The organism is Micromonospora mangrovicola (assembly GCF_047200535.1).
In the GTDB taxonomy this organism is placed as follows: Bacteria; Actinomycetota; Actinomycetes; order Mycobacteriales; family Micromonosporaceae; genus Micromonospora.
In genome coordinates this window covers 57,055-111,947 of the sequence record NZ_JBJZOG010000010.1, presented here as the reverse complement: position 1 = coordinate 111,947, position 54,893 = coordinate 57,055, and the positions used below count along the sequence as shown (strand labels likewise).

Annotated in this window: 55 protein-coding genes and 1 pseudogene (2 of these 56 only partly in view); 32 read left to right on the top strand and 24 right to left on the bottom strand. The window is 72.0% G+C overall.

The window, feature by feature from the left end:
* A protein-coding gene (locus tag ACL02O_RS06975; protein ID WP_412817131.1) for an ABC transporter ATP-binding protein crosses the window boundary here: on the top strand, window positions 1-979 show its 3' portion. Its footprint begins 14 nt before the window's first position; 979 of the gene's 993 nt are visible here — the last part of the coding sequence; the start codon falls outside the window, past its left edge; it ends in the stop codon at window positions 977-979.
* Window positions 976-1,497: a GNAT family N-acetyltransferase gene (locus ACL02O_RS06970; protein WP_412817130.1), complete on the top strand. Its 522-nt coding sequence runs from the start codon at window positions 976-978 to the stop codon at window positions 1,495-1,497. The genes ACL02O_RS06975 and ACL02O_RS06970 overlap by 4 nt, the downstream gene beginning before the upstream one ends.
* Window positions 1,498-1,624: 127 nt before the next feature.
* Here ACL02O_RS06970 and ACL02O_RS06965 read toward each other — a convergent pair whose 3' ends face one another.
* On the bottom strand, window positions 1,625-1,831 hold the full coding sequence (locus tag ACL02O_RS06965; RefSeq protein WP_412817129.1) for a P-loop NTPase family protein: 207 nt from the start codon (window positions 1,829-1,831) through the stop codon (window positions 1,625-1,627).
* A gap of 216 nt (window positions 1,832-2,047) precedes the next feature.
* On the opposite strand from ACL02O_RS06965, the gene ACL02O_RS06960 reads away from it, so the two are divergent.
* From ACL02O_RS06960 to ACL02O_RS06935, 6 genes are all read left to right on the top strand, one after another.
* The gene (locus tag ACL02O_RS06960) at window positions 2,048-5,680 is read left to right on the top strand and encodes a nitrate reductase subunit alpha (protein ID WP_412817141.1); all 3,633 of its coding nucleotides are present in this window, start codon (window positions 2,048-2,050) and stop codon (window positions 5,678-5,680) included.
* Window positions 5,680-7,296: a nitrate reductase subunit beta gene (gene narH / locus ACL02O_RS06955; protein ID WP_412817128.1), complete on the top strand. Its 1,617-nt coding sequence runs from the start codon at window positions 5,680-5,682 to the stop codon at window positions 7,294-7,296. The genes ACL02O_RS06960 and narH overlap by 1 nt, the downstream gene beginning before the upstream one ends.
* Complete coding sequence (narJ, locus tag ACL02O_RS06950; RefSeq protein ID WP_412817127.1) at window positions 7,296-7,967, top strand: nitrate reductase molybdenum cofactor assembly chaperone; 672 nt, start codon at window positions 7,296-7,298, stop codon at window positions 7,965-7,967. The genes narH and narJ overlap by 1 nt, the downstream gene beginning before the upstream one ends.
* Window positions 7,964-8,707 carry a respiratory nitrate reductase subunit gamma gene (narI, locus tag ACL02O_RS06945; RefSeq protein ID WP_412817126.1) on the top strand — a complete coding sequence of 248 codons (744 nt, stop codon included), beginning with the start codon at window positions 7,964-7,966 and terminating at the stop codon, window positions 8,705-8,707. Before narJ ends, narI begins: the two co-directional genes overlap by 4 nt.
* A gap of 398 nt (window positions 8,708-9,105) precedes the next feature.
* A complete protein-coding gene (locus ACL02O_RS06940; protein ID WP_412817125.1) occupies window positions 9,106-10,473 on the top strand; it encodes an MFS transporter in 1,368 nt (455 codons plus the stop codon).
* A gap of 175 nt (window positions 10,474-10,648) precedes the next feature.
* Window positions 10,649-11,992, top strand: a complete 1,344-nt coding sequence (locus ACL02O_RS06935) for an MFS transporter (protein ID WP_412817140.1) — start codon at window positions 10,649-10,651, stop codon at window positions 11,990-11,992.
* A gap of 197 nt (window positions 11,993-12,189) precedes the next feature.
* On the opposite strand, the gene ACL02O_RS06930 is transcribed toward ACL02O_RS06935, so the two are convergent.
* The 3 genes from ACL02O_RS06930 to ACL02O_RS06920 all read right to left on the bottom strand — a co-directional run bounded on the left by ACL02O_RS06930 (window position 12,190) and on the right by ACL02O_RS06920 (window position 14,200).
* Window positions 12,190-13,371 carry a molybdopterin molybdotransferase MoeA gene (locus ACL02O_RS06930; protein WP_412817124.1) on the bottom strand — a complete coding sequence of 394 codons (1,182 nt, stop codon included), beginning with the start codon at window positions 13,369-13,371 and terminating at the stop codon, window positions 12,190-12,192.
* On the bottom strand, window positions 13,368-13,637 hold the full coding sequence (locus ACL02O_RS06925) for a DUF6457 domain-containing protein (protein WP_412817123.1): 270 nt from the start codon (window positions 13,635-13,637) through the stop codon (window positions 13,368-13,370). Before ACL02O_RS06925 ends, ACL02O_RS06930 begins: the two co-directional genes overlap by 4 nt.
* A 152-nt stretch (window positions 13,638-13,789) precedes the next feature.
* Window positions 13,790-14,200: a pyridoxamine 5'-phosphate oxidase family protein gene (locus ACL02O_RS06920; protein WP_412817122.1), complete on the bottom strand. Its 411-nt coding sequence runs from the start codon at window positions 14,198-14,200 to the stop codon at window positions 13,790-13,792.
* A 300-nt stretch (window positions 14,201-14,500) separates the two neighbouring features.
* On the opposite strand from ACL02O_RS06920, the gene ACL02O_RS06915 reads away from it, so the two are divergent.
* The 4 genes from ACL02O_RS06915 to ACL02O_RS06900 all read left to right on the top strand — a co-directional run bounded on the left by ACL02O_RS06915 (window position 14,501) and on the right by ACL02O_RS06900 (window position 18,340).
* Window positions 14,501-15,658 carry a TIGR04053 family radical SAM/SPASM domain-containing protein gene (locus ACL02O_RS06915; RefSeq protein ID WP_412817139.1) on the top strand — a complete coding sequence of 386 codons (1,158 nt, stop codon included), beginning with the start codon at window positions 14,501-14,503 and terminating at the stop codon, window positions 15,656-15,658.
* A 79-nt stretch (window positions 15,659-15,737) separates the two neighbouring features.
* Complete coding sequence (mdlC, locus tag ACL02O_RS06910; protein ID WP_412817121.1) at window positions 15,738-17,336, top strand: benzoylformate decarboxylase; 1,599 nt, start codon at window positions 15,738-15,740, stop codon at window positions 17,334-17,336.
* A gap of 13 nt (window positions 17,337-17,349) precedes the next feature.
* Window positions 17,350-17,853, top strand: coding sequence for a putative zinc-binding protein (locus tag ACL02O_RS06905; RefSeq protein WP_412817120.1), 504 nt, complete (start codon window positions 17,350-17,352; stop codon window positions 17,851-17,853).
* A gap of 22 nt (window positions 17,854-17,875) precedes the next feature.
* Window positions 17,876-18,340 (top strand): hypothetical protein, encoded by a 465-nt coding sequence (locus ACL02O_RS06900; protein ID WP_412817119.1) that lies wholly within the window; start codon window positions 17,876-17,878, stop codon window positions 18,338-18,340.
* 29 nt (window positions 18,341-18,369) lie between these two features.
* Here the strand turns inward: ACL02O_RS06900 and ACL02O_RS06895 are convergent, their stop codons facing one another.
* Both ACL02O_RS06895 and ACL02O_RS06890 read right to left on the bottom strand, forming a co-directional pair.
* Window positions 18,370-18,522 carry a hypothetical protein gene (locus tag ACL02O_RS06895; RefSeq protein ID WP_412817118.1) on the bottom strand — a complete coding sequence of 51 codons (153 nt, stop codon included), beginning with the start codon at window positions 18,520-18,522 and terminating at the stop codon, window positions 18,370-18,372.
* Window positions 18,523-18,651: 129 nt separating this feature from the next.
* Window positions 18,652-19,446 (bottom strand): DUF2249 domain-containing protein, encoded by a 795-nt coding sequence (locus tag ACL02O_RS06890; protein WP_412817117.1) that lies wholly within the window; start codon window positions 19,444-19,446, stop codon window positions 18,652-18,654.
* Between the two features lie 83 nt (window positions 19,447-19,529).
* Between ACL02O_RS06890 and ACL02O_RS06885 the strand changes: the two genes are divergently transcribed.
* The 4 genes from ACL02O_RS06885 to ACL02O_RS06870 are packed head-to-tail and all read left to right on the top strand — an operon-like array spanning window position 19,530 to window position 23,976.
* Window positions 19,530-20,234, top strand: a complete 705-nt coding sequence (locus ACL02O_RS06885) for a helix-turn-helix transcriptional regulator (RefSeq protein WP_412817116.1) — start codon at window positions 19,530-19,532, stop codon at window positions 20,232-20,234.
* Window positions 20,231-21,349 carry a hypothetical protein gene (locus tag ACL02O_RS06880; protein WP_412817115.1) on the top strand — a complete coding sequence of 373 codons (1,119 nt, stop codon included), beginning with the start codon at window positions 20,231-20,233 and terminating at the stop codon, window positions 21,347-21,349. Before ACL02O_RS06885 ends, ACL02O_RS06880 begins: the two co-directional genes overlap by 4 nt.
* Complete coding sequence (locus tag ACL02O_RS06875; protein ID WP_412817114.1) at window positions 21,349-22,629, top strand: hypothetical protein; 1,281 nt, start codon at window positions 21,349-21,351, stop codon at window positions 22,627-22,629. The genes ACL02O_RS06880 and ACL02O_RS06875 overlap by 1 nt, the downstream gene beginning before the upstream one ends.
* Window positions 22,630-22,632: 3 nt before the next feature.
* Window positions 22,633-23,976, top strand: coding sequence for a multicopper oxidase domain-containing protein (locus ACL02O_RS06870; protein WP_412817113.1), 1,344 nt, complete (start codon window positions 22,633-22,635; stop codon window positions 23,974-23,976).
* 77 nt (window positions 23,977-24,053) lie between these two features.
* Here ACL02O_RS06870 and ACL02O_RS06865 read toward each other — a convergent pair whose 3' ends face one another.
* Together ACL02O_RS06865 and ACL02O_RS06860 are read right to left on the bottom strand one after the other, a co-directional pair.
* Window positions 24,054-24,911, bottom strand: a complete 858-nt coding sequence (locus ACL02O_RS06865; RefSeq protein ID WP_412817112.1) for an SPFH domain-containing protein — start codon at window positions 24,909-24,911, stop codon at window positions 24,054-24,056.
* Window positions 24,912-25,050: 139 nt separating this feature from the next.
* The gene (locus tag ACL02O_RS06860; RefSeq protein WP_412817111.1) at window positions 25,051-25,392 is read right to left on the bottom strand and encodes a TfoX/Sxy family protein; all 342 of its coding nucleotides are present in this window, start codon (window positions 25,390-25,392) and stop codon (window positions 25,051-25,053) included.
* A gap of 234 nt (window positions 25,393-25,626) precedes the next feature.
* On the opposite strand from ACL02O_RS06860, the gene ACL02O_RS06855 reads away from it, so the two are divergent.
* Window positions 25,627-26,313, top strand: a complete 687-nt coding sequence (locus tag ACL02O_RS06855) for a DUF2202 domain-containing protein (protein ID WP_412817110.1) — start codon at window positions 25,627-25,629, stop codon at window positions 26,311-26,313.
* A gap of 88 nt (window positions 26,314-26,401) precedes the next feature.
* Here the strand turns inward: ACL02O_RS06855 and ACL02O_RS06850 are convergent, their stop codons facing one another.
* Genes ACL02O_RS06850 through ACL02O_RS06840 form a run of 3 tightly spaced genes read right to left on the bottom strand, consistent with a single transcriptional unit; the run spans window position 26,402 to window position 29,283 of the window.
* On the bottom strand, window positions 26,402-27,778 hold the full coding sequence (locus ACL02O_RS06850) for a HAMP domain-containing sensor histidine kinase (RefSeq protein ID WP_412817109.1): 1,377 nt from the start codon (window positions 27,776-27,778) through the stop codon (window positions 26,402-26,404).
* The gene (locus ACL02O_RS06845) at window positions 27,768-28,451 is read right to left on the bottom strand and encodes a response regulator transcription factor (protein WP_412817138.1); all 684 of its coding nucleotides are present in this window, start codon (window positions 28,449-28,451) and stop codon (window positions 27,768-27,770) included. The genes ACL02O_RS06850 and ACL02O_RS06845 overlap by 11 nt, the downstream gene beginning before the upstream one ends.
* A 13-nt stretch (window positions 28,452-28,464) precedes the next feature.
* Window positions 28,465-29,283: a PIG-L deacetylase family protein gene (locus tag ACL02O_RS06840; RefSeq protein ID WP_412817108.1), complete on the bottom strand. Its 819-nt coding sequence runs from the start codon at window positions 29,281-29,283 to the stop codon at window positions 28,465-28,467.
* 519 nt (window positions 29,284-29,802) lie between these two features.
* Between ACL02O_RS06840 and ACL02O_RS06835 the strand changes: the two genes are divergently transcribed.
* The 3 genes from ACL02O_RS06835 to ACL02O_RS06825 all read left to right on the top strand — a co-directional run bounded on the left by ACL02O_RS06835 (window position 29,803) and on the right by ACL02O_RS06825 (window position 31,876).
* Window positions 29,803-30,414 (top strand): DUF6230 family protein, encoded by a 612-nt coding sequence (locus tag ACL02O_RS06835; protein ID WP_412817107.1) that lies wholly within the window; start codon window positions 29,803-29,805, stop codon window positions 30,412-30,414.
* A 77-nt stretch (window positions 30,415-30,491) separates the two neighbouring features.
* Window positions 30,492-31,091, top strand: coding sequence for a DUF6114 domain-containing protein (locus ACL02O_RS06830; protein ID WP_412817106.1), 600 nt, complete (start codon window positions 30,492-30,494; stop codon window positions 31,089-31,091).
* 155 nt (window positions 31,092-31,246) lie between these two features.
* Window positions 31,247-31,876, top strand: a complete 630-nt coding sequence (locus ACL02O_RS06825) for a hypothetical protein (protein ID WP_412817105.1) — start codon at window positions 31,247-31,249, stop codon at window positions 31,874-31,876.
* Between the two features lie 1,008 nt (window positions 31,877-32,884).
* Here the strand turns inward: ACL02O_RS06825 and ACL02O_RS06820 are convergent.
* On the bottom strand, window positions 32,885-33,199 hold the full coding sequence (locus tag ACL02O_RS06820; RefSeq protein WP_412817104.1) for a rhodanese-like domain-containing protein: 315 nt from the start codon (window positions 33,197-33,199) through the stop codon (window positions 32,885-32,887).
* Between the two features lie 390 nt (window positions 33,200-33,589).
* A complete protein-coding gene (locus ACL02O_RS06815; RefSeq protein WP_412817103.1) occupies window positions 33,590-34,168 on the bottom strand; it encodes a TetR/AcrR family transcriptional regulator in 579 nt (192 codons plus the stop codon).
* Between the two features lie 138 nt (window positions 34,169-34,306).
* On the opposite strand from ACL02O_RS06815, the gene ACL02O_RS06810 reads away from it, so the two are divergent.
* The 5 genes from ACL02O_RS06810 to ACL02O_RS06790 are packed head-to-tail and all read left to right on the top strand — an operon-like array spanning window position 34,307 to window position 38,291.
* Window positions 34,307-35,755, top strand: a complete 1,449-nt coding sequence (locus ACL02O_RS06810) for an MFS transporter (protein ID WP_412817102.1) — start codon at window positions 34,307-34,309, stop codon at window positions 35,753-35,755.
* A gap of 26 nt (window positions 35,756-35,781) precedes the next feature.
* A complete protein-coding gene (locus tag ACL02O_RS06805; protein WP_412817101.1) occupies window positions 35,782-36,363 on the top strand; it encodes a hypothetical protein in 582 nt (193 codons plus the stop codon).
* On the top strand, window positions 36,360-37,484 hold the full coding sequence (locus ACL02O_RS06800) for a flavin-containing monooxygenase (protein WP_412817100.1): 1,125 nt from the start codon (window positions 36,360-36,362) through the stop codon (window positions 37,482-37,484). Before ACL02O_RS06805 ends, ACL02O_RS06800 begins: the two co-directional genes overlap by 4 nt.
* 10 nt (window positions 37,485-37,494) lie before the next feature.
* The gene (locus ACL02O_RS06795) at window positions 37,495-37,788 is read left to right on the top strand and encodes an NAD-dependent epimerase/dehydratase family protein (protein WP_412817099.1); all 294 of its coding nucleotides are present in this window, start codon (window positions 37,495-37,497) and stop codon (window positions 37,786-37,788) included.
* Window positions 37,785-38,291: an SAM-dependent methyltransferase gene (locus ACL02O_RS06790; protein ID WP_412817098.1), complete on the top strand. Its 507-nt coding sequence runs from the start codon at window positions 37,785-37,787 to the stop codon at window positions 38,289-38,291. The genes ACL02O_RS06795 and ACL02O_RS06790 overlap by 4 nt, the downstream gene beginning before the upstream one ends.
* A gap of 85 nt (window positions 38,292-38,376) precedes the next feature.
* On the opposite strand, the gene ACL02O_RS06785 is transcribed toward ACL02O_RS06790, so the two are convergent.
* Window positions 38,377-38,748 carry an ArsR/SmtB family transcription factor gene (locus tag ACL02O_RS06785; RefSeq protein WP_412817097.1) on the bottom strand — a complete coding sequence of 124 codons (372 nt, stop codon included), beginning with the start codon at window positions 38,746-38,748 and terminating at the stop codon, window positions 38,377-38,379.
* Between the two features lie 187 nt (window positions 38,749-38,935).
* Here ACL02O_RS06785 and ACL02O_RS06780 point away from each other — a divergent pair, with 187 nt between their 5' ends.
* Complete coding sequence (locus ACL02O_RS06780) at window positions 38,936-39,979, top strand: ArsO family NAD(P)H-dependent flavin-containing monooxygenase (protein WP_412817096.1); 1,044 nt, start codon at window positions 38,936-38,938, stop codon at window positions 39,977-39,979.
* A 45-nt stretch (window positions 39,980-40,024) separates the two neighbouring features.
* Here ACL02O_RS06780 and ACL02O_RS06775 read toward each other — a convergent pair whose 3' ends face one another.
* From ACL02O_RS06775 to ACL02O_RS06760, 4 genes and pseudogenes are all read right to left on the bottom strand, one after another.
* A complete protein-coding gene (locus ACL02O_RS06775; protein ID WP_412817095.1) occupies window positions 40,025-40,432 on the bottom strand; it encodes an arsenate reductase ArsC in 408 nt (135 codons plus the stop codon).
* Between the two features lie 211 nt (window positions 40,433-40,643).
* Window positions 40,644-41,357 (bottom strand): annotated as a pseudogene (locus tag ACL02O_RS06770) (aquaporin); the annotation flags it as partial.
* Between the two features lie 71 nt (window positions 41,358-41,428).
* Window positions 41,429-42,115, bottom strand: coding sequence for an arsenate reductase/protein-tyrosine-phosphatase family protein (locus tag ACL02O_RS06765; protein WP_412817094.1), 687 nt, complete (start codon window positions 42,113-42,115; stop codon window positions 41,429-41,431).
* Window positions 42,116-42,272: 157 nt separating this feature from the next.
* Window positions 42,273-42,656, bottom strand: a complete 384-nt coding sequence (locus ACL02O_RS06760; RefSeq protein WP_412817093.1) for an ArsR/SmtB family transcription factor — start codon at window positions 42,654-42,656, stop codon at window positions 42,273-42,275.
* A gap of 90 nt (window positions 42,657-42,746) precedes the next feature.
* On the opposite strand from ACL02O_RS06760, the gene ACL02O_RS06755 reads away from it, so the two are divergent.
* The 4 genes from ACL02O_RS06755 (at window position 42,747) to ACL02O_RS06740 (ending at window position 45,384) form a co-directional block, all read left to right on the top strand.
* A complete protein-coding gene (locus ACL02O_RS06755; protein WP_412817092.1) occupies window positions 42,747-42,911 on the top strand; it encodes a hypothetical protein in 165 nt (54 codons plus the stop codon).
* 158 nt (window positions 42,912-43,069) lie between these two features.
* Window positions 43,070-43,396 (top strand): ArsR/SmtB family transcription factor, encoded by a 327-nt coding sequence (locus ACL02O_RS06750; protein ID WP_412817091.1) that lies wholly within the window; start codon window positions 43,070-43,072, stop codon window positions 43,394-43,396.
* On the top strand, window positions 43,396-43,893 hold the full coding sequence (locus ACL02O_RS06745) for a GNAT family N-acetyltransferase (protein ID WP_412817090.1): 498 nt from the start codon (window positions 43,396-43,398) through the stop codon (window positions 43,891-43,893). Before ACL02O_RS06750 ends, ACL02O_RS06745 begins: the two co-directional genes overlap by 1 nt.
* Before the next feature lie 81 nt (window positions 43,894-43,974).
* Complete coding sequence (locus ACL02O_RS06740) at window positions 43,975-45,384, top strand: NAD(P)-binding domain-containing protein (RefSeq protein ID WP_412817089.1); 1,410 nt, start codon at window positions 43,975-43,977, stop codon at window positions 45,382-45,384.
* Window positions 45,385-45,763: 379 nt separating this feature from the next.
* Here the strand turns inward: ACL02O_RS06740 and ACL02O_RS06735 are convergent, their stop codons facing one another.
* On the bottom strand, window positions 45,764-45,964 hold the full coding sequence (locus tag ACL02O_RS06735; protein WP_412817088.1) for a hypothetical protein: 201 nt from the start codon (window positions 45,962-45,964) through the stop codon (window positions 45,764-45,766).
* A gap of 338 nt (window positions 45,965-46,302) precedes the next feature.
* Here ACL02O_RS06735 and ACL02O_RS06730 point away from each other — a divergent pair, with 338 nt between their 5' ends.
* On the top strand, window positions 46,303-47,916 hold the full coding sequence (locus tag ACL02O_RS06730; RefSeq protein ID WP_412817087.1) for an FAD-binding oxidoreductase: 1,614 nt from the start codon (window positions 46,303-46,305) through the stop codon (window positions 47,914-47,916).
* 216 nt (window positions 47,917-48,132) lie between these two features.
* On the opposite strand, the gene ACL02O_RS06725 is transcribed toward ACL02O_RS06730, so the two are convergent.
* The 3 genes from ACL02O_RS06725 to ACL02O_RS06715 form a co-directional block, all read right to left on the bottom strand.
* The gene (locus tag ACL02O_RS06725; protein ID WP_412817086.1) at window positions 48,133-49,455 is read right to left on the bottom strand and encodes an MFS transporter; all 1,323 of its coding nucleotides are present in this window, start codon (window positions 49,453-49,455) and stop codon (window positions 48,133-48,135) included.
* A 422-nt stretch (window positions 49,456-49,877) separates the two neighbouring features.
* Complete coding sequence (locus ACL02O_RS06720) at window positions 49,878-51,056, bottom strand: acyltransferase family protein (RefSeq protein WP_412817085.1); 1,179 nt, start codon at window positions 51,054-51,056, stop codon at window positions 49,878-49,880.
* Window positions 51,057-51,392: 336 nt separating this feature from the next.
* Window positions 51,393-52,760, bottom strand: a complete 1,368-nt coding sequence (locus tag ACL02O_RS06715; RefSeq protein WP_412817084.1) for an alpha-hydroxy-acid oxidizing protein — start codon at window positions 52,758-52,760, stop codon at window positions 51,393-51,395.
* Window positions 52,761-52,881: 121 nt separating this feature from the next.
* On the opposite strand from ACL02O_RS06715, the gene ACL02O_RS06710 reads away from it, so the two are divergent.
* Window positions 52,882-53,484 carry a TetR/AcrR family transcriptional regulator gene (locus tag ACL02O_RS06710; protein WP_412817083.1) on the top strand — a complete coding sequence of 201 codons (603 nt, stop codon included), beginning with the start codon at window positions 52,882-52,884 and terminating at the stop codon, window positions 53,482-53,484.
* Window positions 53,485-53,745: 261 nt separating this feature from the next.
* Here ACL02O_RS06710 and ACL02O_RS06705 read toward each other — a convergent pair whose 3' ends face one another.
* Window positions 53,746-53,904 (bottom strand): hypothetical protein, encoded by a 159-nt coding sequence (locus tag ACL02O_RS06705; protein WP_412817082.1) that lies wholly within the window; start codon window positions 53,902-53,904, stop codon window positions 53,746-53,748.
* A 144-nt stretch (window positions 53,905-54,048) separates the two neighbouring features.
* On the bottom strand, window positions 54,049-54,893 hold the 3' end of the coding sequence (gene helR, locus ACL02O_RS06700; protein ID WP_412817081.1) for an RNA polymerase recycling motor ATPase HelR. The gene runs 1,300 nt beyond the window's last position; the window shows 845 of its 2,145 coding nt (coding positions 1,301-2,145); its start codon lies beyond the right edge, outside the window; it ends in the stop codon at window positions 54,049-54,051.

Sequence of the window (54,893 nt, the reverse complement as noted above, 5' to 3'; positions counted from 1 at the left end):
CGACCTGGTCAAGCAGTATCCGGTGCGGGGCGGCGAGGGCGTGGTGCACGCCCTCGCCGGGGTGTCGCTCACCCTCGGCGACGGTGAGACCCTCGGCGTCGTCGGCGAGTCCGGCTGCGGCAAGTCGACCCTGGCCAAACTTCTGGTGCGGCTGGAGGATCCGACCTCCGGCACGGTCGAGCTGGACGGGGTGGACCTGACCGCACTGCGTGGCCCGGCCCTGCGCCAGCAGCGCCGGCACATCCAGATGCTGTTCCAGGACCCGTACTCCTCACTCAACCCGCGGGTGCGCGTCGGCCAGGCGCTCGGCGAAGTGCTGGCCGTGCACCGGCTTGCCGACGGCCGACAGCGCGAGCGGCGGGTGGGTGAGCTGCTGGAAATGGTCGGGTTGGGCGCGGCGTTCGGCGCCCGGTACCCGCACGAGCTCTCCGGCGGGCAACGGCAGCGCGTCGGCATCGCCCGGGCCCTCGCGGTGGAGCCGAAGGTGCTGCTGCTCGACGAGCCGGTGTCGGCGCTCGACGTCTCGGTGCGTGCCGAGATCATGAACCTGCTGGTCAACCTGCGCCGCGACCTCGGCCTCAGTTACGTGTTCATCAGCCACGACGTGGCCATGGTGCGGCACATCAGCGACCGGGTCGCGGTGATGTATCTCGGCCGGGTCGTCGAACTCGGCGACTGGAAGTCGGTGCTGGACAGCCCCCGGCACCCCTACACCGCCGCCCTGTGCGCCGCGGTGCCGGCACCCAACCCGGAGCTCTCCCAGCCGATCGAGGCCACCGTCTCCGGTGAGGTGCCGAACCCGGCCGCCCCGCCGTCCGGCTGCCCGTTTCACCCGCGCTGCCCCCTCGCCCGGGACGACTGCCGCCGGTTCGATCCGGCGTTGCTGCCGTTTCCGCTGGGCTCGGGCCACGAGGTGGCCTGCCATGTGGCGGCCGAGCGGGTGAGCGACCGGTCGCAGCTCGCCCCGTCAGGCTCGTGAGCCTGCCGGTGCGGGTGCGGCCGGCGGTGCCGGCCGACGCCGGCACCGTCGGCGCCGTCTTCCTGGTCTGTTGGCACCGGTCGTACGCGAACCTGCTGCCGGCGGCGGTGCGGGCCCGCTACGACGAGGCGGGCGCGGTGTCGTTGTGGCGGCGGGTGCTCACGGCCGCTCCCGACGGCGTGCTCGTCGCCGACGTGGCCGGGCCCGGGGTCCGTGGGGTGGTGCGGTTCGGCGCGGATCCGGACGAGCCGCGCCGCGGACACGTGTTCAGCCTGTACGTGCACCCGGAAGCGCAGGGCCTCGGGCTGGGTCGGACGCTGCTGCACGACGCGGCCGAGAAGCTGCGGGCGGCAGGGCATGCCACGGCGACGTTGTGGGTGTTCGCGGCGAACGATGCCGCTCGGGCCTTCTACGCGAAGCAGGGCTGGACGCCCGACGGCGCCACCCGGGTGGAGGAGGCGTACGGCGAGCCGGAGGTGCGGCTGTGCCGGAGCCTGGCCGAGGTCGCGCCGGGTTGAGCCGAAAAGCGGGGCACCCCGTCCACCCGCTGGGTGGTCCGGTGCCGCTGCGGCGCCCGGTAGCCGGCGAAGCTCAGCAACGACTCGATCCAGGCGTCCCGCTCGTCCGGGCCCACCGGCGGCGGCATCACCGGACGGGACCACCCCGCCAGCCGGCGAGCCGGTCGCGCGGTACGTCCACACCGCGCCCGCGGTGCCCGAGCACCGGTACCGCCGGTGCGCCGAGCGCTGCGGGAAACCCCGTCACGGCCAGGTGGCCCTGCCGTCGGGTCAGCTCGTCGGTGAAGGTGAGCACCACACAGGTCGGCAGTCCGCGGGGATTCGCATCCGCCATGTCGGGATGGGGACTTTGGTCCCGCCCTTTGAGGACCCGAGCCTCCCGCCTGGCCGGTCTTTGACTCCGCAGTCTTGGTCCGACGTGACCCGCTTCCGTGTCACGGAAGGCAAAAGCCACCGCCCCGCACCACCGAAGGAGCAGCCCGTGTCACCGCGCCGCCGGCCCGACACCTCCGGAACCCCCGCAACGGACCAGGTGCCCGGCGCGGCCCCGCTGCTGGCCACCCGTCGCTTCCTGACCAGGGAAACCGTCGGCGACCACGGCCGCACCCTGCATCAGGTCGACAGCAACGACTGGGACCGCTTCTACCGTGACCGGTGGCGTTACGACCGGGTGGTGCGTTCCACCCACGGCGTCAACTGCACCGGCTCCTGTTCCTGGAACGTGTTCGTCAAGGACGGCCTGATCACCTGGGAGCATCAGGCCACCGACTACCCGACCACCGGGCCCGACTCGCCGGACTACGAGCCGCGCGGTTGCCCCCGGGGCGCGTCCTTCTCCTGGTACGAGTACTCGCCCTCGCGGGTGCGCCATCCGTACGTGCGGGGGGTGCTGGCCGAGATGTTCCGCGATGGGCTGGCGCGCCTCGGTGACCCGGTTGCCGCGTGGGCCGAGATCGTGGAGACCCCGCTCAAGGCGCGCGCCTACAAGACCCAGCGAGGGCGGGGCGGGTTCGTGCGCGCCAACTGGGACGAGGTGATCACCATGGTCGCCGCCGCCCACGTCTGGACCACCAAGACGTACGGGCCGGACCGAGTTGTCGGGTTCTCGCCGATTCCGGCGATGTCGATGGCGTCCTTCGCCGCCGGCACCCGCTACCACGCCCTGCTCGGCGGCACCCTGCTCAGCTTCTACGACTGGTACGCCGACCTGCCCATCGCCTCTCCCCAGATCTGGGGCGACCAGACCGACGTGCCAGAGGCGGGCGACTGGTGGAACGCCACGTACCTGATGATGTGGGGCTCGAACATCCCGGTGACCCGCACCCCCGACGCCCACTTCCTGGCCGAGGCCCGCTACAAGGGCACCAAGGTGGTCGCGGTGAGTCCCGACTACGCCGACAATGTCAAGTTCGCCGACGACTGGCTGGCACCGCACCCGGGCACCGACGGCGCGCTGGCGATGGCGATGGGCCACGTGGTCCTCACCGAGTTCTTCCGGGACCGCACGGTGCCCTACTTCGTCGACTACGTACGCCGCTACACCGACCTGCCCTTCCTGGTCACCCTCCGGCAGACCGCCGGCGGCGGCTGGGCGGCGGACCGGTTCCTGACCGCGTCGGACCTGGGACAGGCCGACGGCACGCACAGGACCGTCCTGATCGACGAGCGTACCGGCGAACCGGTTGTCCCGAACGGGTCGCTGGGCTTCCGGTACGGCGAGGCCGGCGAGGGCCGCTGGAACCTCGACCTCGGCGATGTCGTTCCGGCACTCGGCCTGCTCGACCTCGCCGACGAGGCGGTGGAGATCGACCTGGCCCGGTTCGACGTCGGCGACACCGAGGGCGGCACGACCATGCGCCGCGGCGTACCGGTCAAGCGCGTCGGCGAGCACCTGGTCACCTCCGTCTACGACCTGATCATGGCGCAGTACGGGGTGCGCCGCGGCGACCTGCCGGGCGAGTGGCCCACCGGGTACGACGACGCGGACGCCCCGAACACACCGGCCTGGCAGGAACGCATCACCGGTGTCCCGGCCGCGCTGACCGCCCGGATCGGCCGGGAGTTCGCCCGCAACGCCGAGCGCAGCCGAGGCCGGTCGCTGATCGTCCTGGGCGCCGGGGCGAACCAGTGGTTCCACTCCGACATGACCTACCGGGCGTTCATCTCCCTGGTCACCCTGACCGGCTGCCAGGGTGTCAACGGCGGCGGCTGGGCGCACTACGTCGGGCAGGAGAAGGCCCGGCCGATCAGCGGCCAGCAGCACATGTCCTTCGCCTTCGACTGGCACCGCCCGATGCGTCACCAGGCGAGCACCCCGTTCTGGTACCTGCACACCGACCAGTGGCGTTACGAGCGGGTGCCAGCCGACGAACTGTCCTCGCCGCTGGGCACCGGCCGGTTCGCCGGGATGGCCTTCGCGGACACCGTCGCGGCTGCCCAGCGGATGGGCTGGAGCCCCGGCCACCCGGCCTTCAACCGCAACCCCCTCGACCTGACCGACGAGGCGGCGGCGGCCGGGGTCACGGTGCAGGAGCACATCGTCGCCGAGCTGAAGGCCGGCCGGCTGCGCGCTGTGGCCGAGGACCCGGACGACCCGGCGAACTTCCCCCGCTGCCTGACGTTGTGGCGGGCGAACCTGCTCGGCTCGTCCGGTAAGGGCAACGAGTACTTCCTGCGGCACCTGCTCGGCATCGACTCGTCGGCCAGCGCCGAGGAGTCCGACCCGGACCACCGCCCACGCGACGTGGTGTGGCGCGAGGAGGCGCCGACGGGCAAGCTCGACCTGCTCACCGCGATCGATTTCCGGATGACCAACACCGGCCTGCACGCCGACGTCGTCCTGCCCGCCGCCACCTGGTACGAGAAGCACGACATCTCCACCACCGACATGCACCCTTTCGTGCACGCCTTCAGCCCTGCCGTCGAACCGCCCGCCGACGCGCACTCCGACTACGACACCTTCCTCGCCCTGGCCGACAAGGTCAGCGAGTTGGCGGTCGACCACCTGGGGATGCGCCGTGACGTGCTGGCCGCGCCACTGCAGCACGACACCCCCGACGAACTGGCCATGCCCAACGGTCGGGTGCGGGACTGGAAGGCCGGTGAGTGCGAGCCGGCGCCTGGCTCGACCATGCCGAAGCTCATCGAGATCGAGCGGGACTACACCCAGATCGGTGCGAAGATGCGCGCCGTCGGCCCGCTGCTCGACAAGATCGGCACCACCACGAAGGCGCTCACCGTCGACGTCACCGCGGAGTTGGAGTACCTGCGGCACCAGAACGGCGTCGTCACCGACGGCCCGTACGCGGGTCGGCCGTCGCTGGCCACCGCCGACCGCATGTGCGAGGCGATCCTGGCGCTGTCGGGCACGACCAACGGTCGGGTCGCCGCAGCCGGCTTCGCCGCGCTTGAGAAGCGGACCGGGCAGCCGTTCGCGGACCTGATCGCCGGGCACGAGAGCGACCAGATCACCTACCCGGACACCCAGCGGTCACCGCGGCCGGTCTTCACCAGCCCGGAGTGGTCCGGCTCAGAGAAGGGCGGCCGCCGCTACTCACCGTTCACCCTCAACGTCGAGCGGCTCAAGCCGTGGCACACGATCACCGGCCGGCAGCACTTCTTCGTCGAACACGACTGGGTGGCCGAGCTGGGGGAGCAGTTGCCGGCCTTCCGGCCGCCGCTGAACATGGCCCGGCACTTCGGCAAGCCGGGTGAGCTGGTCGACGGAGGCGTGACCGTGCGGTTCCTCACCCCGCACGCGAAGTGGTCGATCCACTCGATGTACCACGACAACGAGCTGATGCTCGCGCTGTCCCGGGGCGGTCCGGTCATCTGGATGAGCGTCGAGGACGCTGCCAAGATCGGCGTCCGGGACAACGACTGGGTCGAGGCGCTCAACCGTAACGGCGTGGTGGTGGCCCGGGCCGTGGTCAGCCACCGGATGCCCGAGGGCACGGTCTTCCAGTACCACTCGCCCGAGCGCACCGTCAACGTGCCGAAGGCGGAGAAGAGCGGCCGCCGAGGTGGCTACCACAACTCGCTGACCCGGCTGCTGGTCAAGCCCACCCACCTCGCCGGCGGGCACGCCCAGCTCACCTACGCATTCAACTACTACGGACCGATCGGCAGCCAGCGCGACCAGGTCACGGTGATCCGCCGTCGCGCGCAGGAGGTGGAGTACTGATGAGAATCCGTGCGCAGGTGGCCATGGTGATGAACCTGGACAAGTGCATCGGCTGCCACACCTGCTCGGTCACCTGCAAGCAGACCTGGACCAATCGGGACGGCACCGAGTACGTCTGGTTCAACAACGTCGAGACCAAGCCCGGCATCGGCTATCCGAAGCACTACGAGGACCAGGACCGCTGGCACGGCGGCTGGCAGCTCGACGACAAGGGCCGGTTGAAGCTGCGCTCCGGCGGCCGGGTCAAGCGGCTCAGCCGGCTCTTCGCGAACCCGGACCTGCCCTCGATCGACGACTACTACGAGCCGGCAACCTTCGACAAGGACATCCTGGTCAACGCCCCCGCCGGGCTCAAGGACACCCCGGTCAAGCGACCTCACTCGGCGCTGACCGGCGAACCGATGGCGGTCACCTGGGGCGCCAACTGGGAGGACAGCCTCGGCGGAGCGCACGAGCACGCCGCCGGAGACCCGAACATCGCCCGAATGCCGGGCGAGGCGGCCGCGAAGGTCAAGTTCGAGTTCGAGAAGACCTTCATGTTCCACCTGCCGCGCATCTGCGAACACTGCCTCAACCCGGCCTGCGTGTCGGCCTGCCCCTCAGGCGCGATGTACAAGCGCGCCGAGGACGGCATCGTCCTGGTCGACCAGGACCGCTGCCGAGGCTGGCGAATGTGCGTCTCGGCCTGCCCCTACAAGAAGGTGTACGTCAACCACGCCACCGGCAAGGCCGAGAAGTGCACCTTCTGCTATCCGCGTATCGAGGCCGGACAGCCGACCATCTGCTCGGAGACCTGCGTCGGGCGCCTGCGCTACCTGGGCATCGTCCTCTATGACGAGGATGCCGTGCTCGCCGCCGCCTCGGTCGCCGGCGAGCACGACCTGCTCGACGCCCAGCGCGCCGTGTTTCTCGACCCGGCCGACCCGGCCGTGCGGCGGGCCGCCGAGGAGGCCGGAGTGCCGCAGGAGTGGCTCGACGCCGCCGAACGGTCCCCGGTGTGGCGGCTGATCAGCGAATACAAGATCGCGCTGCCGCTGCACCCGGAGTACCGGACGCTGCCCATGGTCTGGTACATCCCGCCCCTGTCCCCGGTGCTGGACGCGGTGGGACAGGCCGGCCGGGACGACACCGACGCCGACGACGTCTTCCACACCATCCGCGAGCTGCGCATCCCGGTGGAGTACCTGGCCGAGCTGTTCACCGCCGGCGACGTCGAGGCGGTCGCCGGCGTCCTGATGAAGCTCGCCGCCATGCGCTCCTACATGCGCGCCCGCACGCTGGACGGGACGGTCGCCGGCGACCTGCTGGACGACATCGGCATGACCGCCGAGCAGGTGGAGGCCATGTACCGGCTGCTGGCCGTCGCCAAGTACGACGAGCGCTATGTCATCCCGGTCGCCCACACCAAGGACGCCGCCGCGCTGGAGGCCCAGGCCACCGCCCACCCCGACTGCTCGCTCGACTGCGAGGGCGGTCCGGGAATGACCACCGAGGCCGCCGTGCAGAGCTTCCACCTGGTCGAGGGCGACGGCGTACGCCCCGGGCGACCAGGCGTCTTCTCCCGCCGCGCCGATGGCCGACGTGGCCTCACCATCAACCCGCTGCGAGGCCGCTGATGACCACCCCGAGCGACCGGGCGCGCATCTTCGAACTGGTGTCCCTGCTGTTGACGTACCCCGATGACGAGCTGCTGGGCGCGGCTGCCGAGCTTCGCGCGGCGGCCGACCGGTTCGCCGACGAGACGGTGCGGGGTCAGCTCGGGCAGTTCCTGGACTGGCTGTCGGCCACCGCCCCGATCGAGGTGCAGCGCCACTACGTGCAGACCTTCGACCTGCGCCGACGCTCTGGCCTCTATTTGACGTACTACCTGCACGGCGATACCCGCAAGCGGGGGATGGCGCTGCTGATCCTCAAGCAGCGGTACCGGGTACACGGGCTGCGGCTCGCCGACGGCGAGCTGCCTGACCTGCTGCCGGTGGTGCTCGAGTTCGCGGCGGCCGTCGGCCCCGGTGACGGCGAGGCGCCGCTGCGCCAGCACCGCCGGGGCGTCGAACTACTGCGCGCGGCGCTGGCGGAGTCCGACAGCCCGTACCGCCTGCTGCTGGATGTCGTCTGCGCCATGCTGCCCGAACTCAGCGACGACGACCGGGCCGCCGTCGCGGCGCTCGCCGTCGACGGACCACCGGTGGAGACCGTCGGCCTGGAGTCACTCGGACACGGACCGGCCCTGCACGGCACCCGCCTCGCACCCTACCCTTCCTGCACCCACCCGGAGGCCTCCCGATGACCACGCTCGTCTGGATCGTCCTGCCGTACCTCTGCCTCGCGGTCTTCGTGGCCGGCCACGTCTGGCGCTGGCGCCACGACCAGTTCGGGTGGACCACCCACACCAGCCAACTGCTGGAGAACCGGCTGCTGCGGCTCGGCTCGCCGCTGTTCCACCTGGGTGCCTTCGGGGTCATCGGCGGGCACGCCATGGGCCTGGTCGTGCCCGCCTCGCTGACCGAGAAGATCGGGATCAGCGAGCACGTCTACCACCTCACCGCGGTGTGGGGCGGCACGGTGACCGGCTTGATGCTGGTCGCCGGCCTCGCGCTGCTGATCGCCCGCCGCTTCGTCAGCGGTCGGATCCGCCGGGTCACCACTCCGATGGACAAGGTGCTCTACGTCGCGCTGGCCGCGATGGTGGCGCTCGGCATGACCGCCACGGTCGGCGTGAACCTGCTCGGCGCGGGCTACGACTACCGGGAGACGATCGCGGTCTGGTTCCGCGGCGTTTTCTGGTTCCAGCCGGACTCGTCCCTGATGACCGGGGCGCCGCTGGTCTACCAACTGCACGCCATCGGCGGCTTCCTGTTCCTGGCGCTCTGGCCGTTCACCCGGCTGGTGCATGTCTGGTCGGCGCCGCTGCCGTACCTGTGGCGCCCGTACGTCGTCTATCGGACGCGACGCGGTCCGGTGCCCGCTCCCATGCCCGCTCCGGCGGCGGTGCGCGACACCAACCGGGAGCCGGCAGCCCGGCGGTAGGGGACGCATATCCGGCCAGGGCGCCACAGCATCGGCGCAACCGCAGCTCGCCGCCCGGGTGGCGGCGCTGGCGCGGGCGATGCGGCACGGCGATCGACGGCCTCAGCAACCGGACGTGCCGGGCACCGCTGGCAGCTGCGCGTCCAGGTGGTCGGCGGCCGAGGGCCGCCGCCCGGACCGGTCCGTAGATGGCGCCGCCCAGCATTCTTGGCCACGGCCGGCGCAGTCCCGTCCACCGCCACCGGAGTCCACCGGGCCCGCGGCGCGGTGCAACACCGCGTACCTCGTGACCTTGGGCCTCCCGAGGGGGACCGCCGGCCCGTGGCGGCCCCATTTTGCACATCCGACAGTGGAGCCGCCGCCCTGCCGGTGCGGCGACGCCAACGAAGGAGAATCGGATGTCGGGGACCGTGCCGGTAGCGGACAGCCAGCGGGCTGCGCGGGACGACGCCGAGGGCGGCGGCCGAGTCCTGCTGCTGTCCACCGTCGGATTCACCCTCATGTTCGCGGTGTGGCTGATGTTCGGTGTGCTGGGCATTCCCATCCGCCGCGAACTTGGCCTGACTGATGTGCAGCTGTCGTGGCTGTCCTCGGTCGCGATTCTCAACGGGGCGGTGTGGCGGCTGCTGGGCGGGGTGCTGGCCGACCGGCTCGGCGGCAAGGCGGTCTTCACCGCGTTGCTGGTGTTCACCGCGCTGCCGACCTATCTGGTGTCCCGCGCGGACAGCTACGGCGCGTTGCTGCTCTACGCGTTCCTGGCCGGCTTCGGCGGCAATGCCTTCAGCGTCGGGGTCTCGTGGGTATCGGCCTGGACGCGGCAGGAGCGGCAGGGGTTCGCGCTCGGCGTGTTCGGCGCCGGCAACGTGGGGGCCTCCGTGACGAAGCTCATCGGCCCCGCGTTCATCGCCGCCGTGCCGGCGGTCGGCTACCTGGGCGGCGTCGTTCCCGGTGGCTGGCGCTTCGTCCCGTTTCTGTACGCGGTGCTGCTCCTGCTGATGGCTGCCGCGGTGTGGTTCGGCACCCCTAGGCGTGATCGCCGGCCGAGCCGTGGCCGGCCGCTCAGGGAGATGCTCCGCCCGCTGCGCCAGTTGCGGGTCTGGCGGTTCAGCCTCTACTACGTGGCGGTGTTCGGCGCCTATGTCGCCCTCTCCGCATGGCTGCCGAAGTACTACGTCGACGTCTTCGGGCTGCCGCTGTACCAGGCGGCGCTGCTCACGGCGCTGTTCATCTTCCCGGCCAGCCTGCTGCGGCCAGTCGGCGGCTGGCTGTCGGACCGGTACGGCGCACGCCGGGTCATGTACGGCACGTTCGGCGCCATGTCAGCCGCGACCCTGTTCCTCGCCATGCCCTACGGCCACATCGTCCTGTACGTGCCGGAGCGGTACGAGGCCGACGGCGTGCGCGAGGTCCTGCCCTACCAACTCGGCGTGCTCCCGTTCACCGTCGGTGTCCTTCTCGTCGGGGTCGCGATGGGCATCGGCAAGGCGGCGGTGTTCAAGCACATCCCCGAGTACTTCCCGAACGATGTCGGGGCGGTCGGCGGCCTGGTCGGCATGCTCGGCGCGCTGGGCGGCTTCGTCCTGCCCCCGCTGTTCGCGTACGCGCAGGCATGGACCGGCCTGCCCCAGACGACCTTCGCGATCCTGTTCCTGCTGACCGCGACGGCGGGACTCTGGATGCACGGCACGGTGCACCGGATGCTGCACGAGCGCAGCCCCGATCTGGCCGGGGCGGTGGAGCGGGCACCGGCCGGACGCCCGGTGTGAGCGGTGGGCGGGCGGGACCTTGGTCCCGCCCGCAGGCGACCCTCGGCCGTGTCCGGCGAGGTTGTGCGCCACCAGGCTGAGCGACGTCCCGAAGCGTTGGGCGACAGCTAGGAGCAGCACGATGAGCACGGCACTACGACCCCCGGCGGAAGCCGGAAACGCCCCGGCACCCGGCATCGGCCGCACCTCCGCAGCGCAGCCTGCTGCTCGCAGGGGCCGGGAATGGCTGGCGGACTGGAACCCGGAGGACGGGGCCACCTGGGACCAGCGGTTGGCCTGGCGCACGCTCACCATCACCACCTACAACCTGACCCTGGCCTTCATCACCTGGTTCCTCGTCTCGGCCATCGCGCCCCGCCTGAACAACATCGGCTTCGGACTCACCACCACGGAGCTGTACTGGCTGGCCGCCATGCCCGGTCTGGCCGGTGGGCTCCTGCGCCTGGTCTGGATGTTCCTGCCGCCGGTACTCGGCACCCGCAAGCTCGTCTCGCTCTCGACCCTGTTGATGATCGTGCCGCTGGCCGGGTGGGGCTGGGCCGTGCGGGACGCCACCACGCCCTACGCCGTGCTGCTCGTCCTCGCGTTTCTCTGCGGCATCGGTGGCGGCGTCTTCTCCGGCTTCATGCCGAGCACCTCGTACTTCTTCCCGAAGCGCAAGCAGGGCCTGGCGCTCGGCATCCAGGCGGGCGTGGGCAATTTCGGCGTCAGCGTGGTGCAGTTCATGGTCCCGTGGGTGATCGGCTTCGCACTGCTCGGTACGGCGAGCATCGGCCCGGAGAAGGTGGTCACGCCGGCAACGGGGCTCGGCGAGTCGATCTGGCTGCACAACGCCGGCCTCGTCTTCATCCCCTGGGTGGTCGCCGGCGCCGCGCTGGCCTGGTTCTTCCTCAAGAGCGCGCCGGTGCAGGCCAACTTCCGCCAGCAGTTGGACATCTTCCGGGAGAAGCACACCTGGATCATGACCGCGCTCTACCTGATGACCTTCGGCGCGTTCTCCGGGTTCGCCGCACAGTTCGGTCTGCTGATCAAGAACCTGTACGGCGCCTTCCCGGATGCTCCGGACCCACTGAAGTGGGCGTTCCTCGGCCCGCTGGTGGGCTCGGCCGCCCGGGTGGCCTGGGGTCCGCTCTGCGACCGCTTCGGAGGCGCGGTGTGGACGGTCGTCTCCGGAGTCGGCATGACCGCCTCGACCGCCTTCACCGCCGTCTGGCTCACGCCGTCCTCGCTCGGCGAGTTCAAGTTCTTCGTCGCCGGCATGCTCGGCATCTTCTTCTTCGCGGGCGTCGGAAACGCCTCCACCTTCAAGCAGATGCCGATGATCTTCGAACGCCGGCAGGCCGGTGGGGTGATCGGTTGGACCGCCGCGATCGCCGCCTTCGGGCCGTTCCTGTTCGGCGTCGGCCTGGCCAGCATCCCGGCGACGGCCTTCTACCTCGGCTGGGCCGTCTTCTTCGCCGGCTGCGTGGCGCTGGCCTGGCACTTCTACGCCCGCAAGGGAGCGGAGCGCCCCTCCTGACCCTGTTCTCCCAGACAGCGGCGGCGGCCGGGAAGAGGTTCCGGCCGCCGCCACCGTTCGTCGTCCGGTCCGCGACAGGAACGGCCGGCCCACCGCGCGACCTGCCCAGATCCGCCGTCGGGGCGCAGGACGACGCGTGGCGACGGACGAGAGGGCCGGTGGCCGTAGCGACCGCCACGCCGTGCCGCCCGCGAAGATCAGGGCAACGTGAGCAGTGGGACGTCGTGCTGTCCCGCGGTGCCCGGAGCGACCACGGCGTAGGCGTCCGCCACGGCCGCGCCGCCCAGAAACCCCGGGTGCACGCCGTTGACGACCCGGAAGCCCTCAGGCCCCCGACGGACCGGCACGATCCGGGTGTGCCGCCCGTCAGACCGCACCGGGTCCAGCAGCGTTCCGGTCACCAGATCCGGCAGCCGCCGTCCGGTGAGCGCGGTGAGCACCGGGTCCACCAGCGTCAGAGCGGCGACCAGGGCAGCGTACGGGTTGCCGGGCAGGCCGACGATCCACCGGTGCCCGACCTGGGCGAGCACCTGGGGATGTCCCGGACGGCACGCCACGCCGTCCACGTGCACGACAGCATCGAGACGGGCCAGAGCGCTGTGCAGCCCGTCAGCGGGGCCTACGGACGAGGCACCACACACGACGGTGAGATCCGCGTCAGCAACGCTGTCCGCCACGGCGCTGTGAAAACGGGCGGGCTCGTCTCCCACCGTGCGCGGGTCCAACAGCTCAGCACCCCAGGCGACCAGCAACGGCCGCATCATGGGGCCGATGGCGTCGCGCACCCGACCCCATCCGGGTCGTCCCCGCCGCACCAGCTCGTCACCGGTGAGCAACAGCCGCGCGCGGGGAGCGGCGTGCACCGGCAGCGCGTCCTGTCCCACGCTCGCCGCCAGGCCGAGCAGCGGCGGCGTGACGATCGTGCCGGCTGGGGCCAGCTCCTGCCCCGGCCGGGCGTACTCGGCACGTCGACGGATATGCCGACGGTCGCTGCAGGCGGCGTGCACCCACTCCCCGTGACGGTCCGCGATCTCGTACGGCACCACCCGGTCGGTTCCGTCCGGAACGGCAGCACCGGTGGCGATCTCGACGGCGGTCTGTTCGGCAAGCGGCGCGGGGACCAGACGACAGCCGGCGAGGACCCGACCGACGACCCGCCACGGACCCGGACCACGCACGGCGTAGCCGTCCATCGCCGAGTTGTCGAACCCGGGCAGCGGCGCGGCGGCCCGCAGCGGCGCCGCGAGCGTACGCCCGACGGCCGCCGCCAAGGGCACGGACCGCGCGGGAGTCGGGGTGGGCAGTGCGTACGCGAGGAGCCGGGCCGTGTCCCAGTCGGCCGGCTCGCTGATCCGGCACCCGTCGACGGCGAGGGTCACCGGGCCTGCTCCGGCACGAGAGTGCGTACGACGGCGTGTGCCGTGTCCGCGTCGGTGCCCTGCCCGACGGCCACCCCGACGAGGTACGCCGCCACGGCGCCGGCCGGCCGGCAGACGCCGTGCGCCACCTCCCGCACCAGCTCGAGCAGGGCACGGGTGTCATCCGTCGACGGCGCCGGCAGGCCCAGAGCGGCGGCGGTATCCGTGACCCAGTCGTCCAGCGGGCCGCCATTCGACTGTGGCGTGCCGACGGTTGCTTGCAACATGAAACCACCCTCCGATCGGTCGCGGTGACGTCACCGTCGCACCGGCCAGACGCAGCCGCGAGGAACGTCCCGCCCAGCCTGTCGGCGGGCTTTCCGCCCCGGCCGGGCCGAAAGTCCCGAGTTCAGCAGGCAATTGCGAACCAGTTCGGCGGCTACGGAGACAAGCGAACGTCGACGGTCGACGCGGATTGGCCGGTGTCGTCCGACCGCACCATACGGAAGCCGGTGACCAGGCGCGGCTGCACCGCGACGACCTGGTCGCCCCGGCCGACCCAGGGACGCAGCAGCCCGCGGTAGCGATCGGCGAGCTCGCCGGCGTCGACCCCGACCGCCAGGCCGGTCACCACGACGCTCCAGCCCGTCCGACGCTCCTCGTCGATGTCGTCGGCCTCGTACGCCACCACCGTCGGTCCGGCGGTGACCTGCGTCGCCACCGCGGAAGCGGAATGCGTGCAGAAAATGACCAGACCATCCACCACCAGATGGTTCACCGGTCGGATGGCCGGCAACGCCCACTGGGTGAACACCACCCGGCCGACACGGACCGAGGCCAGCAGGCGCATCGCCTCGCCCTCCGGCAGTTTCCGCAACGCCCGGGGTTCGTCCACCCGTCCTCCTCGGCGGTCCCACACTCGCACCTACAGGGCACGACCACCATGAGGCGGGCAGGGCCCGGCGGGTAGGGGCGAAGGTCCCCTCGCGGCGCGGAACCCGGGCGGCGCCACCCGGGCCGGGCGACCCGCTCCGAGCGGGCCGGCCGGCCCTGGCTCGTGCCGTTGTCTGCGAGCAACGTGCGGCCCGTGACCCAGTCATCGACAGCGAACGCGGTGCGCGGACCGCAACGAGCCGGCGCGTCGGTCCGGATGCCCCGACACGACGTCCGGGAACGCCCCTTCATCGTCATCTGGGAGGCCACGCAGGCGTGCCCACTGGCCTGCCGGCACTGCCGTGCCTCGGCCCGCCCGCGGCGGGACGGCCGTGAACTCACCACCGACGAGGCGACCGCCCTCATGGCGCAGGTTGCGGCCTTCGGGCAGCCGGCACCGCTGTTCGTGATCACCGGCGGTGACCCGTTCCAGCGACCGGACCTGGCCGAACTCGTGCGCCGCGGCGCGGCGCTGGGCCTGCCGGTCTCCGTGTCGCCCTCCGGCACCCCGACGCTCACGCGAGCTGCCCTGGCCGGCCTTCGCGATGCCGGGGCCCGGGCCATCTCCCTGAGCGTGGACGCCGCCACCGCTGCCGCGCACGACGGCTTCCGCGGCGTGCCGGGGGTGTGGCAGCTCACCCACCGCGCCTGGCGCGACGCGCGCGATCTCGGGCTCAAGGTGCAGATCAACACCACGGTCACCCGCGACACCGTGCACGACCTGCCGCAGATAGCCGCGCAGGTGCACCAGCGGGGCGCACTGCTGTGGAGCGTCTTTTTCCTCGTACCCACGGGGCGGGGACGGGATGTGCGGGGCCTGGACGCGGCAGAGACCGAGGACGTGCTCAACGTGCTCTACGACCTCGGCGAAACCGTGCCGGTGAAGACCACCGAAGCACACCACTTCCGCCGGGTCTGTCTGCAACGCGACGCGCTCGCCGGGCGAGGTGAGGACCACCTGACCGCGCTCGGACTGGGGGCGATGTACCGGGACCTGCGCGCCCGGCTGGAGGAGCGGGGCCTCGTCGGGCGGCCCGGTCGGGTGCGGCGGGCACCGTTGCGGGTCAGCGCGGGCAACGGATTCGTCTTCGTCTCGCACCGCGGAGACGTCCACCCCAGCGGGTTCCTCCCCGTTCCGGCGGGCGATGTCCGGCAGCGCTCGCTGGTCGACATCTATCGCGACTCGCCGCTGTTCACCGGGCTGCGGGACCCGGGGCGGCTGCGGGGCCGCTGCGGTGCCTGCGAGTTCCGGTTCCTCTGCGGAGGGTCCCGCGCCCGGGCGTACGCGGTGACCGGTGACCTCTGGGCCGAGGACCCGTCGTGTGGCTACCAACCTGGCTCGGGCCCCCGCCCGGAGGCGCTCGCGGATACCTGAGCCGCCACGGTCCTCCGTCCCGTTCCGTCCGGGGCTTTCGTCGCTGCCCGAACCCGGTTTCCCCGGGTCAGGCTCAGCCATGATCTCGGTACGGCAAGCGGCCTTCGACATCTTCCGGTCACATCACCTGAGCACCGTGTTCGGCAATCCCGGCTCCACCGAGCTACCAATGATCGCCGGGCTGCCGTCTGACTTCCGCTACATCCTCGGCCTGCAGGAGGGGGTGGTGGTCGGGATGGCCGACGGGTACGCCCAGGCCACCGGTCGTCCCGCGCTGGTCAACCTGCACAGCGCGCCGGGGGTGGCGACCGCGATGGGTGCGCTGGTGAACGCGGCCGCCGCCCGTACGCCGTTGGTGCTGACCGCCGGGCAGCAGGTCCGGGCCCTGCTCACCGGGCCCGCGCTGCTGACCAATGCGGAGCCGACCGTGCTGCCCCGGCCCCTGGTGAAGTGGAGCGTGGAGCCCTCCCGGCCGCAGGACCTTCCCGCTGCCCTGGCACGGGCCGCGCATCTGGCCGCCCTGCCACCGCGCGGACCGGTGCTGGTCTCGCTGCCGATGGACGACTGGACGGCCGAGGTCCACGAGGAGCAGGTACGGGTCCTCGCCGAGCGGCGGGTGACCGTCGGTGCCGGGCTGGACGTCGACCTCGTGCGGCAGCTCGCCGCCCGGCTGGCCGCGGCCCGTTCGCCGGTGCTGCTGGTCGGCGCGGGCCTGGACAGTCCGGCGGGCTGGGCTGCGGCGGTCCGGCTGGCGGAGCGGTGCGGGCTTCCGGTGCACTGGGCGCCGGTGGAGCCGCGGTGCGGCTTCCCCACCACGCACCCGGCGTTCCAGGGAGTCCTGCCGGCCACCGAGGCGGGAGTGGGCAAGGCGCTGCGCGGGCACGACCTCGTCCTGGTGGCAGGGGCGGCCGCCTTCCGCTACTACCCGTACGTCCCGGGACGGCTGTTGGGACCCGACGCGGAACTGGTGCTGCTCACGGACGATCCGGACGAGGCGTCTCGGGCGAGCCTCGGGCAGGCGGTGCTGACGGATCCAGTGGCCGTGCTGGCGAAGCTGGCCGAGGAGGTCGGCGTCCCCCGGGCCGCGCCCTGCGTGCCGGGCTCCCGCCCGCAGCCGGTCGACGACGCGGACGGCCGGCTGAGTGCCGCCGGCGTCTACGCGACCATCGCCCGCGTGCTGCCACGCGACGGTGTGGTGGTCTGCGAGTCGGTGTCGAACATGCGCGACTGCCAGGACCAGATCCGTCTGGACCGCCCGGGCGGCTTCTACAGCCCGGCCGGGGCCAGCCTCGGCTTCGGGTTGCCGGCCGCGATCGGTGTGCAACTGGCGGAGCCGGGTCGCCCGGTGACGGCGGTCATCGGTGACGGGGCCCTCCAGTATTCCGTGCCGGCCCTCTGGACCGCCGTCCGATACGACGTGCCGGTGACCGTCGTCGTGTTACGCAACGACCGCTACGCCGTCCTGGAGGACTTCCGGGACCTTCTCGGGCTGGTCGAGGTGCCCGGCCTGCGGGTGCCCGGGATCGACACCGTCGCCCTGGCGCGGGCGTACGGAGCGATCGCGACGCGGGCGGAGAGCGGCCGGGATCTGGAGACCGCGCTACGTGACGCCCAGGGCCGGAACGGCCCGACCCTGATCGAGGTGCCGATCGGCGGCACCGCGGGGAAACACTGGTGAGAAGGGAATTCCTGTGACGCAGCCGAGTGATCCCCGGCCGAAGACCGACCAGCGCGGTGACGCCGCGGGCGGCTCTCGCCGCCGGCCGCGGTCCGACGAGCCGGTCGTGTACTCGTGTTCGGGCTGTTCGAGCGCAGCCCAACTGGCCAACGCCCTCGCCGTGCGGCTCGACCGGGCCGGCCTGGCGGAGATGTCGTGCATCGCCGGCCTCGGTGGCGACGTGGCGCCGCTGCTGCGGCTGGCCCACTCCGGGCGTCCCCTCCTGGCACTGGACGGTTGCCCCCTGGTCTGTGTGGCGGCGACCCTCCGCCGGCACGGTCTCAGTCCTGACGGGCACGTCGTGCTCAGCGACCACGGGGTACGCAAGCGCCGGCACGTCGGCCCCGACGACGCGGACCTGCGACGGTTGTGGGCGCTGGTCACCGAAGCGGCCCGCGCCTGCGGGCCGTCGAAACGCGACCGGCCGGGACTTGGGTCCCGATCCCCGACGGGACCTGCAGCCCTGCCGGACGCCTGATCGCGCCGGGCAGAGTAAGCCCATGATCACACTCCTCCTCGTCGTCACCGGCGTGGTGCTCCTTGCCGCCGGACCGGTGATGATCGTCCAAGGCGTACTCGGCCGGCGCAGCGTCGGCCAGGAGCTGACCCGCCAGCGAATCGCCTTTCCGGCCACCGACCTGCCGGCGCAGCTCGACAGGTACGCCCGGAGCCCGGTGCGCACCGGGGTCCAGGCCCGCGCCTACTCGGAACTCATCGCCGGCCACGTCGTCAAGGCCACCGGAGGCCGGACGTACGCGGAGATCGCCGCGGAGTGCATGGGCGCGGGCCGGGAAGATCAGCGGCTGGACCGGCTGCGGCAGACCGCCTTCATGGGGGAGGCCCTGCGCGGGGCGCTGCTCGGGGCCTACCAGGCGTGGCAGCTGACCAGCCTCGTCACGGCCCTGGGCGGACTGGTTCTCCTGATCGGGGTGGTCTTCCTCGCCCTGGCCGCTCATCTTCGGTGATCCTCGGTCCCGGCCGGGCCCGAGGACGGTCAGGCGGACGCCGACGGTGGGAACAGCGGAGTGGTCAGGTCACGCGGCGGGGTAGACCGGTCGATACCACCGAGCACCCCGTGGGTGTCCCGGTGCTCGGCGGAGAGCCGGCCGACCAGCGGGAACGCCCGGCCTCCGCAGTGGTTGCACACCGACGCCACCTCCCCGGTGCCCGACCGGCCCTCACCATGCCGGCGGGAACGGAGCGGAACAGGGCCCAAGGTCCCGGTGGGCCGGTCCGGCTGGCCCTGACCGATCCGTTCCGGCGCCGGCAGACTTCCTCAGGCCGGGACCGGGTGCCGGGACAGTCGGACCTGCCACACGTCCGGGCCGTCCTGCAGCCACTCGGCGACCATGCGGCCCTGGTAGCGAGCCTCGATCTCGGTGAGCAGCGGTCGGGGCGCGTGCGGGGCGACCAGCACCAGCGCCCCGCCCGCCGGCATCGCGTCCAGCGCCGCCAGCACCGCGGCGTGTCGACGGTCGTGCGGCAGCAGCCGGACGTCCAACCGGGGGTTGATGCTCAGCACCGGTGCTGGCGCGTCGGTTGTGCGGTCGCCGCCGCATCCGCAGGTTCCACCGCAACCACCCGCCGACGCCGAGGAGCCCAACAGGTCGTGCATGCCGTCGAGCAGCGTCGCCAGCGACACGTCCGCGGCGTCCACCAGCAGCGGAACGATCAGCTCGTTCTCCTTGGCGAGGTGGACGGCGAGGACGTCGGCGAGGGCCCGGGCCGTGGTGGCCAGCCGTACCGGCTCGGTGGTGGCGTCGAGCTCTGCCACCAGGTCGCGGATGGCGGTGTGTTCGGCCCGCATGCCGCGGATCAGCAACGCGGCTTCGGCGCGGTCCGCCGCGATCGGGTACAGGGCGGTCTCCTCCGCGTCGGCGTGCGGCAACAACTCGTCGCGCAGCCAGCCGAGCAGGTCGATGCGGGCGTTGTCGGCCGAGACGGCGTCGCCGTCCACCGCCGCCGCCACGATCCTTCCGACATGCCGGTCGAGCGCGGCGGCGAGCTGGGCGTGGTGGCGGACCACGGACCGTGCGGCGGTCTGGTCGGCGGCGGTGCGCGAGTGGGACATGAGGACTCCCCAAAGTTTTCACGACGAACGACGTTGTAACGTTAACTACCGTGGAAACCACGAGAACAGGGCCGGTCGGCGAAATGATCGACACGCAGCGGCACCGGGCGCTGGGCACCGCGAGCCGGGTCTCCATCCTGGACATCGTCAAGGCCGCCGACGGCGGCGTGACCATCGCCGAGGTGGGGGAGCGGACCGGATTGCACCCGTCCACCGCTCGCGCCCACCTCGATCGGCTGGTCAACGCCGGACTGCTCGTGAAGGCCCGAGCCAGCGGCGGGCAGCCCGGCAGGCCCGCCTGGCGCTACCGCGTCGCTGCCACGGAGGCGCCGGCACCCGCGCCGTACCGGGCCCTGGCCGCCGCCCTGCTCGACCACCTGTCCCGCCGGACCGGAAGCGACGTACGCATCGAGGCGACCCGAGCCGGGCAGGACTGGGGCCGGCGGCTCGCCGCGGCCACGCCACCGGGTCAGGACCCGACCGGCGTCCTCCTCGAGGTGCTGCGCGGCCTCGGCTTCAGTCCCCGCGTGCACTGCACCGGCGACGGCCGCACGGAGATCCACCTGCACACCTGCCCCTTCCTGGAGCTGGTGAACCGCAACCCCGACGCGATCTGCAACCTGCACGTCGGAGTCGTCCGGGGGGCCCTCGAGCAGGCTGGAGCGCCGCCCGCCGGTGCCGTCGTCGAGCCGTTCGGCGCCCCGGACGCCTGCGTCATCCGCCTGGCCGTGCCCGAGGTCGGCACCCCGGGACGACGCCGCCCGCCCGTCGACGCGCAACCGCGATGACCGCCCGTTCGCGCTGGCGCCTCCCCATCCTCATCACCGGCGGGTTCGCCCTGCTGACCGGCCTGTACGCCGCGCTGCTCCTGCTCGACCTGCCGCTGCCCGCCCCGCCGGCACCGCTGGAACAGGTACACGGCCCGCTGATGGTGCTCGGGTTCGTCGGCACCCTCGTGGCCCTGGAGCGGGCGGTGGCGCTACGGGCCCGGTGGGCGCTGCTCGCGCCGGCCTGCTCCGGCGCCGGCGCCGTGACCCTGGTACTGACCGGACCCACCCTGGCCGGGCGACTACTGCTCATGCTCGCCGCGGTGCTGCTCCTGCTCGTCTACCACCAACTGTGGCGTCGGCAACCCGGTCCATCGCTGCTGGCCCAGGGACTCGGCGCGTTCGCCTGGTACGCCGCCACCGTGCTGTGGCTCGCCGGTGCCACCGTGCCGCAGTTCGTCCCCTGGCTGGCCACCTTCGTCGTGGCCACCATCGCCGGGGAACGCCTGGAGTTGGCCCACCTCGCTCTGCCCCGCCACGGCCAGGCATGGTTCGTCGCTGCCGTCGGCGCACTCACCGCCGGGGTCACCGCGAGCGCGCTCTGGACCGGCGCGGGGACACAACTGTTCGGCGTGGGCCTGCTCGCCGTCGTCGGGTGGCTGCTGGCGCACGACGTCGCCCGCCGCACCGTAAGCGGCGGCGGTCTGCCCCGCTACGTCGCGGTCGGGCTGCTGGCCGGGTACGCCTGGCTCGGGTTGGCCGGCCTGCTGTGGGCGGGCGCCGGCCCGACCACCGGCGGACCCCGATACGACGCCACCCTGCACGCCGTCTTCCTCGGCTTCACCATGTCGATGATCTTCGTGCACGCACCGGTCATCCTGCCCGCGGTGCTGCGCCGGCCGCTGCCCTACCGCTCCTGGCTGTACGCGCCGCTGGCCCTCCTGCACGTCAGCCTGCTGGCACGGGTCGTGATCGGTGACGGCCTGAAGGTCAGCTACGTCTGGCGCGCCGCCGGGACGGTCAACGTGCTGGCCGTCCTCGCCTTCCTGGCGTGCGTGCTGATCGCCTCGCTGACCGCCGGCCACACCGCGGCCCGCACCACCGGGCCCACCCCGCCGGTCGTGGCGGTGCCGTGATGGATGTCCTCCGGCCGGGCTCGGCCCCGCTCACGCCGGTCACCGCCGGCCAGGCTCCACCGTCCTCCACCGCCGCGGATCCCCGTGCCGGGGCCACCGGCCGGTCGGCGTGGCACCGGAAGGCCGGACTACTGCCGCTGGCCTACCTGGTGGGGCTCGTGGCGCTGGGATTCGCCCACCCGTTCCTGCCCTCCTGGCGTTGGCTGGCGATCCATCTGCTCCTGCTCGGGGCCGTGACCAACGCGATCGTCATCTGGTCGGCACACTTCAGCGCTGCGGTGCTGCGTACGCCGCCGCCGACCCGCCGCCGGGCGGAGGCCGTACGGCTGGCCCTGCTGAACGTGGGCGTGGCGGCCGTCCTGACCGCCGGCGCGGGCGACCTGCCACGGCTCGGGGTGCCGGGCGCCTTCCTGTTGCTCAGCGCCCTGGTCTGGCACCTGACCTCGCTCGCCGGCCAGTTGCGCCGGGCACTGCCCTCCCGCTTCCGGGTGACCGTCCACTACTATCTGGCCGCTGGCCTGACGCTGCTCACCGGCGTCCCGGTGGGTGCCGGGATGCTGGTGGATGGTGGCAGCCACCAGGCCCGGCTGCTCCTCTTCCACGCCCACGTCAACCTGCTGGGCTGGATCACCCTCACGGTCCTCGGAACGCTGCTGACCCTCTGGCCGACCATGCTGCGCACCCGCCTGGCCGACTCCGCGGTACGGGACACGGTCCGGGCACTGCCGCTGGCCGTCACCGGACTGGTGCTCCTCGGACTCGGCCTGCTCACCTGGTGGCGGATGATCACCGCGGCGGGGCTGGCGCTGTTCCTGCTCGGCGTGCTGGTGGCAGTACGTCCGGCACTGGCCGCGGCCCGTGCCCGCCCGCCCTACGCCTTCGCGAGCTGGTCGCTCGCGGCAGCGACCGGCTGGCTCCTGGTCGCCCTGGTGCTCGACGCCGCCACGCTGCTGCCGGCCGACGAACCTGGGACGGCGGCGGACCGATTCGGCGTCGTGCTGGTGCCGCTGCTGGTCGGCTTCGTTGGTCAGGTCCTCGTGGGGTCGCTGAGCCACCTGCTACCGGTGGTGCTCGGCGGAGGACCCGACGCCGCTCGCCGCCGCGCAGCCCTGCTGGACCGGCACGGGCCGCAGCGGGTCGCCATGACCAACGCCGCGCTCGCGGTCTTCGCGCTGCCCAGCCCGCCCTACGTCCGCATCACCACATCCCTGCTCATCCTTGTCGCGCTGGCGCAGTTCCTCGTGCCGGCCGCCCGGGTCCTGCTCACCACCCGGAGGTGACCCGTGTCCGCGTCCCCCGCACCTGCCCGATCCCTCGGCGGCGCCGCTGCCGGCATCGCCCTCGTCCTGGTCGCCGTGCTGGTCGGAGTGGCCGCACAACGCGTCGCCGGTCCCGCCGACCGCCGACCGGCCGCAGCTGATCCTGTCGTGCCGAGCGGACACACCACGACAGTGCAAGTGGTCGCCGAGAACATGCGGTTCCACCCGGCCCGGATCGAGGTGCCACCCGGCGACCACCTCGTCGTGACCCTGACCAACCGGGACCGTCGCCGCCACGACCTGGTGCTGAACAATGGAACCCGCACCGGGCTCCTCGGCCACGGCGAGTCGGCCCGCCTCGACGCCGGGGTAGTTGGCGGGATCATCGAGGGCTGGTGCTCACTGCCGGGACATCGGCAGGCAGGAATGACCATGCAGGTCGTGCCGGCCGGCGCGGTCGCGTCCCCGGCCAGCACCGCTCCCGTCGCGCCCCACCGGCCAGTGGACGCGATGGCGGACCCCGGCCCAGCCTTCACGGCCCGGGACGCCACCGCGCCGCCCGTTCCGCCAGGCCGACTGCACCGGCGCGAACTGCATGTGCGGGAGGTGGTCCGGGAGGTGGCACCGGGGGTGCGCCAGCGGCTCTGGACATTCGACGGCACCGTACCCGGCCCGGTCCTGAGAGGACGGATCGGAGACACCTTCGAGATCACTCTGATCAACGACGGCACCCTCGACCACGGCATCGACTTCCACGCCGGAGCCGTCGCTCCTGACGAGGTGATGCACCCGATCGACCCCGGGCAACGGCTCACCTACCGCTTCACCGCCACCCGCGCCGGCATCTGGATGTACCACTGCTCGACCATGCCGATGCTGCACCACATCGGCAACGGCATGTACGGCGCGGTGATCATCGATCCGCCCGACCTGCCCGCGGTGCAGCGGGAGTACGTCCTGGTGCAGTCGGAGCTCTACCTGGGGCCGGACGGGCAACCCGGTGACCTGGCGAAGATGCAGGCGGAACGCCCCGACGCGGTGGTGTTCAACGGCTACGTCGCCCAGTATGCCCACCGCCCGCTGCCCGCCCGTCCCGGCGAGCGGGTGCGGGTCTGGCTGCTCGACGCCGGACCCAACCGGGGCAGCTCCTTTCACGTGGTGGGCACGCAGTTCGACACCATCTACCGGGAGGGCCGCTGGGAAAGCAGGCCCGACGACCCCGGCGCCGCGCAGGTGCTTCAGCTCAGCCCTGCTGCGGGCGGGTTCGCCGAGATGACCTTCCCAGAACCTGGCGACTACCCGTTCCTCAGCCACGTCATGGTCGACGCCGAGCGCGGCGCCCGCGGCGCGTTCCGGGTGCGGTCGTAGCCGGAACCGCCGGCCGCCCCGGGTCGGCCACCGGCACCGCCCAGCCGACGACGGGCGCTACTCCTCCAGCAACGGGCTCACTTCGCGCCCATGACGATGCCCGGGTTGAGACACAGGCCAGGACTGCTGCCGGTCCGCTCGGCGATCTCCAGGCAGCGGGTGACCTTGTCAACCTCGGCGTTCTTCCTGGTGACCGCCTGCTGCTTCTCAGCGTTGATCAGATCCTGGTCAAGGTTGCGGCTCTGGGCCAGCTTGTCCTGGAACACCTTGATGTTGGCCTCGGTCTTTTCGTCGTGATTGACCCGGATGATCGTGACCGACAGGATCTCGATGTCGTCGCCGAGGCGCCCCTGAGCAGAGGCCTTCACCTTGTCGGCAAAGGGCTTCAGGTCGACGTTGAGGTTTCCGGTCTTCGCATCGATGTTGGCCAGCGGGTTGTAGTTGGCGAAGGCGTCGTTGACCGCCCCGTCGAGCTGAACCCCGACCCGCTGCCCGCGGAAGGCCTCGAAGTCGCCCTTGTAGTCCATGAACTGACGGGGGGCGTTCTCCGGGCGGACCTGCCACTCGATCAGCAGCTCGACGCCCGCGTTGGCGAGCGTCCCGGTTCGCACGGTGACGGCCTTGTCCACGCCGATGTGGTCGTACTTCTGCCGGCTGGCGTCCCACTCGCCGATCTTCTGCCACGGGGCGACCCAGTTCAGCCCGCTGCCGGTGATTTCGCCCGTGGGTTTGTTGAACGAGGTCACGATACCGACGTTGCGAACGGGTACGGAGTTCGCCGCAGCGCCGATGGTGAGGACGACGCCGAGCAGGGCCGCCCCCACCGCGCCACCGAGGGTCGGGCCTTTCGCGCCGCGGGGTGGAATGAGGCTGTACAGCGCTGCGCCTACGGCGATGGCGAAGAGTATGAGTGCGCAGATGAACAGCGCTGGCATGACACGTCTCCTTCGATGACGTCCGGCGATATCCCGAGTCGATCTTGCTGCCGCTGGAGTGTAGCCAGGCTGAGCAAGCGGAGTGAGGCGTCGGAAGCCGGGCGGTGCCGACGGGTGACGTGCCGGCGCGGTCACCCGCTCAGCGCACCTGCTTCCCGGGCAGGGTCCGCGCGTACGTGACGCCCTGATCGACCCACCGAGCCAGGTCGGCGTTCGTCGTGCAGGCTGAAGGATCAACCGTGATCCATCCGCGCATCTGCCGGCCGCGCATCGTGGTCGCCTGCGCGCCGGGCTCGGTCTGCAGCCGTTCGGACTCCGCCGGGTCGACGCGGACCATGAGACCGCCCGCGCCACGGATCACCACCGCCATGTTGCCGTTCACCATCAACGCCAAGCCGCCGAACATGCGCCTCTCGGCGAGCCGGGATTCGCCCCCGACCAGTTCCCGCACCCTGTCCGCGAGTTCCTCGTCATACGCCATACCCACATCGTGGCACCGGACTTTTGCCGGACGCGTCGTCGAATGCGCAGGCCGCTGCCGCCTCGTCCGGCTGACCGGCCCTGCGTTTGCGGAAACCTCGTCCACGCGGGTCAGCAGCAGAGTCGGTCATCGCCCCGGGACTGGCGTTCTCCACGTCGCCTCCACACGGTCTCCACGGCAGCGGCACCCCGCGGCGCGATGGTGGTGGCGTCGGCACCGATGAAGGAGGACGAGATGAGAACAACGACCCGCCGGACGGTGATCCTGGTAGCGGCCGGCGCGCTGGGCCTCGGTGGGGTGGCGGTCGCCGTGCCAGCGTTGGCCGGCACGGGCCCCTTCGACCGGCCGGCAGCCTCTGCCACGCCGGGCCCAGGCTGGGGCGGTGGCATGGGCTACGGCGCCCGCGACGGCGCCGTCGGCCCGATGGGCTCGGGCGCGGTGGCCCGGGGCGGTAGTTGCGCCGGGCAGTCGGTCACCGTGCAGCAGGGCACGCTCACCGACGTGCAGAAGAGCGCCCTGGCCGCAATGGCCCAGGAGGAAAAGCTGGCACACGACCTGTACGCGGCCTACGGCGCCAGGTACGACCTGGTGGTCTTCGACCACATCGCCAACTCCGAGGCTCAGCACCTGACCACGGTGCGGACCCTGCTGCAGCGCTACGGCGTGGCCGACCCGACCGCCGGCACGGCCGACGGGAGGTTCAGCGACCCGGCGGTGCAGGCCACGTACGACAAGCTGCTCGCTGAGGGCAACGCCAGCCGGACGGCCGCCCTCGCGGTCGGCAGGAAGGTCGAGCAGACCGACATCGCCGACCTGAAGGCCGCGCTGACCGACCTGTCCGCCCCGGATGTCACGCAGGTCTACACCAACCTGCTGGCCGCCTCCGAGCGACACCTGGCCGCGTTCACCCGCTGGACCTGACCCCAACCCCACGACCGCGGTGCCGCCGTCCGCCGGTGTCGGGGCCTTCCCGACACACCGGCGGACGGCGCCGGCGCTCATCGCCGGGTCAACCGACGGCGGACGGTTGCCGGGCCGGCAGGCGGATGGTGACGGTGAGCCCGCCGCCCGGAGGTGAGTCCAGCGCGACCGCGCCGCCGTGCGCGGTGATCAGCTCGCGGACGACGGCCAGGCCGATGCCGCTGCCGGCGATGTGCCGGGCGTCCCGGCCGCGCCAGAGCCGTTCGAAAGCGTGGGGCAGTTCCTCGGCCGGGATACCGGGGCCGGTGTCCGCCACGACGAGCAGCGCGTCGCCGTTCCCGACGCGTGCCCGCAGGTCGACCCGGTCGCCGGGGCGGCAGTAGCGAGCGGCGTTGGCCAGCAGGTTCGTGATGGCCTGGTGCAGCCGGTCCGGGTCGGCCCGGACCGGGACCGGCCGGTCGAGATCGGTCGTGACGGTCAGGCCGGCGGCGGCCAGCCGCGGGTGCTGGGCGGCGAGCGCGGCGCGGGCCACGGCGGCGAGATCGGTGTCGACGGGGTGGAGGGACAGCACTGCGGCTTCGGCGGCGGACAGGTCGGCGAGGTCCTCGACGACCCGGCCGAGGCGCAGGGTCTGGTCGTGCAGGGCGGCCAGCCGTTGCGGGTCGGCCGGGCGCAGCCCATCCCGCAGTTCCTCCAGGCCGGCCTGCAGGGCAGCCAGCGGGGTGCGCAGTTCGTGGGCCACGTCGGCGGCCAACTGCCGGCGGACCCGCTCGGCGCGTACCACCTCCTCGGCCATGGTGTCGAAGGCGCGCGTCACCTCGCCCAACTCGCCCGGCGCGGACACCGCCGCCCGGGCGGTGCGGTCGCCCGCCGCGAAGCGGCGGGTGGCGGCGGCCAGCGTGACCAGCGGCCGGGCCAGCCGGCCGGCCACGTACGCGCTGACCAACAGCGCCGCGAGGAGCGCGGCCAGCGCGGCACCGCCGATCCAGGACCAGGCCACGCCGCGGCCGCTGGCCGCCGCAGCGGTGAAGGTCAGCCGCACGGTGCCGACCCGCTGCCCGGCGGCGGTGACCGATGCCTCCACGACCGTGCCTGTGCCGGGGTGCATGCCGGCCATGGGGCCCATGCCACGGCCGGGCCACACCATGCCGCCGTCGGGTTCCAGCACCACCAGGCGGGCGCCCGCGCCGTCGGCCAACGCCGCGGCCGGCGCCAGCTCCGCGCCGGTCCAGCTCCCGGCGTGGGCGTACGCGGCGCCGGCCGCCGCCGCCACCCGCTGCGCGACCTGCTGCCGCTCGGCCTGCTGGGCGCTGACCAGCCCGCGGTTGGTGGCCACCAGCGCGGCGATGCTGAGCACAGCCACCGAGGAGAGCGCCACCAGCACGAACGCGGCCAGCAGCCGCCGGCCCAGCGGGCCGGCCAGGGGCCGTCCCCGGCTGCTCGGCTGCGACGGCTCAGCGGTCACGGGTCCAGCCCAGCCGGTAACCGACGCCCAGGACGGTCTCCACGACGCCGGCGACGTCCGGGCCGAGCTTGCGGCGGAGATTCTTGACGTGTGAGTCGATGGTGCGCTCGTACCCGGGAAACTCGTACCCGCGGACCCGATTGATCAGCTCGTAGCGGGAGTACACCCTGCCCGGGGCGGCGGCCAGCGCGGTCAGCAATCCCCACTCGGTGGGGGTCAGGTCCAGCCGACTGCCATCCAGCAACGCCTCGTGGCGCTGCTCGTCCAGCCGCAGCCGGCCACCGCCGAAGCCAACCGGTCCGGCGGAACTGGCAGCGCCGCGGGTACGGTGCAGCACGGCCTCCACCCGCAACACCAACTCGGTCGGGCTGAACGGTTTGGTGACGTAGTCATCGGCACCCCGACGCAATCCGTCGATGCGCTCCTCGACCGTGCTGCGCGCGGTCAGCACCACCACCGGCACCTGCGGACCGTCGTGGGCGGCGGCCAGCACCTCCAGGCCGTCCACGTCCGGCAGGCCCAGATCCAGCACGACGAGGTCGACCCCGCCGGCGGCCAGGCGGCTCAGCGCTTCCGCACCCGATCCGGTGGTGTGCACCGCGTGCCCGGCCCGTTCAAGGTAGCGGCGGACCACCTCCCGCAACTCCCGATCGTCCTCGACGACCAGTACCATTTCCGACACACCCTCACGCTCCCGCCGCCGGCACGGCTGGGCCAGGGGCGAACGGCCCGCGACGCGCGGTCGGCAGATCTCGCCACGGATGAGGTGTCAGCCGCGACCGAGGCCACACCCCGCTGCCGAGAGCATGGTCGGGCCGAGTCGTCCTTGACCCCACACCCGCTTCGGCGGGGCAGCCTCCGCCCGGCCGGTAGAGCAGGCGCAGATGCTCGCGGTCGCCGAGCAGCGCGATGCGCCGGTGCAGCACCGGGTTGGTGTGCGACTGGCTGGCATGCGCGGCGATCGCCCGCAGTTGGCGGACCCTGGACACCACCAGGCGCTCGCCGAGTTGCGCAGCCGGGCGGCCGAGGAACGCGGTGCCGAATTCGGCATTCAGTCGATCCGCGACGGTTTCCGGCACGACCCAGGCCAGCAGCGCCCGCCGCGTGGAGCGGGCTGCCGCCAGCGCTGCGGCCGTGGCCGCCTGGTGGTCGGGGTGACCGGTGATGCCGCCTTCGTCGAAAACGAGCAGGTGGCTGGGGTTCATCTCGTCGATCAGCCGGATCACCTGGCCGGCCAGCTCCGCCACCGCGGTCTGGTCGAGCCGGCCGTCCGCGTAGTCCAGCAGCCGGACCGGGGAAACTCCGAGGATGCCGGCGGCCGCCCGAAGCTCCGTCGCGCGAATCGTGGCAAGGTCACCCGGAGCCGCGTGCAGCGTCGAGGCTTCGCCGTGGGTGAAGCACAGCACGCCAACCGGCACACCCTGCTCGGTGAACCAGTCGATCACGGCACCCAAGCCGAACGATTCGTCGTCCGGGTGCGCTATCACCGCCAGCACAGCGCTCACGTCGCGGATCAGAGACGGACCAGGCCCGACGCCATCGCACTGTCCGGTTCTCGTTGACGTCGCCATACTCCAATCATACCCCCCGGGGTATGCGAGGATGGTCTTCCTGGCCCCGTTTCAAAGTGCACAGCGGGTGCCGGACCGGTTCCGGGCCCGCGTCACGCAGTGCCGCCACGCCCTCTCACTTCCGGTTTGCCCGGGGCGGCTACGGGTACAGCACTCTCGGTCGCGTCAGCGAACGGCGGCTGAACAAGGATCCGAGGACTGCCGGCCGCCGATCGGATGTGGGCACTGCGTGCACTTGGATTGCCGCCGAGCCAAGTGAATCGACGCTCCCGGATGTCACAGATGCGAGAACCATTCAGGTGCTAGCGTTTGGGCCGGCGGCGCTGGTGACCTGAGTCTCACGGATGCGCCCCGACGGCGCCTTCCCACCCGCCGGTGACAAGTGGCGAGGTCCGGCGGGGGTGGTCAAGTCTGTCCGGCTACCCGGCACGACGTCTACCGCAAGGAGGAATCGTGCAGGATCGCTCTGGCAACGTGGGCCATATCCGATGGCGTCGCTTCGCGGCCGCTTTGTTGCCGGCTGTGGCCGTTGCAGCCATGATTGTTTTCGGGCTGTCCCATGGCGCGATCGCGGCTTCATTCTTTGTTTCCGGCCAGACCTTCAAGGTTTCTGCTTCCGAGTTGCGTGGTGAGGGCTTTGTCCAGTACGGCGGTGTTGCTCAGGAAGTCGACGGCACGAAGCATCCTGTTGCCGTCACCGGCATCCGCGAAGCGGAGATCCTCGACCTCTGTCAGTCGGCGAAGGTGCCGAATGCTCCTATCGTGCTCACCATCACGGCCGGCGGTGACGGCCGGCCCGCCAAAGCAAAGAACCTGTTGATCGACGTGGAGTCACTCGAGGGAGACGTCACGTTCAGAAACATCAACATCGGACAGGACGCATCGACGCTCAAGGGTGGCCCCGATGGCGCCAAGGGCGCGCCGAAGGCGTTCGGCCAGCAGGCCGAGGCGGTGACTATCACGAATCTTCGCCAGGTAGCCCGCTCCACCCAGGCCGGGGTGTTCAATCTGACCGGGCTGAAACTGAAGGTCAACGTCGGCGCGGCCGCCAGGGAATGCTTTTGAGCTGACACCAATCCACGGCGGGATACGCTTCCGCGCCCCCCATCTCCGACCGACGCATCGCCGGGTAGGAGGCGCATATGGCAACGGCCGAACGTGAGAAAGCCCCGCCGAACCGGTTCCGGAAGGTGTGGCTCGGTTTCCGGAGGTGGCGACGAGCGAGGCCGTTCGCGGGCGGATTGGTCACCGCGCTGGCCGGCCTGGAGTTCGCCGGCACCACGCAGATGTCGTTCGCTGCGCTCTCCCTTCAGATGGGGCCGACGGGCCTCCTGTCCTGGCTGGTCCCCGCCATCCTGCTGACCTGCGGGGCGCTCATGTGGTTCAGCCCCCAGCAGCGGATCTTCTACGCCGTCGTCGCTGCAGTCACCGCGCTCTTCGCCCTGATCGCGGTGAACCTGGGCGGCTTCTTCCTCGGGTCCGCGCTCGGCGCAGTCGGCAGCGCCCTCGCATTCGCCTGGGTGCCGGGTCCGCGCCGGCCCAGCCAGCCGCGCAGCGAGTCGGCGGTTGACGGGCCCGGAGGGCGGCGCGACAGCGCCGGTGGCCAGCCGGCGTGGGACGGCCCGGCCGACGCTCAGCCGGTGCATGGCGAGTCGACGGTCGAGGCGAGCGCTGAGCCGCCGGCTCCAGATGGGGACCGCGGAACGAGGAGCGGTAGCCGCGAGTCCCGGAACGGGCGCTGATGGCGGGCGGAGGTGGTACTGGGACGCGGTGCCTGGCCCGGCGCGTATCCGCCAGGCGCGACGGCAACCGGGGAGGAGTCGGAATTCTTCGGCGGGCCATCCGAGCGAAGGCGTTGCCCTCGGGACTCGGGCGGCCTGATCCAGGGCACCTGACGGTGCTGCTCGGGCTGCTGGGCGTGTGCGCCGCAGCGGCGTTGGCGGCGGACCCGGCACAAGCTTGCGCGCCGGCCCGCCCGGCGCTGGTTCGGACAGATGCGCCCCAGCCGACGGATCCCGCCGTCGGCTGCACCACCCCTGAACCGGCGCCGAGTCGCACCGACCCCGTCGAGATGAGACAGCCGCTGCCGCGTATCGCCGTCGGGCCGGGCCAGCCCGCAGTCGCGGTGACCCCGTCGAATCTGGTCGGCTCTGCGGTGACCATGACCGGGCTGCGCGTTGAGGGCATCGTCGACCTCCCAACCGGCGACGGCACCATGAAGGCGATCAAGTTCGCCATGGACCAAGCGGTCATCGAGGACTTTTTACTCCGAGCGCCGGCACCGGCCGGTCGGACCATGCTCCTGACGACCCAGCGGGCGACCCTGCGGGGGAAGGTTGGCTTCTACATCACCCGCTTCACCGGGCGCCTGCTCGGAACCGAGCTGACGCTGACTCCGGACCGGCAGGACTTCGTTCCGATCGCGCCTCCCAACCCGGTCACCTTCACCGACCTCACCGTCGACCTGGCCTTCGTCTCCAGCGACAGCATGACCGCCTGGCCGAAGCTGGGGGTCCGCCTCGAGTGACAGCGAGGACCCGCGAGAGACCACGTCAAGGCGAGCACCGCCAGCTCCGTCGCCTGGAAGAACCGGCTGACCTGCCACGGCATGTGATCGTCCCGGCCGCCGTAGCCTCTTGTTGAGCGCCTTCGGGCGAGGGAGGGTACGGGGACCGGATGCCTTCCCCGCAAGGCACCCCAAGGCTCGGAGTGTTAGGAGGCGAGGGGTCTCAGATCAACGTCGCTGCCCGGCCGATGCGCGGCGGACTGACCGCCGCTATCGCGCTGGCCCGTACCGGCCACGAGTGACCGTGGCGGAGAAGGTGCCCGAGTTCACGCCCGTCGGCGCCGGGATCAGCATGGCGTCTGACGCTGTGAAGACACGTGCTGCGCTCGGCATCGACTTGACGGAACACGGGTGGGCGTTGAGGTCAACGGCGGTCACTTCCGGGACAGGGCAGCCGGTATGGTGACGCAGGTCAAGCGAGGCAGCCGCCGTGCAGCTCCCGGTTGTGCCTACGCTTCCTGTCAGTCCTCATGGGTCCGCTCCGGATGCACGCCGTCGACCGTCTGGTGCGCAAGGCCCAGCGGGTCGGCCATGACATTCAACTCCGCTGAGAGGACATCGGCGAGCCCGGCTCCCGGCGAGGGCCCGGAGCGTTGAGTAAGGACTCAAGTCAGCGGCGCGGTGTCGCAACGCTTGATCAAGCTCTCGCTACGGTGGCCCATCGGCAATGGCGCAATCCAGTCTCCCTGGCCTCGGCCCCCTGGTCCCGACACTTTGGCGAAATCGGGTCTCCGGCGAGGAATGCGCCGGCGTCCCGCATGCCGCCGGCGAGGTTGCCGGCCTGGCGGCCCCCGCCGGCGAGCGGTGCCCCGACGACAACGCCCGCCGGAGCGGCCAACAGTCAGGTGACCGGCTGCCACCGCCCCGGGTTGCCCGACGGCACGGATCCGCTCGTCGTACAGCTCTCGGAAGAATCCACCCTGTCACATGCGGTCTCCAGGGCTCTCAGTTGATGTCCCCGCCCCCGGTTCAGGCCCGGCTGCCCTCAGTCATGGGGTGACCGGCGCGGGCCCACGCCGCCGTGCCACCGGTAACCGACCGGGCGTCGATCCCGGCGCGTTCGAGAATTTCGGCGCCGACCTGGCTGCGGTTGCCGCTGGCGCAGATGACATACACCGTGCGGCGGTGGGGCAGGTCCCTGATGCTGGTGGGCAGGTGGCCCAGTGGGATGCACGAGGCGCCGGCGACGTGTCCCCTGACGTACTCGGCAGGTTCCCGTACGTCGATCACCGTCGCCCCGTCGGCGTGGGCGGCGGCGAAGGTCGCGATGTCGACCTCTCGCATGGCTCTGCTCCTTTGACTAGATACCCCCGGGGGTATGCCGTTAGCCGACCATAGCGCGCCGGCTCGCGCCGCTGCCAGTCGCGCCGAGGGCCTTCGCGGGGAGGGGAGCTGATGCCCCTCCTTCACGGGGCGTCGAGGGCGCGGGTGGGCATCCGCTGACCGAGGCTGATCTTCGTGACGAACCTGGAGCGGTCGGGCACTCCAGTGGCCGGGCGCCGGTCCGGATCGTCGGCCCACGCGTTCGGCAGGTACGCCTCCGCCGGTCGTTCAGCGTGGCACGCAGGTCATCGAGGGCCCGTCGGGCCACGCGGATCGATTCTGCAGACCGTGCCGAGGGCGCCTGCGCCGACATGCCGTTGCGGCGCCCGTGATGTTGGCTGGTTTGCAGCTCTAGCGAGATCCTTGATTGAGGAGGCTGTCGATCAGTGCTCCTGCGGCCCAGCCGGCCCATTCCTCGCGGGTCCAGCCGCGATCGCGGGTGAGGAGCAGGTAGGTCTCCGGCGCGAGGGTGGCCAAGGCGATGTCGGCCGCGCGGATGGCGTTGAGTTCGGGTCGAAGTCCGTCCTTGGCGGCGAGCGCTCCGGTGAAGACGGCGAGGACGGTGTGGCGCTGAGCGAGGTTGGTCCGCCACAGTTCGGCGATGTCGGGGTCGGTCGCGGCGGCTGACCGTACCACCTCGAGCACCGGCGCGACGCGGGTGTGGATCTCGCCGGTCGCCGCGACCAGGCGCCGCAGCATGTCGGCGGGGGGTGCCGCCAAGGCCTGCACGACCCAGGGGCGGTCGAGGGTGGCGATCGGTGCGGTGTCGCCGGCGACTTCGATGTCGAGCAGTTCCTTGAGGATCGACCGTTTGGTCTCGAACGTGAAGTAGACCGTCTGCACGGCCACTCCGGCTCGAGTGGCGATGGCTTGCATGGTGGTCGCGGTGTAGCCGCGCGCGGTGAACAGCTCGCGGGCGGCGGCGAGCATGCGTGCGCGGGTCTGGGCGGCCTTGGCTGCGCGTACGCCGGATCCTGCCGTCACATGACCTCCCCTCTTGACTAGAGCCACACTCTAGCGCAATTCTCATTAGAGTGTTGCTCTAGTGAAAGTGGGGGTGAGGGCGGGATGGGTGAACGCGCGACCACCGGTCGCACGGCAGCTTTGTTGCTGATCACCGCGGTGGAGCTGGTGATCTTTCTGGACACGACCGTCGTCAACATCGCGTTGCCGAGCATCGGCGCTGACCTGCGCCTGGATGAGGCCGGCCTGGCCTGGGTCACGAACGCGTATCTGTTGGCGTTCGGTGGATGCATGCTGGTCGGCGGCCGCGCGGCCGACCTGCTCGGGCCGCGGCGTGTCTTCGGGTTCGGTCTGGCGCTGTTCACCGTCGCGTCGGCGATGGCCGGCCTGGCGGGCGCCGCGTGGCTGGTCGTCGCGGCCCGTGCGGTGCAGGGCATCGGTGCCGCCGTGACCGTGCCCGCCCAACTGGCGCTGCTGACCCGGACGTTCACCGAGCCGGCTGCCCGCCGCCGGGCGTTCGCGGTCTGGGGCGCGATGGGTGCGGCCGGCGCGGCGATCGGCACCGCAGCCGGGGGGCTGCTGACCCAGGGCCTGGGGTGGCGGTCGATATTCCTGATCAACCTGCCCGTCGGTGCGGCAGCACTGTCGCTGGCCGGCCGGCTGCTGCCGGCCGACCCGCCGCGCCGGTCCGGTGCGGCTGGACGTCTCGACCTGCCGGGCGCCGTCCTCGGCACGACCGGCCTTCTGCTGCTCGGGTATGCGATCGGCGCGCTCGCCGATCGAGGAACGCGGGCTCTGGCCACCATCCTGCTCGCGGTCGCGCTGGTGCTGCTCGCCGGCCTCGTCGCCACCGAGGCCCGGGCCGCACAACCGCTCATTCCGTTGCGGCTGCTCCGGGTCCGCCAGGTCATCGGCTCCACGATCGTCAACGCGCTGGTGGGTGCGGCCCACGTACCGGCGTTCGCGCTGCTCGCCCTCTACCTGCAGAACACCCAGCACTACAGCCCCCTCCGATCGGGCCTGGCGCTCCTGCCGGTCGCGGTGGCGGCACTGGTCACCTCCCGAGCCGCCATCCCCGCCGCCAGCAAGCGATTCGGCGCGCGCGCGTTGCTCGCGGCCGGTCTCGCTCTGCAGGCCGTCGCGCTGGCCTGGTTCACCGCGCTGCCCTCCACCGTCGACTACGTCACCGACGTACTGCCCGCCGCGCTGGTTCTCGGTGTCGGTCTGCCCGCCGCGTTCGTCGGAGTCACCGCGCCCGCCGTCACCTCGGTCGCCCAGCCGGACGCCGGCGTGACCGCGGGCATCGTCAACACGGCCCAACGCATCGGATCGGGCATCGGTATCAGCGCGATCCTCGTGTTGGCCGCCACGGTGACCGGCACGGCCGGCTATCTGTCGGGGCTGCGCGCCGGCTTCGCCGCGGCCGCCGGCCTGGCGTTGCTCGGCTGCGCACTCACGCTCATCCTGTTGCGCTCGCGCTCGCGCTCGCGCTCGCGCTCGCGCCCGATCCCGGCGCCGGCCACGCTCGTCTCCGCAGAAGGGTCAGACCGATGAACTTCCGCAAACCCACATTCGCCACCGTGATCGCGACCGCCGGGGCGATCCTGTTCCTGGGCGGTACGGTCCTGCACCCGGCCCGCGACGGCCACGGGATCGCTCACGCGGGCGACACGTACGGCGTCACCCACGCGATCCAGGCGATCGGCCTGGCTCTGCAGGCGCTCGCCCTCGCCAACATGGCATCAGGTCGCCTGGTTGCGCGTAACACGGCGCTGGCCGGCACCTTCGCCTGGCTCGCACTGATCGTCTATGACGGCTCCCACAACCCGGTCAGCGCCCGCTACACGCCAGAGCTCGTCCACAAAGCCGCCGACCTCGACCCGGGCGGGATGCTGCTGGTGTTGCCCGCGCTGGTGCTGTTCCCGATCGGATACGGCGTGCTCGCTGCCGCGCTCGTCCGCGGCGGGGCCTGGTGGTGCGGGCTGCTGCTCGGCGTCGGCGCCCTGACCTACTGGGCCGGCGGCCTGTTCATCTTCGCCGCCGGCCCGCGCTCGCCGTTCATCCAGATCCTCGAAGTGATCGGCGCCGCGCTGTACTCGCTCGGCTTCAGCCTGCTCGGCCGTGTCAGGTTCACCGACCCGGGCATCGGGCAGGCGGCATGACACCCACCGTCATCATCGGAGCCGGCTCGGCCGGGCTGGCTGCCGGAGCCGCCCTACGACGGCGCCGGATCACCCCGATCCTCCTGGAACAGGGCGATGCTGTGGCAACCGCCTGGCGGCACCGCCACCACAGTCTGCGGCTGAACACCATCCGCTGGCTGTCCGACCTTCCGGGCCTGCGCATCCCGCGGCGTTCGGGCCGGTGGGTGAGCCGGGACGACTACATCGCCTACCTCGAACACTTCACGCACCATCAGCGGCTCGACGTCCGCCTCGGTGTCCAGGCCCGCAGGATCGACCGTGCAGCGGCGGGCTGGGAGGTCACCACGAACGCCGGCCCGTACCAGGCCGACCACGTCATCGTCGCCACCGGCCACGACCGCGTCCCCAAGGTGCCCGACTGGCCCGGACGAGCAGGCTTCCAACGGCCGGTCCGGCACGTCGCCACCCTGCGGCGGGCCGCCGACGTCGCCGGGGCCCGGGTGCTGCTCGTCGGCGCGGGCAACTCGGGTGTCGAGATCGCCGGCCACCTCGTCGACGCCGGGGTCGGGCACCTGTGGGTCTCGGTGCGCAACCCGCCCAACATCCTGCCGCGTGAGTGCTTCGGCGTGCCCCTGCACCCGCTCACCCGCGCACTCCGCTTCCTGCCCGAACGGGTCCGTGACCGCCTGGCTCGATCCATCGCCCGTCACGCGTTCGGCGACCTGAGCCCCTACGGGCTGCCCACCCCGGAACAGGGCCCGTTCGAGCGCATGCGCGCCACCGGCGTCACGGTCGCGGTCGACCAGGGCTTCGTCGCCCATCTCACCGCCCGCCGGCTGCACGTCGTCGCCGCCGTTGACCACCTGGACGGCCCCGACGTCGTGCTGCGGGACGGCAGCCGGCTCCAGCCCGACGTGGTCCTCACCGCCACCGGCTACGACCCCGGCCTCACGCACCTCGTCGGGCACCTCGACGTCCTCGACCGCACCGGGCGGCCCGGCACCGGCCAACACCGATCCCCGAGCGGGCTGTGGTTCATCGGCTACCACCCGGCGATCGAAGGCAGCCTCCGGCAGCATCCCATCGAGGCCCGGCGGATCGCCCGCGCCATCAGCCGGACACCCATGAGACGAAGGTGAGACCTGCCCGATGACACAAGCACCATCCGATGCCGTCCTCGTCGTCGGTGGATACGGCGCGGTCGGCGCGACGGTTTCGACGACCCTCGCCGGCTGGTTCCCCAGCCGCGTGATCGCCGCCGGCCGCCGTCCCGATCGCGCCCGCCTGCCGTCCAGCGTGCGAACGGTCCGCCTGGACGTCGGCGACCCCACCAGCCTCGACCGGATCCTCGCCGAGCACCGGGTCCGCGCCGTCGTGCTGTGCCTCGAACCGCCCGATCTCACGGTCGCCCGGGCCGCCACCGAGCCGGGAGCAACCGGATGACGCAGCCCGACGCGATCAGCGTGACGCCGATAGGCACCGCCCACAACCGACGAACCAATCCGCAGGACTCGGACCACTGGGGCGACGTGGAAAGCATCATCCTGGTCGAACCACGCTTCGGCGACCGGTGCCTGACCGGCCTCGCCGGCTTCACCCACGTCGAAGTGGTCTACTTCTTCAACCGCCTCCCCGAGCGTGCGGACTACCGGCAGCCGCTACGGCCCCGCGGTCGGGCCGATCTGCCCGAGGTGGGCGTGTTCGCCGACCGCGGACCGCGCCGACCCAACCGGATCGGCTGCACCATATGCGAGGTCATCACTGTGCGCGGCCGGGAACTGCGGGTGCGCGGACTGGACGCGGTCGCCGGCACTCCGGTGCTCGACATCAAACCCGTGATGCGCCAGTTCCTCCCGGACCGCGTCCAGCAGCCGGAGTGGGCCGACCGCCTGATGGCCGAGTACTTCAGCAGCCAGGGCTTGGGTGGAGTCGACGGTCGTGCCTGAGCCGGTGTGATCGTTCGGCGAAGCCACGACTCGCGCGCAAGAGGGCCGGTGGGGGCCGGCGCGACAAGCCATGTGCGGTCCCCACTCAGCGGGCCCTCTTCGTCGCCCGCTTGCGGGGCGGCGTCAACAGGTCCGCGACAGCCGAGATCGCGGACGGCACCAGGCGGTAGTACGCCCAGACACCGCGCTTCTCGCGCTCGAGCAGGCCGGCCTCGGTGAGGATGCGAAGGTGATGACTCACGGTCGGCTGGGAGAGCCCGAGTGGCCCGGTGAGCTCACTCACGGACGCCTCGCCCTCGGGAGCGGACTGGATCAGACTGAGCAGTCGCAGCCGGGCCGGGTCGGCGAATGCCTTCAGCACTCCCGCGAGCCGCTCGGCATCGGCACGCTTGATCGGCTCGCCGGCAAGAGGCGAGATGGCAGGCGTAGCAGTTTTCGCAGTTCCCACGTCTTCCATCGTTCCACGAACACCATCGATAGGCCGGTGGAACCGGAACCGTCGCCGTCAGTTTGCAGGTGCGGAGCCGTGATGACCCGTCCCGGTGGTGCCGGCGGTCGGAACCAGCGAGTGCCCGCGTAGCCCGGCGTATCGGTGTCCTGGACTACTCGGCATGATGATCGGCGGACGCAGGGAGGTGCACAGGGTGCCCGGGTCGGGTGACGTGGCGGTCGTCGGGGACGGGCAGGCTGGCCTCGCGGCGGGCTACTACCTGCGCCGCGCCGGCTTGAACTACGTCATCCTCGACGCCGAGGTGGAGGCGGGTGGGGCGTGGCAGCACTACTGGCACTCCATGCGGTTGTTCTCGCCGGCGGAGTACAGCCCGCTGCCGGGGTGGGGGATGCCTCGGCAGGAGGGCGAGGACTTCCCGACCGCCGGGTACGTCGTGGACTACCTGCGGGCCTACGAGCAGCGGTACGGATTGCGGGTGCGTCGGCCGGTCCGGGTCCACGAGGTGCGGCCAGTCGGGGAGCGCTTGGCGGTGGAGGCCGACGCCGGGAGGTGGCTGGCCCGGTATGTCATCTCCGCCACCGGTACGTGGGAGTGCCCGTACGTGCCCGATATCCCCGGCCGTGCCGAGTTCGCGGGTCGGCAGCTGCACACGGTGCACTACACCTCGCCGGAGGAGTTCCGTGGGCAGCGGGTGGTGGTCGTCGGTGGGGGTAACTCGGCGGCGCAGATCCTGGCCGAGGTTTCCCGGGTCGCCGAGGCCACCTGGGTCACTCTGCGCCCTGCGCGGTTCATGCCGGACGACGTCGACGGTCGGGTGCTGTTCGGGGTGGCCACCCGCAAGGCGGCTGGTGGTGCTGGTGGCGGTGTCAGCGATCTTGGGGACATCGTCATGGTGCCCGGCGTCCGCGAAGCACGGGATCGTGGGGTGTTGCACGCCCGTCCCATGTTCGCGCGGCTCACCGCACACGGCGTGCGCTGGCCGGACGGCACCGAGCAGCCCTGTGCTGCGGTCATCTGGTGCACCGGCTTCCGGCCCAACCTCACTCATCTGGCGCCGTTGCTGCCCGGGTGGCAGGACGGGAAGGTGGCCACGGAGGGCACCCGGTCGGTGGACGAGCCCCGCCTGTACCTGGTCGGCTACGGCGACTGGACGGGGCCGGCGTCGGCCACGCTGGTGGGTGCCGGCCGTACGGCTAAGGCCACGGTCGCCGACATCGTCGCCCGACTCGGCGGGTAGCCCGGGCGGGCCCGAGGGCCCGGCCAGCGTCGGTCGAGGGCGGCGTCAGGCGGTGCGGCGCAGCTCGGCGAGCAGCTTCTCCACCCGGGTGCGGATCTCGTCGCGGATCGGACGCACAGCCTCGACGCCCTTGCCGGCGGGGTCATCGAGCTTCCAGTCCTCGTAGCGCTTGCCGGGGAAGACGGGGCAGGCGTCGCCGCAGCCCATGGTGACGATGACGTCGGACGACTCTGCGGTGGCGTATTCGAGGAGCTTGGGAGTCTGGTCGGTGATGTCGATGCCGATCTCGCGCATGGCCTCGACGGCGGCCGGATTGACCTGGTCGGCGGGTGCGGAGCCGGCGGAGCGGACCTCGACGGTGTCGCCGGCGAGGTGGCGCAGCCAGCCGGCGGCCATCTGGGAGCGGCCGGCGTTGTGGACGCAGACGAACAGGACGCTGGGCTTGTCGCTCATGGGGTGCCTTTCCTGCAGTTCGAGTCGTGGGGCGGGTTGACCGGCGCGTGGTCGACGCTGTCGGCCGGGACGTGGTCGCGGGTGCTGGTGCGGTCGACCAGCCGGTAGCGGCCGGGACCGTATCGCCGGTTGACGAAGCCGGGTGAAGGCCGATCCGTGCCGGTGTGGTGTGGGCCCAGTGTCATGAGCGGCGACCGATCGCGGCGTCCTCGTCCGTGGGGACGACGACCTGGTCGGCGGCCTTCCCGGCGTCGGGGTAGAGGGCGGCGAGCAGGCCGATGCCGACTGCGAGGCCGACGAGCTGCGCCAGGACGAACCCGGGCACCGAACTGGGGGCGATACCGGCGAAGGTGTCGGTGAACGCGCGGCCGATGGTCACGGCGGGGTTGGCGAACGAGGTGGAGGAGGTGAACCAGTAGGCGGCGCCGATGTAGGCTCCGACGGCAGCGGGTGCGACGGGGGCGCGGCCGGAGCGGGCGAGGGCGAAGATCAGCAGGATCAGCCCGGTGGTGGCGACGACCTCGCCGAGCCACAGGTGGCCCGCGGCCCGGTCCTTGCTGGAGAAGTCGACGGCGGCGAGGGCGAACATCAGGTTCGCCAGCACTGATCCGGCGATCCCGCCGAGGACCTGGGCGATGGTGTAGCCGGCGAGGTCGCGGGCGGAAAGGCCGGTGCCGGCGCGGCGGCCGAGGAACCAGTCGGCGGCGGATACGACCGGGTTGAAGTGGGCCCCGGATACCGGGCCGAAGATCAGGATGAGCGCGCCGAGTGCGAACGCGGTGGCGGTGGAGTTCTCCAGCAGTTGGAGGCCGACGTCGCCGGGGGAGAGGGTGGTGGCCATGATGCCGGAGCCGACCACGGCGGTGACCAGCAGGGCGGTGCCGAGGAACTCGGCCAGCAGGCGCCGCCGAAGTGCAATGGTCATCAGTTTGATCTCTCCTGGTTGAGCGGTCCCGACTCGGCAGGACGATGGTGGTTGTCGGGTGGTCGTGCCGGTCATCGGGGACCCCGCGGAAGGACGGCGGGGGCGAGCCGGTCGACCCGGTCGGCGAGGTCGGCGTAGGCGGCTTCGAACGCGTCGTCGGTGCCCGGCCGGACGGGGTCCGGGACGGACCAGTGCAGGCGGGGCCGGACCGGGCCGGTCAGTTCCTCGTGGGCGCTGTCACACACGGCGATCACCAGATCGTCCCCGCGGACGACGTCGGCGACGTGGGCGGTGCCGGTCGGGTCGAGGTCGAGGTGGTGGCGGTGGGCCACTGCGATTGCCCGGGGGTGGACCCTCGCCGCCGGTTTCGTGCCGGCGGAGGCGACGTCGCTGCTGGTGCGCCGCTTCCACAGGGCGGCGGCCAACTGTGAGCGGGCCGAGTTGTGGGTGCAGACGAACACCACTCGGCCGACGCCCGTCAGCCGAGGTGGGGCGAGGGTGGCGAGGGCGTCGGGGCGTAGTCGCAGGTAGGTGCGGCGACGGTCGCCCTCGGAGCGGCCCTTGGTGACCAGGCCGGCGTCGGTGAGGACCTTGACGTGGTGGGCGATCAGGTTTGTCGGCATGTCGAGGGTGTGGGCGATCTCTCCGGGGGAGGCGTCGCCCAGGGTGAGCGCGTCCACGATCGCCAGGCGCGCCGGGTCGCCGAGCGCGGCGTGGACCCGTGCGCGCTCGACCAGGGAATCTGGCTCAACGTTCATTGACTCAATCATTACTGAGTAATTTTCTGCCGTCAAGCCGACGCTGCCGCCGGGATCTCCGGCGTCGCCTGTGGCGGGCCCCGGCCGACGTGGCCCGTGGCGGCGGATCGAGTCGCGGACGGTGCCGGCGCGTGGTGGCGGAGAGGGGGCGGCGGGGTCAGGCCCGGGAGGCGGGTGCCGGCTCGATCGACAGCAGGGCGGCGAGCTGGCGCAGGATCTGCGGCCGGGCCCGGTAGTAGACCCACGTCCCGCGCCGCTCCGCATCGACCAGGCCCGCCTCGCGCAGAGTCTTGAGATGGTGGGAGATCGTCGGCCCGGTCAGCTCGAAGGCGGGTGTCAGGTCGCACACGCACGCCTCCCCGCCCTCGGCGGAAGCGATCATCGACATCAGCTGAAGCCGCACCGGGTCACCCAGCGCCTTGAACGCGGGCGCGAGCACCGCGGCCGTCTCGGCCGGAACCCGGCGCTGTGCCAGCGGCGGGCAGCACGGCGCATCGGCGTTCAGATCCACCACGGGCAGCGACCCCTGTTGCTTCGGCATGCCTCTAGGTTGACATCTCTCTAATCAGCGTGCAAATCTCTGATTCGACAGACGTCAAGACAGGGCGTCTCGACGAAATGAGGCTCAGCCATGTTCGGCACTACGCGCCGCCGATCAACACCCCTGGCCGGTGTCCGGTTCTGCGACTCCTGCGCCCAGGTGTCCACCCCCGCCCAGCGGGCCGGGCGCCGCTACGACCGCGCCCGCTCCACCGTCTACACGCTGAGCAGCCCCGCTGAGGAGAGGGTGACATGAGCGCCGACACCCCACCGCCGGCGGCTTCGCCGGCGACCCCGCCGACCGCCCTGCAGGTCACCGGCTCCGGCGCCTGCTGCGGCAGCCCCGCCCAGGCCGCGACGACACCCGCTAGACTTTCATCGTCAATCGGCGATAAGCGATAGAAGGGGTGGGTGGTGGACGAACTGCTCGACCGGGAGACCGCGCAGACGTACGCCTCATGGTTCCGGGCCCTGGCGGACCCGACCCGGGTGCAGATCGTGGAGTACCTCGCCCGGCACAACCGGCCGATGAGCGTCGGCGAGATCGTCGCCGCTGTCGGGCTCGCCCAGTCCACCGTCTCGCAGCACCTGAAGATCCTCACCGAGGTGCGGTTCGTGCTCGTCGAGCCGGTCGGTACCGCCCGCCTCTACCGCATCAACGACGCCTGCGTCGGCTGCTTCCCGTCGGCCGCCGACGTGGTCATGGGCCGCCCGGCCCCGATCCCGAACGGAGAGTGCTGATGGCCGACATCGCCGTCCGCCCGATGACGGCGGATGACGCCGACCGGGTCCTGGCCATCTATCAGGCCGGCCTCGACGGGGGCAACGCCAGCTTCGAGACCGTCGCCCCGACGTGGGCGGCGTTCGACGCCGGCAGGCTGGCCGACCACCGGTTCGTAGCCGTCGACACGGACGACATCGTCGTCGGCTGGGTCGCCGTGTCACCGACATCGTCCCGCGCGGTCTACGCCGGCGTGGTCGAGCACTCCGTCTACATCGACCCCGCCGCCCAGGGCCGCGGCGCAGGCCGGCTGCTGCTGGAGGTGTTGATCGCCGCCACCGAGGCCGCGGGCATCTGGACCATCCAGTCCGGCGTCTTCCCCGAGAACGCCGCCAGTCTCGCCCTGCACCAGCGGGCCGGCTTCCGGGTCATCGGCACCCGCGAGCGCGTGGGCCGCCACCACGGCCGATGGCGCGACGTCATCCTGCTCGAACGCCGCAGCCCCACCATCGCCTGACCCCCGTAGTCGCCGCCGGAATCGGCGGCGGCCCCCTACGGTATCTCTGATTCGATAGACATCAATATAGGAGTTGCCCCGATGAGCACCCTTGAGCAGTTGCCCGTCGCCGTCATCGGCGCCGGCCCGGTCGGCCTCGCCGCCACCGCCCACCTGCACGAGCGCGGCCTGCCCTTCACCGTTCTCGAAGCCGGCGACACCGCCGGCGCCGCAGTGAAGCAGTGGGGCCACGTCCGCGTCTTCTCCCCGTGGCGGTACAACATCGACCCGGCCGCCCGGCGGCTGCTCGACGACGCCGGCTGGGTCGCCCCCGACCCCGACGCCCTGCCCACCGGCGCCGAGCTTGTCACCGCCTACCTGCAGCCCCTCGCGGAGCTGCCGCAGCTCAAGCCACACCTGCGCTACGGGGCCCGGGTCGAGGCGATCAGCAGGCTCGGGTTCGACCGGCTGCGCACCGCCGGCCGCGAGCAGGCCCCGTTCCTGGTCCGCCTCACCACCGGCGAGGAGATCCTCGCCCGCGCCGTCATCGACGCCTCCGGCACCTGGGGCACCCCCAATGTCCTCGGCGCCTCCGGCCTCCCGGCGCGCGGTGAGAAGGACGCTGCCGCGTTCCTGGAGCACGCGCTGCCGGACGTGCTCGGCGCGGACCGCGACCGGTTCCCCGGCCGGCACACCCTCGTCGTCGGTGCGGGCCACTCCGCCGCGAACACCCTGCTCTCCCTCGCCGACCTCGCCGCGCAGGTGGCCGGCACGGAGGTGACCTGGGCCATCCGGTCGGCGTCCCCGGCCCGCACCTACGGCGGCGGCGACGCCGACGCGCTCCCAGCGCGCGGCGCGCTCGGGTCGCGCCTGCGTGACCACGTCGACGCCGGCCGAATCCGGCTGCTCACCGGTTTCACCGTCCACGAGATCACCCCGACCGACGGGCGAGTCGCCGTCGTCGTCCGACACGCCGACGGCACTGAAGAGTCCATGACGGCCGACCGGATCGTCGCGGCCACCGGCTTCCGGCCCGACCACTCCATCGCCGCCGAGCTGCGCCTGGGCCTCGACCCGATCATGGGCGCCACCCGTGTCCTCGCCCCGCTGATCGACCCGAACGAGCACTCCTGCGGCACCGTTCCCCCGCACGGCGTCGACGAACTCACGCACCCCGAGCCTGGCTACTACGCCGTCGGCATGAAGAGCTACGGCCGCGCGCCGACGTTCCTCATGGCCACGGGCTACGAGCAGGTCCGCTCCGTCGTCGCCGCCCTCGCCGGCGACTGGCAGGCAGCCCGTGACGTCCAGCTCGACCTGCCCGAGACCGGCGTCTGCAACAGCAACCCCGCCGACTCCACCGGCACCGACAGCTGCTGCGGCCCCACCCCACAGCCGGCCGCCAAAGGGCTCGCCACCGGCATCTCCGGCGGCCTGCTCTCCGCACCGCTGAACCTGATCAGCCTCGGCGCCCCGACCACCGGCCGGGCCGGCGGCTGCTGCGGCAGCTGATGACCACTCCGACGGTGGCGCCCGCCGACCCCACCGTCGGCGGGCGCCCCGGATGGCGCATCGTTGCCGCCCTCGCCATCACCTCCACCGTCGGCTACGGCACCTCTACTACGGCTACGCCCTCCTCCTCGGCCCCATGGCCATCAGCCTCGGCGCCTTCACCACCGCGGTGACGGGAGCGCTCACCGCCGCCGTCCTCGCCGGCGCCCTGATGGCTGTCCCGATAGGACGTTGGCTGGATCGGTGCGGCAGAGGTGCCCTGATGACCGCCGGCTCGATTGCAGCCACCGCCCTCCTCGTGGCCTGGTCGCAGTTTCCAGTCGATCAGGCAGCTGTGTGCCGTCATGATCGGCATCGGGATGACCGGCGCGATGGTGCTCTACGAGCCGGCGTTCGCCGTCATCGTCACCTGGTTCACCCCCCGCGGCGGCGCACCGCGCTGCTCGCAGTCACCGTCGTCGCCGGCCTCGCCAGCACCATCTTCATGCCGCTGACCGGCCTGCTGGTCGCCCATCGCGGCTGGCGCGGGGCACTGCTCGCGCTCGCCACGATCCACGGCACGATGACTGTGCCGCTGCATGCCCTCACCATCCGCAGACCCCCGCACGTCACGACACCCATGCCGGTGGCGCGGCCGCATCAGCGCCGAGCATCGCAACCACACCGTCTGACCTCGTCCAGGAGACGCTGTACCGGGCGGTGCGCGGGCCGGTCGAGTCCGGGTGACTCTGCTGCACCGTCACCCCGACGTGCTGATCACCGCCGACCGGGCCGCCGCCGCGGCGACGTAGCCGACCGCACCCGTGTCAGTCTGGTGCGGACCGGTCCACGCCTCGGGCGAGGGCATCGACGCGGTTCCGGCCGTCGAGTAAGTTACCGGCGAGTTAATCTGGTGCTGATGGACGGCGGGGAGGCCGCATGGCCGGGAAACACCGTTCGTGGTGGGGCTGGGGGCACGTCGAGGACGCGGTGACCGGCGCGGAGGCCACGGCGTTGGCCGACCGGGTGCGTACCCTGCTGCCCGACGTCGACCTGACCGAGCACGTCGCGCCGCCGGTGGCCGAGCTCGGTCTGCGCCCGCCGCGGGTCGACCCGCCGGCGTCACTCGCGCGGCTGTGCTCGACGGACCCGGACGATCGGGCGGCGCACACCCACGGCAAGGCGTTCCGGGACGTCGTCCGCAACCTGCACGGGGACGTCCACGACCCGCCGGACCTGGTGGTCCGGCCGGGGACCGAGCAGGACGTCGTCGACGTCCTGGACTGGTGCGCGGGTCGGGACATCGCGGTGATCCCCTACGGCGGCGGCTCGTCGGTGGTCGGCGGCGTGGAGCCGCGGCTGGGCGGCGCCTATCCCGCGGCGATCAGCCTCGACCTCGGGTGCCTCGACCGGGTGCTGGAGGTGGATCCGACCAGCCGGGCGGCCCGCATCCAGGCCGGCGTGTTCGGCCCGGCGTTGGAGGACCAGCTCCGTCGGCACGACCTCACCCTGCGGCACTTCCCGCAGTCGTTCGAGTTCTCCACCCTGGGCGGCTGGTTGGCCACCCGCGCCGCCGGTCACTACGCCACCGTCCTCACCCACGTCGACGACCTGGCGGAGTCGCTGCGGGTGATCACCCCGGCGGGCATCAGCCAGTCGCGCCGGCTGCCCGGGTCCGGCGCCGGGCCGTCCCCGGATCGACTGTTCCTCGGCTCGGAGGGCGCGCTCGGCGTCATCACCGAGGCGTGGATGCGGCTGCAGGAGCGGCCGCGCTGGCGGGGGAGCGCCTCGGTGCACTTCACCGACTACGACGGGGCGGTCGCCGCCACCCGGGCCATCGCCCAGTCCGCGCTGAACCCGAGCAACTGCCGGCTGCTCGACCCGGCGGAGGCGCTGCTCAACGCCGGCGCCGCCACCACCGGCGGCGTGCTCGTGCTGGGATTCGAGTCCGCCGACCATCCGGTCACGCCGTGGCTGGACCGCGCCGTCGAGCTGTGCCGCGACCACGGCGGAACCCTGCCGGAGCCGCCTCGCAGCGACGAGTCATCCGGCCCACGGCAGCGGACGGCCGCCGCCGACGCCTGGCGGACGGCGTTCCTGCGGATGCCGTACCAGCGCGACGCGCTCGCCGCCCGGTCGATGATCGTGGAGACGTTCGAGACCGCCTGCACCTGGGACCGATTCCCCGCCCTGCGCGCCGCCGTGCTCGACGCGGCCGGCGACGCGCTCCGCGCCGTCGCCGCGACCGGCGTGGTCACCTGCCGCTTCACCCACGTCTACCCGGACGGCCCCGCCCCCTACTTCGGCGTGTACGCCACCGGTCGCTGGGGGTCCACCCTCGCCCAGTGGGACGAGATCAAGCATGCCGTCTCCGACGCGCTGCTCGCCGCCGGCGGCACCATCACCCACCACCACGCCATCGGCCGCGACCACCGACCGTGGTACGACCGGCAGCGCCCGGACCCGGTCGCGCTCGCGTTGCGCGCCGCCAAGAGCGCGCTCGACCCGTCCTGGATCCTCAACCCCGGCGTCCTCGTCGATCCGGCCGACTGACGGGGGCCGACCCGGCGGTGCGTGACCGTCGAGGTGCTCGCCAGGCTGAGGCTCGAGCCCGCCCCCGGCGACCTCCGCCGACCGACCCTCCTAGGACGCTCCAGGCGTGGTGCCGGGAGCCGCTGGAGACCGGCATGGCCTGCGGCGCGACCCCCATCCAGGCGTCGCGTGCTGGCGGCGGGATCTCTCGCCTGTTCGAAGAGGAGTTCGACGTGCTTACGGAGCGGACCCGGCCGGAACGGCGGGGTCGGTCGAAAGGTCGTCGTCGTCATCCTGGGGCTCGCCGAGGTCGGCGGCGCGTGGCGTGATGCGGCGTAGCAGCAGCGCCAGGACCCCGATGCCGACGCACACGGCGGCCAGGAGGTAGAAGTACGGCTCGGCGAAGCGGCCGCCCAGCGCGATGCCGGCCAGCGCCGGCGCCAGGACCGGGCCGATCTGGTTGGAGAGGCTGAAGATGGCGTTGTAGCGACCGCGCAGGCGTTCCGGCGCCAGGTCGTTGATCAGGGCCGGCAGGGTCGGCGACAGCGCCACCTCGCCGAGCGCGAACACGCCGAGCGAGGCGACCTGGAACACATCGCGGGCCGGGCCGGGCATGCCGAGGGTGGTCGGCAGGATCAGGACGATCCAGGCTGCGGCGAAGAACAGCGCCGCGCGGGCCGCCCCGGCCAGCCGCGACCGTCCCCGGGCGAGCCGGATGGCGGGCAGTTGCGCCAGCAGCAGCACGGTGATGTTGAGGAAGAACGCCAGGCCGACGACCCGCGTGGTGCCGCCGCCGTTGCCGGTGACCCACGCCGCGAACGCCGTATTGGTCTGCGACAGCGCGAAGACCATCAGCAGGCTGTTCACCAGCAGCGCCCCCAGCAGTGCGCCGTCGCGCAGCACCTGGCGGTAGCCGATGTGCGAGCCGTCGGCGGGCTCGGCTTCGGCGGCCACGGGCCGGCCGACCGGCATCAGCAGCGAGCGCATCGCGATGAGCGCGACGGCGAAGAACACGTAGGACGCGGCGTCGGCGAGGAGGATCACCACGTACGGGCCGGGCCGGGCCGAGATGGTCGCGAAGCCGGAGATCAGCGCGCCCGCGCCGAACGCCACGTTGGCGCTCATGTAGCGCAGGGCGAACACCGACCCACGCTCGGTCGGCTCGACAGCGGTGGCCAGCAGGGTGGCGAAGCCGTTCCACATCAGGCCGCTGGCGACCCCGTAGACGATCGCGGCGATGATCGCCACCGGCACCTCGGTGGCCAGGGTGTAGATGGCGATGCCGACGCCCCCGACGAGCAGGCCCGCGGTGAACGCACGCAGGGAACCGACCCGGTCGATCAGTGGGCCGGTCAGCGGGGTGGTGATGATGCCGGCCACACCGACCAGGCCGAGGATCATTCCCGCGGTGGGCAGGCTGAAGCCCCGAACCTGGTGCAGGTACACGATGAGGAACGGCATGGTCAGACCGCTGCCCAGGCAGGAGAGCATGTTGACGCCCAGCGCCAGCCATGCCCGCCTGCCCAGTGGCGGCAGCCACGGGGATGGATGGTCGGCCATCGGTCGGCTTCCTTTCACCGCTGCGGGCGCGGTCATCGCCGCGGGCCGCTCGCCCCGGTCGGGTGGCGGCAGGAACCTCACCTGGTCCATGTACTCCGGTTCGGCGTGCGTCAAACGCTCTCCAGCCGCTGGACATCGATCCCGTGCGCCCCTGGAAGTTCCTCTACTGAGGCGTGTTCGAAAGGCAGGCTGGCTGCGTCGAGGTCACGGCGTGGCGGTGATCGGAGACCTCGTGGCCACCTTGGTGGTGACCGCCGGGCATCGTGGTGACAGCCCGCAGTTCATCCCCGTGTTGCGCCGTATCCGGGTGGGCCGTTCGGGGTCGGCCGGTGCTGGTGCTGGCCGGCAAGGGTTCCCGCGGTGGGCGCCCGCCCGCGTTCGAGTCCCCGACCCCGAGCCGGTGAACCTCGGCGGTCACGCGGTCAGGACCGGCCGGCACCGATTGTCGCCGGCTCGACGGCCGGTTGCGGCGTCCGTTGCTCCGCGCCGAGCTGCCTCGGTAGGACCACCCGGTGCGCCGGCCGCCGCCGCGCCGCGAGCCGGTGCCGGGCCCACCGCAGCGCGGGTCGCTCCAGGCCCCAGTACGACAGTTCGACGGCCACGACGGTCAGCGCGAGACCGAGGATCGTCCCGAGCCAACCGGTCCGCGAATCACCGAACATCATCCGCATGGTCTGGCCGGCCAGCATGTTCCACAGGTACAGCCCGTAGGAGATCTTGCCGATGTGTACGAGGGGCCGGGTCGCGAGCAGGCGCGCGGGCCCGCAGTCGGGCCGCCCGACGAGGCCGAGGATGAGCACCACGGTCGCCACCGACAGCAGGGGCAGCCCGATCAGGTTCATCACGGTCGTCCCCTGGCTGAACGCCGGCACGAAGTAGGAGACCACCATGAAGCCGAGGGCGGCCCAGGTCAGCGGCACCGGTACGGCCAGCCGGCGCCCGTGCGTGGCCAGCGCCGCCAGGCATCCGACCGCCAGCGCGTCCATCCGCGCGGGCGTCGAGTAGTAGACGAAGTCGTGCCAGGTGGCGGAGTCGTTCAGCAGCGCGCGCAGCGTGACGGCGACGGCGATCATCGCCCCGCAGCACCACATGGCGATGGTCCGCCCCCGCGGCTCGGTGAGGGCGCGCCGCAGCGCCGCGGGCCAGAACAGGTAGAAGTGTTCCTCGACGGAGAGCGACCAGGTCCAGCCGAGCCCGCCGGCGTCGAAGATCACCGGGTGCACCAGGCTCGTGAGGTAGAAGAGGCCCACCGCGATCTGGAGGGCGATGGTCCAGGACGGCTGCTGCGTACCCCAGACGAGGGCGTGGACCACGAGCAGCAACAGCAGCGCCGGCAGCAACCGGGCGGCCCGGCGCGCGTAGAACGCGGGCATGTCCACCGTGTCGGTCCGGGCGTGCTCGTCCATCAGCAGCGTCGTGATCAGGTACCCGGAGAGCACGAAGAACACGGCGACGCCCAGGTGACCACCGCGGACGACGTGCGGCACGGCGCCCCAGAGGCTGAGGTGCAGCAGCAGCACGCCGATGATCGCCAAGGCGCGGACGCCGTCCAGGGCGGGCTGGTAGCCGAGGTTACGAGCGGTTGCGCCATGCGAGAGCAACGGGTCGGTCTCCTTTCGCTGTGCGTCAGGCCGTCCCCACGCGGCCGCGTCCGCCGCTTCTCCTTACCCGATTCGGCGATGTTGTACTGCCGTCTCGGCCATGGCGGGCGCTCCGAGCAGCCTGCCAAACATCAGCCGTGCGGTGGATGCCGGGGTTGAGCTGGCACGCCGAGTAGGCGCCGCAGGCACGCTCGGTGAAGTCTCGTCTCCCGCACGGGTCGAAGTCGCGCACACTGTCCGGTTCGTGCCACCCGAGATGGGGCAGGACCAGGTGATCGACAGGCTGTCGACATCGGTCGAACGGTCTTCGGCCGGGCCGCGGCCCGGCCGGTAGGGTCAGGCGGAGGGCGCGGCGGAGATCAGGTCGCGGGTGATGGCGGGGATGTCCCGGGTGCCGGTGAGCGCCATGGTGAGGTCGAGTTCGGCCATGACGTTGCGGATGACGTCCTCCACGCCGCGCTGTCCGGCGAGCGCGAGCCCGTACAGGTGGGGCCGGCCGAGCAGGACGGCGTCGGCGCCGAGGGCGAGCGCGACGAAGACGTCCGCTCCGGTACGGATGCCGCTGTCGAGCAGCAGCGTCGGCTCCGGGCCGATCTCGTCGCGGATGGTGACCAGGGCGTCGAGCGACGCGACGGCGTTGTCGACCTGCCGGCCGCCGTGATTGGACACCACGATTGCGTCCGCCCCCAGGTCGAGCGCGCGGCGTGCGTCGTCGGGGTGCAGGATGCCCTTGAGTACCACCGGCAGTCGGGTGCGTTCCCGCAGGGTCTCCAGATGCCGCCAGGACAGCCCCGGGTTGGAGTAGATGTCCAGGAACGTCTCCACCGAGGCGCGGGGGAGAGGGGAGCGCAGGTTGCGCCAGAAGCGCCCTGGGTGGTTGCGGGTCATCGCGAGCAGGGCGCGTACGGCGCTCAGGGTGACCCGGACGTCCTGCTTCGTGGCCGGCGCGGCCACCCGGTCGGCGACGATGGCGCCGAAGCGGGGATCCGAGGTGTACTGGGCGATGCCCACGCCGCGGGTGAACGGCAGCGAGCCGAGGTTGAGGTCCTGCGGTCGCCAGCCGAGCACGGTGGTGTCCAGGGTGACCACGAGGGCGCCGGCCCCGATCGATTCGGCCCGCTGGATCAGGCTGTCCACGAGGCCCTCATCCTTGCTCCAGTAGAGCTGGACCCAGCGCTGGGTGTCACCCATCGCGGCGGCGCACTCCTCCATCGTGTTGCAGCCCTGGTTGGAGAAGACGTATCCGGTGCCGGTGGCGGCCGCGGCGCGGGCGATGGACAGGTCGCTGTCCCGGCCCATCAGGGCGCCGGCCCCGACCGGGGCGAGCAGGACGGGGCTGGTGTGGCGGCTGCCGAGCAGGTCGACCGACAGGTCCCGATCGACCGCGCCGGCCGCCATCCTGGGGACGATCGCCCAGCGGTCGAAGGCGGCCCTGTTCCGTCGCATCGTGCGTCCCTCGCCGGCGCCTCCGGCGACGTACGCCCAGGCGATCCGGCTGCTGGCCCGGCGTGCCCGTCGCTCCAACTCGGCGAAGTCGGTCGGTACGACCGGTCGCCGCCCGAGCATCCCTTCCCGGTAGATGTGCTGCAGACGGCTCAGCCCGACACCGGTGGGCGCCAGGCCCGCGCCGGTCGAAGCCGCGGCCGGGGCACCGGTCCCGGTCGGGTCGGCGGCGTCGGCGGACTGGCGGGCCGTGTCGGTCATGCTGGTCCTCCGAGGTGGCTGGCTCCGGCTGCTGCCGCGAGCAGCACCCTAGAACCAGGTCAGCCGACTTGCCAAGTCAGCTGACTTGAGATCCGGCGCGCGAGCGCCGAGCATGCACACCATGGAGACGATTGTCGGAGGGCGGGCGGTACGGCGCGGACAGGTCGTCGACGCGCTGCTGGAAGCCACCCTGCAGAGCCTGGCCAGCGTAGGTTTCGCGGCCACCACCACCCGCGGCGTGGCCGAGCTCGCCGGGGTCAGCCAGGGCGCACAGCAGCACTACTTCCCGACCAAGGCGGCCCTCGTCGACGCGGCGATCAACCGGCTGGCAGACCGGCTCCTCGACCAGGCGATCCGACCATTGCCCGGCGCGGACGAACGCGAACGGGCCGGGCGGCTCATCGACGGGCTGTGGGAGGCGTACCACCTGCCGGCCTCCGCCGTTCTCGCCGAACTCCTCGCCCTCGGTCGCACCCATCCGGACACCGCCGCCAAAACCGCCGCGACCCTCGTCGCCGTGACCGACCGGATCGTGGCGGTCGCCCACCACGCCCTGCCGAGCTACCGCGCCCGGGCGGATTTCCGGGAGATCGTCCTGGTCGCCGTCGGCGCCATCCGTGACGCCGCCACCGTGGGGCGGGTACCCGGCACCGCGCCGGCCCTGCCCACGCTGCCCGCCATCAGGCGCGCCTTCCTGCAGGCGCTCGACGGCTCGGCGAGGTAGTGGGCGATGCCGTGAGGCGGTGCGCGTTCCGGCGCGCCGGCGGTGCGAGCCCGCAGGACCGGCAACCAGCGGACTGGCGGACGCGGGCGGGAGATTCATGGCGGGAGGCGCCAGCGGCTCGGTCACGGGGTCACAACATCGTTGCGCGTCCCGCCGGCGAGGCCCCAACAGGCGAACGTCCCGCCTCCCGCGGCGGTCCCTGCTGCTCCCCCGCGCGGGGCGGGCGTGAGCACCGCGCACGGTGCCCACGCCCGTTACGCGTCAGCGCCTGGCCTGCTGCTTGGCCATCTGTGGCTGCTCGCCCTGGTCGACCCTGCGCAGTGCGTCGCGCAGTTGGTCCTCGGTCATCTTCGAGTTGCCCTGGATGCCCGCGTTGTGGGCCTTCTGCCGCAGCTCGTGCAGTTGTTCTCGGCCACCCATGTCGACCTCCTTGATGCGGTGGCGCGGGCGAGTCCTCGCGCCACTGCGAATCGGCTTCCCGTGTCGGCGTCGAGCAAACGCCCGACGGCGACCTGCCCGCGCCACTGCGGGTGCCCCGGCGGCGGCTTCACCGCCGGCACTTCGTCAAGAGGTCGTGAGGATGACGAGTTGCTGGGTCGCCCGGGTCATCGCGACATAGCGGTCAACCGCCGCTTCGATGCCGCTGCCGAAATTCTCCGGGTCGATGAGGACGACCAGGTCGAACTCGAGCCCCTTGGACAGTTCCGGGGGCAGTGACCGGACGCGGGACGTCGCCCGGAAGGTGGGATCGCCGATGACGCACGCGATCCCTTCCGTGTGCGCGGCGAGCCAGGTGTCGAGGATCGAGCCCAGATCAGCAGCGGACCCGCGTACCACCGGGACGCCGCCGCTGCGGATGGAGGTCGGTACGTTGGCGTCCGGGAGGACGGCCCGGATGACCGGCTCGGCTTCCGACATGACCTCTTCCGGCGTCCGGTAGTTGATGGTGAGGGAGGCCAGGTTGATCCGATCGAGCCCGATCCGCTCGAGCCGTTCCTGCCACGACTCCGTGAACCCGTGCCTGGCCTGGGCGCGATCCCCGACGATGGTGAAGCTGCGGGACGGGCAGCGGAGCAGCAACATCTGCCACTCCGCGTCGGTCAGCTCCTGGGCCTCGTCCACGACGATGTGCGCGAACGGGCCGGCGAGTCGGTCCGCGTCGGTGTCGGGCAGTGCGGTCTCGTCGACCAGGGCGTCCCGCATGTCCTGCCCGCGCAGCATCGTCAGCACACCTTCACCGTCGTCATAGGCATCGGCCTCGATCAGGTCGTCGACGACGGTGGTCATGCGCGCGCGTTCGGCGGCGACAGCGGCCTCGTGCCGGCGCGTGCGCCGTGACGCCTCCGGGTCGCCGAGCCGCTGCCGCGCCGAGTCCAGGAGTGGCAGGTCGGACACCGTCCACGCGCGGG

Excerpts from the sequence above, each read along its gene's own strand:
- ACL02O_RS06900 (WP_412817119.1), top strand. The coding sequence starts at position 17,876 with ATGATCACACTCCTCCTCGTCGTCACCGGCGTGGTGCTCCTTGCCGCC.
- ACL02O_RS06965 (WP_412817129.1), bottom strand. The coding sequence starts at position 1,831 with ATGGCGGATGCGAATCCCCGCGGACTGCCGACCTGTGTGGTGCTCACC.
- narI (WP_412817126.1), top strand. The coding sequence starts at position 7,964 with ATGACCACGCTCGTCTGGATCGTCCTGCCGTACCTCTGCCTCGCGGTC.
- ACL02O_RS06790 (WP_412817098.1), top strand. The coding sequence starts at position 37,785 with ATGACGCAGCCCGACGCGATCAGCGTGACGCCGATAGGCACCGCCCAC.
- ACL02O_RS06845 (WP_412817138.1), bottom strand. The coding sequence starts at position 28,451 with ATGGTACTGGTCGTCGAGGACGATCGGGAGTTGCGGGAGGTGGTCCGC.
- ACL02O_RS06860 (WP_412817111.1), bottom strand. The coding sequence starts at position 25,392 with ATGGCGTATGACGAGGAACTCGCGGACAGGGTGCGGGAACTGGTCGGG.
- ACL02O_RS06760 (WP_412817093.1), bottom strand. The coding sequence starts at position 42,656 with ATGCCGAAGCAACAGGGGTCGCTGCCCGTGGTGGATCTGAACGCCGAT.
- ACL02O_RS06820 (WP_412817104.1), bottom strand. The coding sequence starts at position 33,199 with ATGCGAGAGGTCGACATCGCGACCTTCGCCGCCGCCCACGCCGACGGG.
- ACL02O_RS06730 (WP_412817087.1), top strand. The coding sequence starts at position 46,303 with ATGGCCGGGAAACACCGTTCGTGGTGGGGCTGGGGGCACGTCGAGGAC.
- narJ (WP_412817127.1), top strand. The coding sequence starts at position 7,296 with ATGACCACCCCGAGCGACCGGGCGCGCATCTTCGAACTGGTGTCCCTG.
- narH (WP_412817128.1), top strand. The coding sequence starts at position 5,680 with ATGAGAATCCGTGCGCAGGTGGCCATGGTGATGAACCTGGACAAGTGC.
- ACL02O_RS06800 (WP_412817100.1), top strand. The coding sequence starts at position 36,360 with ATGACACCCACCGTCATCATCGGAGCCGGCTCGGCCGGGCTGGCTGCC.
- ACL02O_RS06830 (WP_412817106.1), top strand. The coding sequence starts at position 30,492 with ATGGCAACGGCCGAACGTGAGAAAGCCCCGCCGAACCGGTTCCGGAAG.
- ACL02O_RS06815 (WP_412817103.1), bottom strand. The coding sequence starts at position 34,168 with ATGCTCGCCGCCGCCCGCGAGCTGTTCACCGCGCGCGGCTACACCGCG.
- ACL02O_RS06745 (WP_412817090.1), top strand. The coding sequence starts at position 43,396 with ATGGCCGACATCGCCGTCCGCCCGATGACGGCGGATGACGCCGACCGG.
- ACL02O_RS06740 (WP_412817089.1), top strand. The coding sequence starts at position 43,975 with ATGAGCACCCTTGAGCAGTTGCCCGTCGCCGTCATCGGCGCCGGCCCG.
- ACL02O_RS06705 (WP_412817082.1), bottom strand. The coding sequence starts at position 53,904 with ATGGGTGGCCGAGAACAACTGCACGAGCTGCGGCAGAAGGCCCACAAC.
- ACL02O_RS06880 (WP_412817115.1), top strand. The coding sequence starts at position 20,231 with ATGACCGCCCGTTCGCGCTGGCGCCTCCCCATCCTCATCACCGGCGGG.
- ACL02O_RS06735 (WP_412817088.1), bottom strand. The coding sequence starts at position 45,964 with ATGCAGCGGCACAGTCATCGTGCCGTGGATCGTGGCGAGCGCGAGCAG.
- ACL02O_RS06940 (WP_412817125.1), top strand. The coding sequence starts at position 9,106 with ATGTCGGGGACCGTGCCGGTAGCGGACAGCCAGCGGGCTGCGCGGGAC.
- ACL02O_RS06890 (WP_412817117.1), bottom strand. The coding sequence starts at position 19,446 with ATGTCCCACTCGCGCACCGCCGCCGACCAGACCGCCGCACGGTCCGTG.
- ACL02O_RS06925 (WP_412817123.1), bottom strand. The coding sequence starts at position 13,637 with ATGTTGCAAGCAACCGTCGGCACGCCACAGTCGAATGGCGGCCCGCTG.
- ACL02O_RS06755 (WP_412817092.1), top strand. The coding sequence starts at position 42,747 with ATGTTCGGCACTACGCGCCGCCGATCAACACCCCTGGCCGGTGTCCGG.
- ACL02O_RS06725 (WP_412817086.1), bottom strand. The coding sequence starts at position 49,455 with ATGGCCGACCATCCATCCCCGTGGCTGCCGCCACTGGGCAGGCGGGCA.
- ACL02O_RS06875 (WP_412817114.1), top strand. The coding sequence starts at position 21,349 with ATGGATGTCCTCCGGCCGGGCTCGGCCCCGCTCACGCCGGTCACCGCC.
- ACL02O_RS06810 (WP_412817102.1), top strand. The coding sequence starts at position 34,307 with ATGGGTGAACGCGCGACCACCGGTCGCACGGCAGCTTTGTTGCTGATC.
- ACL02O_RS06865 (WP_412817112.1), bottom strand. The coding sequence starts at position 24,911 with ATGCCAGCGCTGTTCATCTGCGCACTCATACTCTTCGCCATCGCCGTA.
- ACL02O_RS06795 (WP_412817099.1), top strand. The coding sequence starts at position 37,495 with ATGACACAAGCACCATCCGATGCCGTCCTCGTCGTCGGTGGATACGGC.
- ACL02O_RS06915 (WP_412817139.1), top strand. The coding sequence starts at position 14,501 with ATGCCCCGACACGACGTCCGGGAACGCCCCTTCATCGTCATCTGGGAG.
- ACL02O_RS06775 (WP_412817095.1), bottom strand. The coding sequence starts at position 40,432 with ATGAGCGACAAGCCCAGCGTCCTGTTCGTCTGCGTCCACAACGCCGGC.
- ACL02O_RS06885 (WP_412817116.1), top strand. The coding sequence starts at position 19,530 with ATGATCGACACGCAGCGGCACCGGGCGCTGGGCACCGCGAGCCGGGTC.
- ACL02O_RS06920 (WP_412817122.1), bottom strand. The coding sequence starts at position 14,200 with ATGCGCCTGCTGGCCTCGGTCCGTGTCGGCCGGGTGGTGTTCACCCAG.
- mdlC (WP_412817121.1), top strand. The coding sequence starts at position 15,738 with ATGATCTCGGTACGGCAAGCGGCCTTCGACATCTTCCGGTCACATCAC.
- ACL02O_RS06765 (WP_412817094.1), bottom strand. The coding sequence starts at position 42,115 with ATGAACGTTGAGCCAGATTCCCTGGTCGAGCGCGCACGGGTCCACGCC.
- ACL02O_RS06785 (WP_412817097.1), bottom strand. The coding sequence starts at position 38,748 with ATGGAAGACGTGGGAACTGCGAAAACTGCTACGCCTGCCATCTCGCCT.
- ACL02O_RS06710 (WP_412817083.1), top strand. The coding sequence starts at position 52,882 with ATGGAGACGATTGTCGGAGGGCGGGCGGTACGGCGCGGACAGGTCGTC.
- ACL02O_RS06715 (WP_412817084.1), bottom strand. The coding sequence starts at position 52,760 with ATGACCGACACGGCCCGCCAGTCCGCCGACGCCGCCGACCCGACCGGG.
- ACL02O_RS06855 (WP_412817110.1), top strand. The coding sequence starts at position 25,627 with ATGAGAACAACGACCCGCCGGACGGTGATCCTGGTAGCGGCCGGCGCG.